A 48,228-nucleotide genomic window follows, 5' to 3' on the forward strand; every position below is an offset into this window, starting at 1 on the left:
AGCGCATAAGCGGGAGTTCATCGACAAACTCGAGCCTCAAACTGCCGTTTGCCACGACGAGCACTTGCCACATCGCTCCAAAACTCCGCAGAACGCCAAATGCGTCACAAGCTCTCAGGGTGACGGTTTGAGTTGCGGGATTACCGCTCGAACGCCGCCTTCAGCGCGTTGAGGTGCGGCACCAGCGGGTTGCCGATCGCGGGGAGTTCGGGGGGCGGGGTGTGGATGGTGGTGTCGAGACGGCGCACGCGGGTCTGAAGGCTCATCGAGCGATGGATCAGGTCCTGCAACTGCGAGGGCAGCTTCTCGATGGTGTCGCCGGGACCGGGATCGGCCGCCGAGAGCTTGACCTTGGTCTTTTCGCGATTGGCCTGCCCGAGCGTCATCTCACCTTCTTTCACCGCGCGATGCAGCAGCAGCCACGAGGCGAGCTGCATCAGGCGGGTGGTGAGGCGCATGCTCTCGGTCGCATAGGTGAGGCTGACGGCGCGATCGAGCGCCTTGGCCTCGGTGCGGCCGGCGCCGTCGAGATAGGCGGCGGTCTCCTCGACCAGGTCCATGCCCTCACGGAACAGGGCGCCGAACGCCGCAGAATTGGTGAACCGCTCGCTGAGTTGAACGAGAGCGCCTTCGGCTTGCAAACGTTCCATGGTTAACGCCCCTTACGCAACTGATTACCCGCCCGGCTTAGGCGCCGGCTTATGATGAACAAATCATTGCGCGGGCGGGACGCGGAGTCCAGCGACAAGCACGGATATGGTTTCCGCGGGTCATTCCTCGGAATTCAACCGGAGCCAAAGCGCGCGCGGCGCGCTTTAGCTTGTTGTTTGAGCATGATCTTATCGGAAAACCGCTTCGCACTTTTCCGGATCATGCTGCCCCCAAAAAACAAAAAAAGAGCCGCCGGAAAACCGGCGGCTTTGAAAGTTGATAACAGGGAGGCGTCAAACAGAGTGGACAGGAGCCACTCGGTGTCCAAACGAGGACAGTTCCAGTCATAAACTCGAAAGCTTAATGTAGAGTAAACGAGCGATTATTTTGAGGGTTCGTTAGCCATGTCGGTCAGTGGCCGAGTGCGCTGCGGGGCAAATTCTCCGTCGCCATTCCGGCGAAGGCCGAAACCAGACCCTCATGGTGAGGAGCGCGCTCTTCGCGCGCGTCTCGAACCATGCAGGCCCTGCTCTCGCCCGCGGCCATCCTTCGAGACGCGCGTGCCGCGCTCCTCCAGGATGAGGCCGTGTGTGAGGCCAGCCGCCGCTCCAGCGTCGGACCCTACGACTTGAAGACGCTGTTCGCCGCATCGCGCGAGGCGCGCTTCTTTGTTGCGGCTTCTTCCAGCCTTGCGATCTCGGTCTTGAGCAGCGCGATGCGCTCGGTCAGTTCCTCGACCGACAACAGCGAGAGATCCTGTCCGATCTCGTGGCTGATCTTCTTGCGCGGGCGGTCGTCGTCTTCCATCGCCATCCAGGTTCCTCCTGCGTTCACGCCGGACAAGGCCGAGGCGGTTGCCAGCCTGCATCGCGCTGGCTAAGCAAAGGCCTCACGTCATCCCGCACCTTTGCTCAAGGACACATCATGGACAAGCTGCCCGCGCAAATGACCGTGGTCGCCATCTCCAAGCCCGGCGGGCCGGAGGTGCTGGTGCCGGAACAACGGGCGCTGCCGCAGCCCGGCCCCGACGAGATCCTGGTCAAGGTGCAGGCCGCCGGCGTCAACCGGCCCGACGTCGCGCAGCGTTCCGGCGCCTATCCGCCGCCGCCCGGCGCCAGCGACCTGCCCGGCCTCGAGATCGCGGGCGAAGTGGTGGCCGTCGGCAGCAACGCCAAGAAGCACAAGATCGGTGACATCGTGATGTCGCTCGTCGCCGGCGGCGGCTATGCGCAGTACTGCATTGCCCAGGACGCCCAGGCGATGAGCGTACCGCCGGCATTGTCGATCAAGGAAGCCGGCGCGCTGCCTGAAACCCTGATGACGGTCTGGCACAATGTGTTCGAGCGCGGCACGCTGAAGGCCGGCGAGACACTGCTGATCCATGGCGGCTCGTCCGGCATCGGCACCATGGCGATCCAGCTCGCAAAAGCATTCGGCGCGAAGGTGATCGTCACCGTGGGATCGCAGGACAAGATCGACGCCTGCCTCAAGCTCGGCGCAGATCGTGCCATCAACTACAAGGACGAAGACTTCGTCGCCGTGGTCAAGGCGGAGACGAACAATGCCGGCGCCAATCTGATCCTCGACATGGTCGCCGGCGACTATGTCGACCGCAACTATGATGCCGCCGCCGTCGACGGCCGCATCGTGCAGATCGCGACCCTCAACGGGCCCAAGGTCACCGTCAATATCGCCAAGGTGATGGTGAAGCGCCTGACCCATACCGGCTCGACGCTGCGTCCCCGTAGTAATGCGGACAAGGCGGCAATGGTGGCCGCGATCGAGGCGAAAGTGATGCCGCTTTTGCGCGAAGGCCGCGTCAAGCCGCTGATGGACAGCACTTTTCCGCTGGAAAAGGCATCCGATGCGCACCGGCGGATGGAAACCTCGGCACATATTGGCAAAATTGTGTTGGAGGTCTAGGTCAGCGGCCACAGGGCAGGGCGGAAACCCTTTGATTTTCCTTGCTTTCGTGGCATCTATCGCGACGCACCGAACCATCTTGTTCCGTTCGGAAAACGGCTTGCACTGACGATCCTGCACTGAAGAGTTTGCGTCGAACGCGGAGAACTGACCTTGCGTCTGATCAGGTGCCTCGCGCCCATAGCGCTGGGCCTCATGATTCTCGTCTGCGCGTTCCCGGCGCGCGCGCTTGACGCTGTCAGCGTCCGCGGCGACGCGCCCGCGATCGACCTTACCGGCGTGCTCGAACACCAGCGCAGCGACGCCGACCGCATCCAGGTCTCCACCGCGCCCGGCACCGACGGCATCGTCCGCCGCATCGAGGTGCGCGCCCGCGAGGGCGGCCAGAACTGGGTGGTGTTCGCGCTCGCCAACAACACCGACGACCAGCTCGACCGCCTGATCGTCGCCCCGCATTACCGCATCGTCTCCTCGGGGCTGCTCTGGCCCGATCTCGGGCTGTCGCGCATCGCGACCATCACGCCCTCGACCGGCGACCGGCCGGAGCGGCAGGAGAGCCCGACCGCCGACGTCTTCCGCGTCACCCTCGACCCCGGCGCCGTTATCACCTTCGTCGCGGAGCTGCGCACCGACAAGCTGCCGCAGCTCTATCTGTGGGAGCCGGAGTCCTACAAGGACAAGGTCAACTCGTTCACGCTCTACCAGGGCATCGTGATCGGCATCTCCGGCTTGCTCGCGCTGGTGCTGACCATCCTGTTCGTGGTCAAGGGCAGCATCATGTTCCCGGCTGCCGCGGCGCTGGCCTGGGCGGTGCTGGTCTATATCGGCGTCGATTTCGGCTTCTGGGGCAAGGTGCTCGACATGTCGAACAACGCCGAGCGCATCTGGCGCGCGGCGGGTGAGGCGATTTTGGCGGCGACGCTGCTGGTGTTCCTGTTCGCCTATCTCAATCTCAGCCGATGGCATGTGCGCTATTCCCACATCACGGTGGGCTGGCTCGCGTTCCTGGGCTCCCTTGTTGCGCTGGCCCTGTTCGACCCCGCCGTCGCCTCCGGCATCGCGCGCATCTCGCTGGTGCTGATCGCCTTCGCCGGCTTCGCGCTGATCGTCTATCTCTCGACCCACGGCTTCGACCGCGCGGTGCTGCTGATCCCGACCTGGTTCCTGCTGGTGGTCTGGGTGATCGCGGCCGGCATGACGGTGGCGGGCTCCGTCACCAACGACATCGTCGGCCCAGCGCTGCTCGGCGGCCTCGTGCTGATCGTGATGCTGATCGGCTTCACGGTGATGCAACACGCGTTCGCGGGCGGCGGCGCCACCACCGGCGTCGTCTCCGACATCGAGCGGCGGGCGCTGGCGCTGGCCGGCTCCGGCGATTTGATCTGGGACTGGGACGTTTCCGCCGACAAGGTTTTCACCAGCCCGGAGACCGAAGCCCTGCTCGGCCTCAAGCGCGGCACGCTGGAAGGCCCGGCCGCCTCCTGGCTCGAAGTGCTGCATCCGCTCGACCAGGACCGTTTCCGCGCGGCGCTCGACAGCGTGCTCGACCAGCGCCGCGGCCGCCTGGTGCAGGACTTCCGCCTGCGCACGCCGGACGGCCACTTCATGTGGTTCGCGCTGAAGGCGCGCCCGGTGGTCGGTTCCGATGGCGAGGTTTCGCGCGTGGTCGGCACGCTCACCGACGTCACCGAGCTGCGCAATGCCGAGGAGCGCCTGCTGCACGATTCCGTGCATGACAACCTCACCGGCCTGCCCAACCGAAAACTGTTCATGGACCGGCTCGGCGCCGTCGCGCATTTCGCCAAGACCATGCCGACGCTGCGGCCGACGCTGATGGTGATCGATCTCGACCGCTTCAAGCAGGTCAACGATTCCGTCGGCATCGCGGTCGGCGATTCGATCCTGCTGACGCTGGCCCGCCGCCTCACCCGCATCCTGAAGCCGCAGGACACGCTGGCACGGCTTGCCGGCGACCAGTTCGGCCTGATCCTGCTGTCAGAACAGGACCCGGCCCGCATCACCGCCTTCGCCGAAACCATCCGCAAGACCATCCGCGCGCCGATCGCCTTCAACGAACGTGAGATTTTTCTCACCGCCTCGATCGGCCTCGCCTTGTCCGATCCGCAGACGCAGCTCACGGACGAGATCATCAAGGACGCCGAGCTTGCGATGTATCACTCCAAGCGCATCGGCGGCGACCGCATCGACGTCTACAAGCCCGCGATGCGCGCCCGGAAAACCGACCGGCTGACGCTGGAGAGCGAACTGCGCCGCGCCATCGAGCGGCAGGAGCTCACGATCCTGTACCAGCCGATCGTGCGGCTTGAAGACCGTTCTGTCGCCGGCTTCGAGGCGCTGGTGCGCTGGGATCATCCGAAGCTCGGACGCATGGCGCCGTCGGAATTCATCACCATTGCCGAAGAGACCGGCCTGATCATCGACCTCGGCATGTTCGTGCTCGACCAGACCGCCAAGCAGCTCTCGATCTGGCAGCGCGCGATGCGCTCGCGCGAGCCGATCTTCGCATCCGTCAACGTCTCCTCGCGGCAATTGCTGCGCCACGATTTGATCCACGACATCCGCACCGTGCTCTCGCGCTCCTCGGTGGCGCGCGGCACGCTGAAGCTGGAACTGACGGAATCGCTGGTGATGGAGAATCCGGAGCACGCGGCGCAGATGCTGACGCGCATCCGCGAACTCGGCACTGGACTGTCGCTCGACGATTTCGGCACCGGCCATTCATCGCTGGCCTATCTGCAGCGCTTCCCGTTCGACACCATCAAGATCGACCAGTCCTTCGTGCGCACCGGCAATCGCGGCACCCGTCCGGTGATCCTGAAGTCGATCATCGCGCTCGCGCACGACCTCGGCATGGAAGTGGTCGCCGAAGGCGCCGAGACCGATTCCGACGCGGTCGAGCTCTACCAGATGGGCTGCGAATACGCGCAGGGCTTTGCGTTCGGCGAGCCGATGGACGCCGATGCCGCGATGCGCCTGCTCACGGAAGTGCGGCTGGAAGCGGCGAGCTGACTTTCCTTCGCCTCACCCCGGCCTGCGCCGGTCGCTCTTTTTCTTCGTGAACCTGACGCTCTGGCCGTCCGGCATCCGCATCGCCACAAAGCCCGCGGCGAGGCAGGCTTCGCGCTGCGGCATCTGGATGTCGGGGCTGCGCAGGCTGTCCCACCATGAGGCACGATTCGCCGCGCGCGGCAGGGCCGCGCCGATGATCTCCTCGATCTGTTCATAGGTCAGCACGAATTCCGCCTGCTTCTGCCGCATCAGATAATCGCGCAACGCGTCGTAATCGTTCACCGCTGTCCTCTTCGCTGGTCGAAGCCCCGCTTTGCCCAAAAACGTGAGCCGCGGAAACCAATTTTTAACTCATTAAGGCAGCGCCGTCCCGGCTTAAACACTACTCAAGCTTTCGGGCGCATTCACTCATGTCGGGAGCAAACGATGTTGTCTGGATGGCGCGAAGTCATGGCCCGCCGGCCATGGCGGCTTTCGGCGAAGCTGCTGATCATCTCGTCCGTGGTGACGGTGATCGGCTTTTCCGCCATTTGCGTCAACGTCATGCTGGACATGCGCCGCGGCGAGGAGGCGCTCGCCCGCCAGACGCTGGAGAACCTGGCGACGACCATCGAGTCCGACGTCAGCCGCAACATCGAGATCTACGATTTGTCCCTGAAGGCGGTCGCCAGCAACATGCTGCTGCCGGAGATCGCCACGGTCTCGAAGTCGATCCGTCACCTCATCCTGTTCGACCATGCGACCACGGCGAGGCATTTCGGCGCCATCCAGGTGTTCGACGCCGACGGCCGGCTCACCATCGACGCCTCCACGCTCGATCCCCTGCCGGAGAACCGCAGCGAGGAGGACTACTTCAAGATTCATCGCGACAATCCCGAAGCCGGGCTCTTCATCAGCCGTCCCATGCTGTTCCGCGGCGCTTATGCGATCGTGCTGAGCCGGCGCATCAGCGACACCGACGGCGGCTTCATGGGCGTCGTCGCCGGCTCGATCCGCTTCAGCTATTTCCACGAATTGTTCGAGCGGCTGAACCTCGACCCTGACGACACCATCACCGTGCTCAAGCGCGACCGCACCATCATGATGCGGCGGCCGTTCGACCTCGACGTGATCGGCAAGAATCTCAGGGCGCAGCAGAGCTGGAAGCCCGACAATCTCAGGGCCGGCGGGTCCTATGCGGGCCAGGGCCCGGTGGACGCGACGCCGCGCCTCTATGTCCGCAGCACCGGCTCCGGTGCGATGTTCGTGGTGGCAGGCAAGCCGCTGAACGCGGTGTTCGAGCTCTGGCAGAGGGAAGCCTACCGGATCGGCGCCGTGGTCCTCGCGCTCATCCTGTTCATGCTGGCCTCGACGCTGGTGCTCGCGCGCGAGATCGGCCGGCGCGCCGAGGCCGAGCGCAAGCTCGAGGAGATGGCGACGACGGACGCGCTCACCGGCCTGAAGAACCGCCGCAAGTTCGACCAGGTGATCGACGTCGAATGGCGCCGCGCGATACGGCAGAAGACGCCGGTCGCGCTGCTGATGATCGATGCCGATCACTTCAAGGCCTACAACGACACGTTCGGCCATCAGGCCGGCGACCAGGTGCTGGTCGGCATTGCGATCTGCATTTCCGACTCGGTGAGCCGCGCCGGCGACTGCGCCGCGCGCTATGGCGGCGAGGAATTCGCCGTGCTGCTGCCGGGCACCTCGGTCACCGACGCCTTCAAGGTGGCCGAGGCGATCCGCGTCAAGGTGCAGGGCTGGTCCGACGACCAGGCAACGACCACCATCTCCTGCGGCATCGCGAGTCTCGTCCCTACGGCAGGTCTGGACTGGTCCATCCTGGTCGCCGCCGCCGACAAGGCGCTCTATGCCGCCAAAGCCGGCGGCCGCAACCAGTCCGTGGTCGCAAGCTTGCCGAAGCTGTCGCTGGTGGCGTGAGGGGCGGCTCGCTATTGGCGGCGAGCCGCGCACCAAATACTCAATGTCGTCCCGACGGAGGCTACTGCCCCAGATACTTCTTCATCTCCGCGATCAGCCCGTCGCGCAGCTCGGGGCGCTGCAGGCCGTAGGCGATGTTGGCGCGGAGGAAGCCGGGCTTGGAGCCGCAATCATGGCGCTCGCCCTCGAACTCGACGCCGTAGAACTTTTGCGATTTGGCGAGCCCGATCATGGCGTCGGTGAGCTGGATCTCACCGCCGGCGCCCCGCTCCTGGGTCTCCAGGATCTTGAAGATTTCCGGCTGGAGGATGTAGCGGCCGGTGATCGAGAGATTGGACGGCGCGGTGCCCTTGGCCGGCTTCTCGACCATGCCGTCGACCTCGAACATCTTGCCGGTGCGTTTGCCGACGCCGCAGATGCCGTATTGATGGGTGAGATGGTCGGGCACCGCCTCGACCGCGATGACGTTGGATTTCTCGCCGAGCTTGCTGGCGGTCTCGATCATCTGCTTCAGGCAGCCGGGCGAATTGAGCACGAGCTCGTCGGGCAGCACGACCGCGAACGGCTCGTTGCCGACGATGTCGCGCGCGCACCAGACCGCATGACCGAGGCCGAGCGGCGCCTGCTGACGGGTGAAGCTGACGGCGCCGGCTTCCGGCTGGTTCTGCGCCAGAATCTCCTGCTCGGCCTTCTTGCCGCGCTGGCTGAGCGTCGCATCGAGCTCGAACATCTTGTCGAAGTGATCTTCGATGACATTTTTGTTGCGGCCGGTGACGAAGATGAAATGCTCGATGCCGGCCTCCCTCGCCTCGTCATAGACGTACTGGATCAGCGGCTTGTCGACGATGGTCAGCATTTCCTTCGGCATCGCCTTGGTGGCTGGCAGGACGCGGGTGCCGAGGCCGGCGACGGGGAATACGGCTTTGCGAATTTTCATGGGATTGATCGAATACCTGAGGACGTGAACGGAGCAATGGCATCTTGCTAGCTTGTTTGCAGCCGCTAACAAAGGCGGATGTGGGGCCTCGCCCCCACAGAGTTGAGAAAAAGGCCGTCACCAAAATTTCACCTTTGTTAAGCTAGTGGCAACCGTAACCGGGCCTCCTGAAGGCGAATTTTCAGGCCGACGGGTGGACATGATGCAATCGATGGCAGGGCTGGCGAAACGTGCTGGATTTGTGACCAGCAGAGCGATGATTGCGGCCGCGTTGCTACTGCCGGCTTGCGCGCAGGCGCAAAACGGCCTCTCCAATCTGTTTGGCGGTATTTTCTCCGGCCCGAATCCGGCGCCCCCGCAAGCCGCGCCCGGCCCCGGCGGCGCTCAAACCGGAGCTCAGCCCTGGAGCGGCGAGGATGGCGCCTCCGGCCATCCGCTGATGACGGCGGCCGCGATCCGCGAAGCTGCCGGCAACTTCAACAATTGCGTCGCGGCCATGTGGCCGGATGCCGCACGGCGCAACATCACGCAGGAAAATTTCCAGCGCTTCACGGCAGGCCTTGCGCCCGACCTGCGCATCATGGACCTCATGGACTCGCAGCCGGAGTTCACCAAGTCGATCTGGGATTATCTCGACATCCTCGTGAACGACAACCGCCTCGCCAAGGGCCGCGAGGTCCTCGCCAAATACAAGGCGCAGTTCGACGCCACCGAAAAAGCCACCGGCGTCGATCGTTATATCATCGCCTCGATCTGGGGCATCGAGTCCAACTACTCGACGCAGATGGGAGACCGCAGCGTGCTGCAATCGACCGCGACGCTCGCCTGCATCGGCCGCCGCCAAGCCTATTTCAGGGACGAGTTCCTCTCGGCGCTGGAAATCCTCAACCGCGGCGACCTGCGGCCCGAACAGTTGCGCGGCTCCTGGGCCGGCGCCTTCGGACCGACCCAGTTCATGCCGACCGCGTTCAAGCGCTTTGCGGTGGACGGCGACGGTGACGGTCGGCGCGACGTCGTCGACAATCCCACCGACCTGATTGCGTCGACCGCCAACAATCTGAAGAAGGACGGCTGGCAGGCCGGCCAGACCTGGGGCTACGAGGTCGTGGTGCCCCAGGGCTTCAACTACATGCTGGCCGACCGCGCCAAGGCGATGACGATGGCGCAATGGGAGAAGCTCGGCCTCAAGCGCCCGGCCAACCAGCCGTTCCCGCATCCGGCCGAGAAAGCCTATCTGCTGGCGCCGGCCGGCGCGCAGGGGCCGGGCTTCCTGATGCTGCAGAACTTCCGGGTCATCATGAAGTACAACCCGGCCGAGGCCTATGCGCTGGCGATCGGCCATTTCGCCGACCGCCTGCGCGGCGGCCAGCCCTTCGTGCAACCCTGGCCGCGGCAGGAACGCGAGCTGTCCCGCACCGAGCGGCTGGAACTCCAGCAGCTGCTGGCCCAGCGCGGCTTCTACAAGGGCACCCCGGACGGCCAGTTCGGCGGTCAGACCCGGGAGGCCCTGCGCAACTTCCAGGCCTCGGTCGGGGTCGCCGCGGACGGTTTTGCCTCCTCCGACGTGCTGGACCGGCTGCGCGGGCGGTAAAATCGCGCCGAAAGTAACCCTGAACAGGGATTTTGGCAGGCAGCCTTGACGGGGGGCGGCTGTTCCCCGTGTATGGGCCAAGAATCTCAACGATCTGAAGAGAATCTGAAAAGAGAATCTGCCCGTTTGGCGCCTGATTCCGTTATTATATCTATTATATCGAGCCTATCCCGATCCCCATTGCGCGTGCCCGAGATCGCATGTCGAAGAAGTCCCTGTTCAAGGCGCTGACCGAGACCGGCCCGCTGATCGTGCTGGGGACGGCGCTTGCGATTCTGGTGTCGGTCGCGGGACCCGCCTCGGCGCAGTTCTTCAACTTCCCCGGCTTCGGCGGCCCACCGCAGCGTTCGGCCCCGCCACCACGAAGCGGCGGTGAGCGCGGCGGATGGTTCGGCGGCGACTTCTTCGCGCCTTTCCAGCAGCAACAGCAGCAAGCGCCGCGCCAGGATTTCTCGCGCGCGCCGGCGCCGGCCAAGCGCGATACCATCCCCGACAGGAACGTGCTGGTGATCGGCGACGCCATGGCCGACTGGCTCGCCTACGGCCTGGAAGACGCCTACACCGAGCAGCCCGACATGGGCGTGATCCGCAAGCACAAGACGACGTCCGGCCTGATCAAATATCAGCCCAAGGGTGAGCCCTCGGACTGGGCGGCGGCTGCGAAGGGTATCCTCGAAACCGAAAAGCCCGACGTGATCGTCGTCATGCTCGGTCTCAACGACCGCATCGCGATCCGCGAGGCGGCAGCACCCGACAAATCGGACAAGGCGACGGACAAGGACAAGAAGAACGACAAGGGCGCGCGCGGCAAACCACCGGCCAAGCCCGGCGATGCCAAGCCCGGCGACACTGCCGCGAAGCCAGACGACAAGCCGGCCGATGCCGACCTGCCGCAGGATGATGCCGACAACGCTGACACACCGGCGGTCGCGGCGCCCGAGAAGACCGCACGCAACCCGAACGGCCTCTACGAATTCCGCGACGAGCGCTGGGTCGAGCTCTACGGCAAGAAGATCGAGGAGCTGGCCAACGTGCTCAAGAGCAAGGGCGTGCCGGTGCTGTGGGTCGGCCTGCCCGCAATCCGCGGCCCCAAGGGCACCGCGGACATGCTGTTCCTGGATTCGCTCTATCGCGAAGGCGCGGCCAAGGCCGGCATCACCTATGTCGACGTCTGGGACGGCTTTGTCGACGAGGCCGGCCGCTTCCTCCAGAAGGGCCCGGACTTCGAAGGCCAGATCCGTCAGCTCCGCAGCTATGACGGCGTCTATTTCACAAAACCCGGCGCGCGCAAGCTCGCGCACTACGTCGAGCGCGAGATCACGCGCCTGCTCGCCGGGCGCTCCGGCCCGATCGCGCTGCCGAGCGAACCGGCGACCCCCGATACCAGTGCCGAACCCGGCAAGCCCGCGCCGCGGCCGCTGGCCGGCCCGATCGTGCCGCTGGTTGCGGCCTCGATCTCGACCGATCAATTGCTGGGTGGGCCGGGCTCACGTCCTGCCGCCGTCGATGCGCTCGCTGCGAAGACGATGGTGAAGGGCGAGCCGCTGGCTGCGCCCGCCGGCCGTGCCGACGATTATGCCTGGCCGCGCCGCGAGGTCGGCCGCGAGCAGGCCAAGGGCGATACGCCAATGGCCGCGACGACGCCTGACGGCAATGCGTCGGGCACGCCGGGTGCGGCCGCAGCGATCGCGCCGCCAAAGCTCGCGCCGAAGAAGCCGCCGGTGCCGCAGCAGCCGGCGCAAGCGGCGCCATCAATTCGTGATTTCTTCGGCTTCGGCTCTCCGCCGCCCCCGCCGCGTCAATTGGCGCCGGCACCGCGCAATCCGAATCCCAACCCTGCGATCCCGCGTCCGCCAGGCAACGTTGGGCGATCGGCGGAAGTGTTCCGATAATTGGTTTCGCCTGCACGATAGTTGAGACGTTGGCTCTAGCCGTAATAGCGCCAGCGCGGCGGCGGACGGCGGGCGGGACGTGCCATCAACAGCGCGAGTGCAAAGCCGATGCCGCCGGCGACCAGCAGCGCGCCGAGCGGGTTGTCCTGCACCTTCTGGGCAATCGCCTGCGAACCATCGCGGAAAGTCTCGCCGCTGTTGTCGTAGGCATTCTTGGCGTAGCCAGCCGCCGTCTCGCCAGCGTCACGTACGGCATCCTTGGCCTGGCCGTACAGATTCTGCACGGTGCCGGCGGCTTCGCGTGCCTTGCCGGACGCCTGTGTCTGCGCATCGCCGGCCAGATCTCCAACAGCGCCTTCCGCGCGCCCGGCGAATTCCTTGGCCGATCCGACAATCCGATCCTCATCCATGATGCTCCTCCTCGGGGGGTCAGCCCAAGTAACCGATCAGGCGCGGCGCAGTTCCTTCGCGCCTAGAGAATAAGCCCGCCATCGACGACCAGTGTCTGGCCGATGATGTAGGACGACAGCGGCGATGCCAGGAAGAGCGCCGCGCCCGCCATGTCAGCCGGCGTGCCCAATCGCCGCAGCGGAATGCGTGAAAGTGCACCTTCGAGCCGCTTGGGATTGTCGGTCGTCACCTTGGTCATCTTGGTGTCGACGAGACCGGGCGCGATGCCGTTGACGCGGATGCCATCCTCGGCCCAGGCCTCGCCCAGTGTCCGCGTTAACCCGACCGCGCCGGTCTTCGACGCGTTGTAAGCGGGATTGCCCATGGTGGAATGATAGGCTGCGGTCGAGGACACCATGATCAGCGATCCCTGCGAGTCCCGCAGCATGGAATGAAACCGCGTGGCGCAGGCCATCAGGCTCATCAGATTGACCTCGACGACCTTGCGAAAGCCAGTCATCTCGAACTCGCCACGGCGATAGAGCACCGCGCCTTGCGCGAGCACCAGGATATCGAGCCGATCGAAGGACGGCTTGAACGCTTCGACCGCGCCGGCATTGCCGACGTCGAGCTGCGCGTAGGAGAGACCGGCGAGATCCGAGCCTTGCTCTTGCGAATATTCCTTCGCGTGAGCACGCGTGCCGCAGACCGCAACTCGCGCGCCCCTGACGCGAAAGGCTTGCGCAATACCATTGCCGATGCCGCTGGAGCCGCCGACGACCAGCACTTGCTTGCCTGAGAAATCGAGCTCGTTCGTCATCGCGGCCTCCCCGATTGTCTTGCTTGTTTGACCTGTCTGCGGATCGATGCCAGCCTTGTCAATCATAACAAGAACAAGCAGGGCGCGAGGAAGCAGCATGTCCGAATTCAAACAGCTCAGCCGCTCCGTGAAGGGTCTGACCGTTCTCGTCACCGGCGCGGCCAGCGGCATGGGGCGCGCGACGGCGCGGGTGTTCGCCGTTGACGGCGCGAACGTTGCCGTCACCGATTATGACGAGCAGGGCGCGCTAGCCGTCGCGAAGGAGATCGCGGCAGCCGGCGGAGCGGCGAAAGCCTGGAAGCTCGACGTCGCCGACGGCGGTGAGATCAAGCGCGTGGTCGGCGACGTCGCCGCGCATTTCGGCGGGCTCGACATCATCGTCAACAATGCCGGCATCTCCGTGCGCGCCGCGATCGACGACGAGGCCTATGAAGACGCCTGGGCCAGGAGCATCGCGGTGATGCTGACGGCGCATCCGCGCATCATCCGCGCCGCGCTGCCTCACTTACGCCAGTCGAAGAGCCCGCGCATCGTCAACATCGCCTCGACCGAGGCGCTCGGCGCCACCGCATTGCACAGCCCCTATTCGGCGGCGAAGGGCGGCGTCGCCAGCCTCACCCGCTCGCTCGCGGTGGAGCTCGGCCGCGAAGGCATCACCGTCAACTGCATCTGCCCGGGGCCGATCCGCACAGCCATCACCGACCGGATATCGGAAGAGCACAAGACGATCTACGCCAAACGCCGCACCGCATTAGGCCGCTACGGCGATCCCGAAGAGGTCGCGCACATGACGCTGAGCCTGTGCCTGCCGGCAGCGTCCTTCCTCACCGGCGCAGTCATCCCGGTCGACGGCGGCCTGATGGCGCGCAACGCGTGAGCGGCACCAAAGGTGCGTAGCCTGGATGGAGCGCAGCGCAATCCGGGGTTCTCACCTCGCGGGAAGACTCCCCGGATTACGCTTCGCTCCATCCGGGCTACGGGCAGCTATGCGCCCCCAGCGTTGACATCGTCTGTTACGGGAGTAACTTTTTCCTCGACAGAGCGGGACCAACCGCTCGCGGCTCGCGGGAGATAACGCCATGACGATCGCCATCCGGCAGCTTCAGACGCATTTTGTCGGCGAGGTTTCCGGCCTCGACCTGCGAAAGCCTCTCACCGAGGCCGAGGCGCGCGAGGTCGAAGCTGCCATGGACAAATATGCGGTGCTGGTCTTCCACGACCAGGACATCACCGACGAACAGCAGATGGCTTTTGCGCTGAATTTCGGCCAGCGCGAGGACGCGCGCGGCGGCACTGTCACGAAGGAAAAGGACTACCGGCTCCAATCGGGCCTGAACGACGTCTCCAATCTCGGCAAGGATGGCAAGCCGCTGGCGAAAGACAGCCGCGCGCACCTGTTCAACCTCGGCAATTGCCTGTGGCATTCCGACAGCTCGTTCCGCCCCATCCCGGCAAAATTCTCGCTGCTGTCGGCCCGCGTGCTCAACCCGAAGGGCGGCAACACCGAATTCGCCGACATGCGCGCGGCCTATGATGCGCTCGACGACGAGACCAAGGCGGAGATCGACGACCTCGTGTGCGAGCACTCGCTGATGTATTCGCGGGGATCGCTCGGCTTCACCGAATACACCGACGACGAGAAGCAGATGTTCAAGCCGGTGCTGCAACGTCTGGTGCGCACCCATCCCGGCCATCGCCGCAAGTCGCTCTATCTCTCATCGCATGCCGGCAAGATCGTCAGCATGAGCGTCCCCGAGGGAAGGCTGCTGCTGCGCGATCTCAACGAGCACGCGACGCAAGGCGAGTTCGTCTACGTCCACAAATGGAAGCTGCATGACCTCGTGATGTGGGACAACCGCCAGACCATGCACCGCGTCCGCCGCTACGACCAGTCGCAGCCCCGCGACATGCGCCGCGCAACGGTAGCGGGGACCGAGCCGACGGTGCAGCAGCAGGCGGCGGAGTAGGCGCTACTCAGCAATCGGTGTCATCGCCCGGCTTGACCGGGCGATCCAGTACTCCGAGACAGTTGTGATAGAGCCGATACGCTCCGGCGTACTGGATGCCCCGGTCAAGCCGGGGCATGACAGCGGAGGGTGATATACGACAGCAAGAGTGACACTACGCGTGGCCCGCCTCGTTCGAGAGCATGCCGGGATCGATGCCGATCTTGCGCAGCGCGCGTCCGTATTTTTCGTCGACGTCGTCGCCGAAGATCAATTCCGAATCCGCATCGCAATGCAACCAGCCATTGCTCTGGATTTCGGTCTCGAGCTGGCCCGGCGCCCAGCCGGCATAGCCGAGCGCGAGGATCGCGTGCTTGGGGCCGGAGCCGTTGGCGATCGCCCGCAGGATGTCGACAGTCGCGGTGAGACAGACGTCGTCGTCGATCCGGAGCGTCGCGTTCTCGATGTAGAAATCGCTGGAGTGCAGCACGAAGCCGCGGCCGGTATCGACCGGACCGCCGCGCAGCACCTTCATGCTTTCGGCATTCTCCGGCAGCTTGATGTGCTCGCCCTTCTTGATGATGCCGAGCTGCTGCAAGAGCTCGGGGAAGTCGATGCTGCCGGCCGGGTGGTTCACGATGATGCCCATGGCGCCTTCGGCGGAGTGGGCGCAGAGATAGATCACCGAGCGCTCGAAGCGCTCATCGCCCATCACCGGCATCGCGATCAGGAGGCGCCCGTCGAGGTAACCCGCCGAACTGGGGAACGCGGGGCCGGACTTGCGAGTGCTTTCGCCCGTTCTCTTGCCTGTGGGAGCCATCGGTCAAGCACTCCGGTTTCAATTCCTATCCTGATGTCGGGCCGGGCCGCTGTCAAATCAAGGCTTGCAGGATCTCGATTCAGGTGCATCCATCACAAGCAATTCAATGGTTTGCCCTGGGGTGACCCTGTAAAGACGTACCATGCTGACAAGAGTTCCACTGCATGCGGCGATTGGCGTCGCGACAACCCTGCTCGCGTCGTCGCTGGCGATTGCCGCCCGCGCCGACGACGCATCGCCCTGGCAGCGCGACGGACATTCCGCAGTGCGGTTGCTCGCGGGATCGCGCAGCGGCGCCGTCCTGCTCGGCGGTATCGCCTTCCAGATCCAGCCGGGCTGGAAAACCTATTGGCGCGTGCCGGGCGATTCCGGCGTTCCGCCGCGCTTCGACTTCTCGAAGTCGGACAATGTCGAAGCGGTGACGGTGATGTGGCCGGCGCCGCTGAAGTTCGACGACGGCGCGGGCGGCCATTCGATCGGCTATCACGACCAGATCGTGCTGCCTTTGCGCATCGTTCCCAAGGCGGCCGACAAGCCGGTGACGTTGCGCGCCGAGATCAATTACGCGGTGTGCGAAAAGCTCTGCATTCCCGTCGAGGCCCGCGCCGAGCTTGGCTTCAACAGCGTCGCCTCGACCGAGGACTCCAATCTGCGTGCAGCGCTCGACACCGTGCCCAAGCCTGCCGCTATCGGCGATCCCAACCCGCTCACAATCCGCGACGTCAAGCGTGACGGGCCCAAGAATGTGGTGGTCGACGTGGTCGCGCCGGATGGGCGCAACGTCAATCTGTTCGTGGAAGGACCGACGCCCGACTGGTCGCTGCCGATCCCGGCGCCGGTCGAGCCCAGCCCACCGGGCGTCAAGCGTTTCTCGTTCGAGCTCGACGGGCTGCCGCCGGGCGCCAAGCCCGACGGCGCAGCGCTGAAGTTCACGCTGGTCGGGCCGGAGAAGTCGTACGAGTTCAATACGAATTTGGAGTGACTGGTCGTCCTGGCGAAAGCCAGAACCCATTACCCCAGGAAGTAGTTTGGCGAAGATTCCTCGTTTGGAACTGCTACCCAGTCCCTCCTGATAGATCACGCGGTATGGGTCCTGGCGTTCGCCAGGACGACATCTTTGACCCAACCGAATCTTAACGAATGGTTGCTAATTCCCAAGGCTACCGCACAAGCCTGCCGCAGCATGCGCGTGCGCGCCTTGGGGATCCTTCGAATTGGCCGTGATGGATGCAGAACCCGCAACGACCGGACCTGCCGGCCTCATCGCGCGGTTGCGCGAAAAGTTGACGGGCGGGTCGAGCGAGGCATCGCTGACGCGGCGGCTGGCCGGCACCATCTTCGTCATTCGCGTGATCAGCGCCGGCCTTGCCTATTTTTCGCAAGTGCTGCTCGCGCGCTGGATGGGGACGTCGGACTACGGCGTCTATGTCTATGTCTGGACCTGGGTGCTGCTGCTCGGCAGCATGATGGATTTTGGCATCTCGGCCTCGGCGCAAAAGATCATTCCGGAATACCGCACCCGAGGCGAGCATGCGCTGCTGCGCGGCTTTCTCTCCGGCAGCCGATGGCTGACCTTTGCGGTGTCGACGCTGGTGTCGCTTGGCCTCGCCGGCATCGTCAAGCTGCTGTCGCCCTGGATCGATCCGGCCGAGGTGCTGCCGCTCTATATCGGCTGCATGACGCTGCCCGCTTTCGTCGTCGCCAACACCCAGGACGGCATCGCGCGCTCGCATGACTGGATGCAGCTCGGCCTGATGCCGCAATTCATCATCCGCCAGGCGCTGATCATCGGCATCACGGCCTGCGCCTTCCTGCTCGGCTATCATCTCGGCGCGGTCGCCGCGATGGTCGCGAGCGCCGGCGCAGTGTGGATCGCGATGACCGGCCAGATGGCGGTGCTGAACCGCAAGCTCGCCGATCACATCGAGCCGGGCCCCAAGGCCTATGACATCGGCGGCTGGCTCGCCGTCTCGCTGCCGATCCTGCTGGTCGAAAGCTTCTACCTGCTCTTGTCCTATACCGACGTGCTGGTGCTTCAGCAATTCCGCCCCTCCGACGAGGTCGGCGTCTATTTCGCGGTGGTGAAGACGCTGGCGCTGGTCTCCTTCATCCACTACGCGATGTCGGCGACGACCGCGCATCGCTTCGCCGAATACAACGCCGCTGGCGACAAGGCGCGGCTGTCGGCTTACGTGGCGCATGCCATCAACTGGACGTTCTGGCCGTCGCTGGCGGCGACGATCGTGCTGCTCGCGCTCGGCAAGCCGCTGCTCTGGCTGTTCGGACCGCAATTCGTGGTCGGCTACGACATCATGTTCGTCGCCGCGATCGGCCTCGTGGTCCGTGCCGCGATCGGCCCGGTCGAACGGCTGCTCAACATGCTCGGCCAGCAGAAGATCTGCGCGCTGGCCTATGCGCTGGCCTTTGTGATGAACCTGGTGCTCTGCATCGCGCTGGTGCCGCGCTTCGGCGGCCACGGCGCTGCGGCCGCGACCTCGATCTCGCTCAGTTTCGAGACGGTGCTTCTGTTCTGGATCGTGCGACAGCGGCTCGGATTGCACGTGCTGGCGTTTGGGAAATAGGCGCTTCCCACCCGCCCTCGCATGCTGCCCTCGGGGGAACGGCTGCTTCGAAGCGCGCCCGGGGACAAAGCGAAATGCCTACCTACCACCACCCAAGCAGCACGATTTTTCTTATTGCTCCCAAGCGGTTGCGCCTTAGGGGAAATTTATTCTACGTCATATTGCCCAACTGACGAGATAAACCTAAGATTCCCTGGACATGATCGATCCACTCTACGTCGCCTCCGGTTTCGGCGTCGGCCTGCTGGTCGGGATGACCGGCGTCGGCGGCGGCTCGTTGATGACGCCGCTGCTGATCCTGCTGTTCGGGATTCATCCATCGACCGCGGTCGGCACCGACCTGCTCTATGCCGCCGCCACCAAGACCGGCGGCAGCGTGGTGCATGGCTGGTCGCGCAGCGTGCACTGGCCGGCGGTGCTGCGGCTCGCCTGCGGCAGCCTTCCCGCGAGCGCGCTGACGCTGCTCGTGCTGTGGAAGCTCGACCTCAAGAGCGATTCCGAGCGCGGCCTGGTCAATCTGGTGTTGTGCTTCGCGCTGCTGCTGACCGCGACCTCGCTGATCTTCCGCAAGGCGATCATGGAGCGTTACCGTCGGCGCCTGGTGCAGGTCGATGACCGCACCACGGCGATCGCGACGGTCGTCACCGGAATCGTGCTCGGTGTGCTGGTCTCGATTTCATCGGTCGGCGCCGGCGCGGTCGGCGTCACTGTTCTGCTGCTGCTCTATCCGCGCCTGCCGATGGCGACCATCGTCGGCTCCGACATCGCCCATGCGGTCCCGCTGACGCTGATCGCCGGAATGGGGCACTGGGCGCTTGGCGACGTGGATTGGGCGCTGATGGGCGTGCTGCTGTTGGGCTCGCTGCCCGGCATCATCGTCGGCAGCTTCAGCGCGACGCGCGTGCCCGAGACGGTGCTGCGCCTGACACTTGCCAGCGTGCTGTTCGTGGTCGCCGGCAAGATCATGTTCGCGGAGCTGAACCTGTCCTCGGCGTTCGTGACGGCGCTGGCCTGGACACACTGAACGGAAAACAGCCGCACCATTCGCGCTGTCATCGCCCGGCCTTGACCGGGCGATCCAGTACTCCGAGACGGCTGTGGTTGTGCCGAGACGCCGCGGCGTACTGGATGCCCCGGTCAAGCCGGGGCATGACGAAGAGCGCTGTTACTCCGCGGTCCAGCCGCCGTCGATCGACAGGTTGGTGCCGGTGATCTGCGCGGCATCGTCGCCGCACAGGAACAGCGCGAGTGCTGCGACCTGCTCGGAGGTGACGAACTCCTTGGTCGGCTGCGCATCGAGCAGCACGTCGTTGATGACCTGCTCGCGCGTGAGGCTGCGCGCCTTCATCGTGTCGGGGATCTGCTTCTCCACCAGCGGCGTCCAGACATAGCCGGGGCTGATGCAGTTGCAGGTGATCTTGTTGGTCGCGACCTCGAGCGCCACGGTCTTGGTCAGGCCGGCGATGCCGTGCTTGGCCGATACATAGGCCGACTTGAAGGGCGAGGCGACCAGCGAGTGTGCGGAGGCGGTATTGATGATGCGGCCCCAGCCCTTCTTCTTCATGCCGGGGACGGCGGCGCGGATGGCATGGAAGGCCGAGGACAGGTTGATCGCGATGATCTGGTCCCACTTCTCCGGCGGGAATTCCTCGATCGGCGAGACGAACTGGATGCCAGCATTGTTGACGAGGATGTCGACCGAACCAAAACTCTTCTCGCCGAGCGCGATCATCCCGGCGATCTCGGCCGGCTTGGTCATATCGGCAGGCGAATAGATCGCCTTCACGCCGAAATCGGACTCGATCTTGGCGCGCTCCTTCTCGATATCCTCCGGCGAGCCGAACCCGTTGATGACGACATTGGCGCCGGCGGCAGCGAAGGCGCGCGCATAAGCGAGCCCGATGCCGCTGGTCGATCCGGTCACGACGGCGTTCTTGCCTGACAGACTACCCATATTATTCGCTCCTTTTTGGCGGGGGCGCGGTGACGTCCCCCGTGAGATCGTAGGTCACCATGGTCTCGCCGGATTGTGGCCGCTCGAGCCAGTCCTTGTGGCGCATCGACAGATGCACGTCGCGCACGCCGGCTTCCCAATGCTCGACCATGCCGACATGCGAGAAGTCGTAATCCTTGGACGAGGATTCGTAGTTCTTGCTGCGATAGATCAGGTGCACCACGGTGACCGTGCTTTCGCGCGACACCTTGGCGAGGAATTCGACGGACGGGTCGTTCTTCAGATAGTCCGGCAATTTGCCGATCAGGTCGCGCACCGCCCTGCGGGCATTGTGGATCTGCTTGTTCTTGTCGGTGTTCATCCGCGTGCGGCTGGAGAAGCGGATGTCCTTCTCGCGCTCGGTGGCCTCGAGCAGCGAGGTCGGCAGATCGCCGCGGGCGCTGAACAGATCGACCTGGAAAATCAGGAGGTCGCGGTCGACCTCCGCGTCCAGCACGTAGTCGAGCGGCGTGTTGGAGGCGATGCCGCCGTCCCAATAATGCTCGCCGTCGATCACGACGGACGGAAAGCCGGGCGGCAGCGCGCCGGAGGCCATGATGTGCTCGGGGCCGATTTTTTTGCCGAGCTTCCTGAACTCGAAATTGTCGAAATATTTGAAGTTGCCGGAGGCGACGCCGACCGCACCGACCGACAGCCGCGTCTTCAAGTCGTTGATGCGGTCGAAATCGACCAGACGCTCCAGCGTCTTCTTCAGCGGCGCGGTGTCGTAATAGCTCTCGGCCTGCGGGCTGCCGGGCGGCCAGAGCGGCGCGGGCGGAATGCGCGGCGTGAAGAAACCGGGCACGCCGAAGGTCGCGATCAGTGCGGCGCTGGTCGAATTGAACAGCTCGCGGCTGTGATCGCTCTTGCCGATCGGCTTCCACGGCACCGGCGCGGAGACCATCTCCCAGAATTCCTTGAGCCGCTTGACGCGCGTCTGCCCTTCGTTGCCGGCGATGATCGCGGCGTTGATCGCGCCGATCGAGATGCCGGCGACCCATTCCGGCTCGAAGCCGGCGTGGCAGAGCGACTGATAGGCGCCGGCCTGATAGGAGCCGAGCGCGCCGCCGCCCTGGAGAACCAGGACGCGTTGCGCGTTCGCGGGGACTGTTGCGACTTCCGGGCTATGATCTGTCATGCGGGAACAATAGCAAAAGGCGAGCCACCGTGGCGACAGTTTCGCCGCGGCGTCAATGCATCCCGGGATCAAGTCTGGCTTATCGGGGGTCGGTCGAGGCCAGGATCATGGTCCAGAACACCTTGTATTTGGTGCCGGGAGCATAGCCCGCCGCTATGCCCAATTTTGTGACACCGCTCTTGAGCATGTTGGCGCGGTGCGGGGGCGAGTCGCGCCAGCCGGAAAACGCTTCCGCCAGCGTATGATAGCCGGCCGAGACGTTCTCGACCGCAACCGTCGCCGGATAGCTGCCGGCGCTGAGGCGCTTGGCCAGCGGCGCGCGGACGTCATGGTCCATCTTGTTGGCCGCTGCCATGGCCTGGGACTGGGAATCGGCGAGCCGCATCAGATCGGGGTCGATCACGACGGTGCCGAGCCCGTTGTTCTGGCGGTATTGCGAGATCATGATCGCAGCCGCCTGCGCATCGAGCTTGGAGCCCGGGACCGCCATATCGGCATACATCGAGGGCTGCTGGACCGGCGCTTCGTTGCCGGCGCAGCCGGCGAGCAGCAAAGTGATTGATATCGCGGCCGCGGCGCGCATGAACAGGAGCCCCCAAATCAGGGGCCGTTGTTGCATACCAACCGTGGCTGAAAGGTGAATTTTGAGGAAGATTTGAGCTTTTGGCCGAGGCGCCTAGCCCGCAAATATCCGGTAGCGGCGGGGCTCCAGGCCAATCCTGTCGCCGGTGCGCAGTTCCCTGTTGCGGGGAGCGTCGATCTCGATGGTCTCGCCGCCTGACAGGGCCACTTCGGCCCGCTGCACGGGGCCGAAATTCCGGACATGCTGCACAGCGCCCTCGAAGGCACCACTGCCGGGCGGGCCAACCAGCATATCGTGTCGCCGCACGAACAGTCTTGACGCGCCAGGCGCATGCCCGTCTGCCGCGAGCCGAAGCGGCCGGTCACCGAGCCTGACGACGCCGCCTTCGATGTGGACCGGCAGCTCGATGGATTCGCCGATGAAGCCGTGGACGAAGGCGGTCGCCGGGCTCTCATAGACATCGTCGGGCGAGCCGATCTGCTCGATCCTGCCCTTGTCCATCACCACGACGCGGTTGGCAACTTCCAGCGCCTCCTCCTGGTCATGGGTGACGAAGATCGAGGTGACGTTGATCTCGTGGTGCAGCGAGCGCAGCCATCTGCGCAGCTCCTTGCGCACCTTGGCGTCGAGCGCGCCGAAGGGCTCGTCGAGCAGCAGGATGCGCGGCTCGATCGCGAGCGCACGGGCGAGTGCGATGCGCTGGCGCTGGCCGCCCGAGAGCTGGCTCGGATAGCGGTCGGCAAGCCAGTCGAGCTGCACGAGATCGAGCAGCTCCTTGACGCGCGCACGAATGGTGGACTCGTCCTTCCGGATCGCGCGCGGCTGCACGCGCAGGCCGAAGGCGACGTTCTCGAACACCGTCATGTGGCGGAACAGCGCGTAGTGCTGGAACACGAAGCCGACGTGACGCTCGCGCGCGCCCCGCGCCAGCGCGTCCTCGCCGTTGAAGGCGACTTCACCGGAATCAGGCCAGTCGAGGCCGGCGATGATGCGCAGCAGCGTGGTCTTGCCGGAGCCGGAGGGGCCGAGCAGCGCCAGCAGCTCGCCGTTGTCGACCTTGAGGTCGACGCCGTCGAGGGCTGCGAAGCTGCCGAATTTCTTGACGAGATTCCTGACTTCAATGGTCACGGCGGTCGTGTCCTTCGTCCAGATGGCGTTCGAGAACGGTCTTGGCGATCAACGTGATCAGCGCCAGCATCGCGAGCAGCGAGGCGATCGCGAACGCTGCGACGAACTGGTATTCGTTGTAGAGGATCTCGACCAGCAGCGGCATGGTGTTGGTCTCGCCGCGGATATGGCCGGAGACGACGGACACCGCGCCGAACTCGCCCATCGCGCGCGCATTGCAGAGCAGGACGCCATAGAGCACGCCCCATTTGATGTTGGGCAGCGTGACGCGGAAGAAGGTCTGCAAGCCCGAGGCGCCGAGCGAGACCGCGGCCTCCTCCTCCTGCGTGCCCTGCTCCTGCATCAGCGGGATCAGCGCGCGCGCCACGAAGGGGAAGGTCACGAAGGTGGTCGCGAGCGCGATGCCCGGCACCGCGAACAGGATCTGGATGTCGTGATCGCGCAGCCAGCTCCCGAAATAGCCCTGCGCGCCGAACAGCAGCACGAAGACGAGACCCGAGATCACCGGGCTCACCGAGAACGGCAGGTCGATCAGCGTGATCAGAAAGGTCTTGCCCCTGAACTCGAACTTCGCGATGGCCCAGGCCGCGACGAGACCGAACACGAGGTTGAGGCCGACCGAGATCGCCGCCACCACCAGTGTCAGCTTGATCGCGGACAACGCCTCCGGGTCGGCCAGCGCGGCGAGATAAGCGAGGATTCCCTTCGAGAAGGCCTGCGCGAACACGACCACCAGCGGCAGCACAACGAAGACGCTGAGGAAGATCATCGCCAGCACGATGATAGTGATGCGGACCGCGCGCGGTTCGGTGCGAAGGTTGTTCTGCGCGGCCGCCGCATGCGCGCGTGCCCTGGCGTCGGGGGCCGAGAGTGAGACGGACTCTGCGATCTGCATCGTCATGATCCGCCCTCAGCCGCCGGGATCCGGCTCTGCGCCCAGCGCTGGAGCCGGTTAACGGCAAAGATGATGACGAAGGACACTATGAGCATGACCACCGCGATGGCGGTCGCGTCGGCATAGCGAAACTCCGACAGCCGGATCACGATCAGGAGCGGCGCGATCTCGGAGACGTTCGGCAGATTGCCGGCGATGAAGATGACCGAGCCGTACTCGCCGACGGCGCGGGCGAAGGCGAGCGCGAGCCCGGTGAGCAGCGCCGGCCCGAGCGAGGGCAGGATCACGCGAATGATGGTCTGCCAGCGGCTGGCGCCAAGGCTGCCCGCCGCCTCCTCGATCTCGGGGTCGAGATCCTGGAGCACCGGCTGCACCGTGCGCACCACGAACGGGATGCCGATGAAGATCATGGCGACGAAGATGCCGACCGGCGTGAACGCCACCTTGATACCGGCCGCCGCAAGCGGCGCGCCGAGCCAGCCCTTCTCGGCGAACAACGCGGTCAGCGCGACGCCGGCAACCGCCGTCGGCAACGCAAAGGGCACGTCGACGATGGCATCGAACAGCCGCCTTCCGGGGAAGCGGTAACGCACCAGCGCCCAGACGATGATGCTGCCCATCACCAGGTTGACGCAGGCGGCGGCAAAGGCGAGGCCGAAGGACACGCGCAAGGCATTCAGGGTGCGACGGCTGGAGAGGATGTTCCAGAACTGCTCGGGACTGAGCTCGAGCGATTTCAGGAACAGGCCGGCGAGCGGAATCAGGATGATGATCGACAGCCAGGAAAGCGTCAGCCCCATCGTGAGACCGAAGCCCGGCAATGTCCGGCGTCGTGCTGCGATTGCGCTCACCAGGCCCCCTGCTTAAGCCCCTCCGACAGCGCCCGATCAGTTCTTGTAGATCTGATCGAAGACGCCGCCGTCGGCAAAATGTTCCTTCTGGGCCTTGGTCCAGCCGCCGAAAAATTCGTCGATCGTGAACAGCTCGACCTTTGCGAAGGCGTTTTCATATTTTTTGGCGGTCTCGGGATCGCGCGGACGATAGAAGTTGCGCGCCGCGATTTCCTGACCTTCCTTGGTGTACCAGTATTGCAGGTAGGCATCGGCGACGCTGCGGGTGCCTTTTTTATCGGCAACCTTGTCGATGATCGTCACCGGCGGTTCCGCCAGGATCGAGAGCGGCGGCGCCACGATCTCGAATTTCTCCGGGCCGAATTCCTTCAGCGCCAGGTACGCCTCGTTCTCCCAGGCGAGCAGCACGTCGCCGACGCCGCGCTCGACGAAAGTCACGGTTGCACCGCGCGCGCCGGTGTCGAGCACCGGCACCTGCTGATACAATTTGCCGATGAAGTCCTTGGCCTTGTCTGCCGAGCCGTATTTCTTCTGCGCAAAGCCCCAGGCCGCCAGATAATTCCAGCGCGCGCCACCCGACGTCTTCGGGTTCGGCGTGATCACGCCGACGCCCGGCTTGAGCAGATCGTCCCAATCCTTGATGCTCTTCGGATTGCCCTTGCGGACCAGAAACACGATGGTCGAGGTGTAGGGCGATGAATTCTGCGGCAACCGCTTCTGCCAGTCAGCGGCCGTGAGGCCCTTGCCCGCGATGGCGTCGATGTCGTAGGCGAGCGCAAGCGTCACCACGTCGGCCTGCAATCCGTCGATCACGGCGCGCGCCTGCGAACCGCTGCCGCCATGCGACTGCTTGATCTCGACGCTCTTGCCGGTTTCCTTCTGATAGGCATTCGCGAACGCCTTGTTGAACTCGGCATAGAGCTCACGCGTCGGATCGTACGATACGTTCAGCAGATTGATGTCAGCGGCGAGAGCCGAGCTTGCCAACAAGCCTGTCACGAGCAGTCCTGCGGCGAGCGGAACGATACGGCGCATCATGTCCATCTCCATTCACTTCGATGACGTCGATGTCAGCGAAGACCTGCAGGCATAACTCGGGTCGAAACGCGCTTAAGTCAACGGAACCGGATTTTCTTGTTCGTAGCCGGGCAGCGTGACCATGCTATGAAGTCTTCATCGTGTGGATGCCGCATTCCGTCTTGGCCCGGCCGCGCCAGCGACCGGCACGCTCATCCTCGCCTTCGGCCGTTCTGCTCGTGCAAGGCATACACCCAACCGACAGGAAACCGGACTCCACGAGAGGATGACGCGGCAATTTGGCGCGGGCGAAAATCGCCTCGAGTTCCTCGCGCGAGACATTGGCGAAGGGATTGAACTTCAACCGAGCGCCGTCGTCCTCGACCACCGGAATATCGGCGCGCGAGCTGCCCTGGAAGCGCTTGCGGCCGTTGAGCCAGGCGTCGAATGGTTTCAGCGCACGCGCCAGCGGCTCGACCTTGCGGATACGGCAGCAAGCGTCGGGATCGGAGAACCAGAGGTCGCGGTCGGGATCTTCGCGCGACAGCGTCTCCTCGGCAGGCCTGATCGAGCGGACGTCCTTCAGGCCCAGCGTCGCGATCAGCGTATCGCGATAGGCCAGCGTCTCCTCGAACAGCCAGCCGGTGTCGAGGAAGATCACGGGGATCGCCGGATCGACGTCGGCCATGACCTTCAGCAGCGTCGCCGATTCCGTACCGAACGACGACACCAGCGCGAGCTTCTCGCGCCCGACCGTCTTCAGCGCAGCGGCGATAATTTCCGCGGGCGAGGCATCGCGCAAGGCACGATCGAGTTCATCCGCCGACGGCAGCGCAGAGACGGAAATCGAAGAAACTGGAGGCGCGATTGCGTTCACGTGCCGACCCCTTCGGAGTGACGCAGCTGCATGCGCCGGTGCAGCGCCGTAATGCGGCCGTCGCCGGTGGGCTGGTAGAATACCGAATAGCGCTTCGCGGTCTCCATGAAGGCTTCCGCGTCGGCCTGCTTCTTGACGTCGAAGGAATCGAAACCGGCGCGCAACATGAACACGAACTGGTCGCGCAGGATCTGGCCCGTCGCACGCAATTCGCCGCGGTAATTGTAGCGCTCGCGCAGCAGCCGCGCCTGGCTGTAGGCGCGTCCGTCGCGGAAGGTCGGGAACACCAGTGCGACGACGGCGATCTTGCCGAGATAGGGCACCAGCTCGGCGATGTCGCGATTGTTCGGCCAGATCACGCCGACCTTGCCGGTCCGCTTGAGCAACGCATCGGCCTCGCCGACGAAGCGCTCGGCCGGCACCAGGACGTCGCCGCCCTCGGGCAGCGGCGTGTCGACGGCGAGCTTGACGAAGCTGTCGTCGACGATTTTTCCGCCGTTAACGAGTGGCATAGACGCGCTCCTTGAAGGGTTCGACGCCGAGGCGTTTTACGGTGTCCATGAACAGCTCCTCCGGCCGCTCGCGCAGCGCCAGATAGGCCTCCACGATGTCCTCGACGACGTCGGCGACCTCGTCGAACTTGACGCCGGGGCCGATCAGATTGCCGAGTGCGGCGCTCTCGTCGGCGCGCCCGCCGATGGTGATCTGATAGACCTCCTCGCCGTTCTTCTCGACGCCGAGAATGCCGATATGCCCGACATGATGATGGCCGCAGGCATTGATGCAGCCGGAGATGTTGATGTGGAGGCGGCCGATCAGATTGGCGAGCTCGTGATTGGCGAAGCGCCGCGTCAATTCCTGCGCGATCGGGATCGAGCGCGCGTTCGCCAGCGAACAATAGTCGAGACCCGGACAGGCGATGATGTCGGTGATCAGATTGACGTTCGGCGTTGCCAGCCCGAGCTTGTCGAGCGCCTTCCACAGCGCCGGCAGGTCGCGCTTGGCGACGTGCGGCAAAGCGAGGTTCTGCTCGTGGCCGACGCGGATCTCACCGAAGGAATATCTGTCGGCGAGATCGGCCAGCGCGTCCATCTGCTCGGCGGTGGCATCGCCCGGAGGCGCGCCGATCGGCTTCAGCGAGATCGTGACGATGGAATAGCCCTGGACCTTGTGCGGGGCCACCGAGTTCTTGCGCCATGCCTCGAAATCGGGATCGGCCGCGGCCTGGCGCAGCTGGTCCGGATTGTGCGGCAGCTTCTCGTAGGAAGGATAGGCGAAGCGCGAGCGGATGTCCCCGATCACCTCGTCGTCGATCTGGAGCGAGGAGTTGCGGATATGCTGCCACTCCTCCTCGACCTCGCGCGAGAACTTCTCGATGCCGAGCTCGTGCACCAGGATCTTGATGCGCGCCTTGTAGATGTTGTCGCGGCGGCCGTACTGGTTGTAGACCCGCAGGATCGCCTCGATGTAGCTGAGGATGTCGCGGCCGTGGACGAAATGCTTGATGGTCTTGCCGATGAACGGCGTGCGGCCGAGCCCGCCGCCGACCAGCACCTCGAAGCCGGTCTCGCCCTTCTCGTTCTTGATCAGCTTCAGCCCGATGTCGTGGATCTTGATCGCGGCGCGGTCGTGGTCCGACGCGGTGATCGCGATCTTGAACTTGCGCGGCAGGAACGAGAATTCCGGATGCAGCGTTGTGTGCTGGCGGATCAGCTCCGACCAGATGCGGGGATCCTCGATCTCGCCGGGCGCGACGCCGGCCCACTGGTCCGAGGTGACGTTGCGCATGTTGTTGCCGGAGGTTTGCATCGCATGGATGCCGACCTCGGCGAGATCGGCCAGCGCATCCGGCAATTCGGCAAGCTTGATCCAGTTGAACTGGATGTTCTGCCGCGTGGTGAAATGGCCGTAGCCGCGGTCGTATTTGCGCGCGACGTGGGCGAGTGCGCGCAACTGGTTCGACGCCAGCGTCCCGTAGGGGATCGCGACGCGGAACATGTAGGCGTGCAGTTGCAGATAGACGCCGTTCTGAAGCCGCAGGATCTTGAACTCGTCCTCGGTGAGCTCGCCGGAGAGGCGGCGCTTCACCTGGTCGCGGAACTCCGAGACGCGCTCGTTGACGAGCGTGCGGTCGATTTCGTCGTAAGCGTACATGAGAGAATGCCTTAAACCTGGACCGGCTGTCCGATGGTCACGCCGGTGCGACGGATCTGTTCGCGCAGATTGCCGGGTTCGATCTTGCCGTCCGCACCGACCTGTACCGGCGCGATATAGGGACCGATCGCGCCGACGTCATCGGCAACGGACTCCGCAAGCAACGCTTTCGCCTCGTCGGAGTTGCGCACGATCGCGGCTTCCGACAGGTCCGCGGACCAGCTCTTGGCGGCGGTGCGGTAAACCACGATACCGTCCCAGGTGCGGTTGGCGGTCACGACCGAGGGGCCGGCGATTTTGATCTTCTTCTGTTCAAGCGGGGAGGTCATTCGGCTGCATCCAATAGGTCAGAGATGATTTGTTTTGGGGTTTGGCGGCGAAGCGAGCCGGCATGCCGGACCACATCGCCGATGATGAGAATGGCGGGGCCGCCATTTGTCCGTCGCACCAGCTCGGGCAGGTCGCGTAGCGTGCCGATCGCGCCTTGCGCATCGGGACGCGTGACGCGGGCGAACACGCCGACCGGCGTCTCCGGCGAACGGCCGGCGGCAAAGAGGCCGGCGCGTATGGCGGGCGCGGCGGTCATGCCCATGTAGACCACGACGGTCATTTTGGTGTCGGTGAGCGTCGACCAGTCCACTGTCTCCGCGTCGCGCGCCTTGTGCGCGGTGAGGAAGGTGATGCGGGTCGCTTCATGACGGTAGGTGAGCGGCACCTCGAAATCGGCGGCACCGCCGAGCCCTGCGGTGATGCCGGGAATGATCGAATAGGCAACGCCGGCTGCACGCAGGGCTTCGACTTCTTCGCCGCCGCGGCCGAACACGAAGGGATCGCCGCCCTTCAGCCGCACCACGCGCTGGCCGGATTCGGCGGCCGCGATCATGCGCTTGTTGATCGCGTCCTGCCCGATGCCGGGCTTGCCGACGCGGCGGCCGACCGGCACGCGCGTGGTGTCACGACGGATGCGGTCGAGAATTTCAGGCGAAACAAGTTCGTCGTGGAAGACGATATCGGCGTCCTGGAGCGCGCGCAGCGCCTTGATGGTGAGCAAATCCGGATCGCCGGGCCCTGCACCGACGAGCGCGACGGAGCCTTCCGGCTGGTCGGCCCGTGCGAACGCGGATGGATCGGAGATCGCCTTGAGCGCCGCGTCCGCCTCGCCTTTGCGGCCGGCCAGAACGGCGGCGCCGATTGGGCCGTCGATGACGCGCTCCCAGAAGCGGCGGCGCAGCGGAAACTCGGCAATACGTTCGTTGATGGATTTGCGGAAGCCGCCGATGAACTCGGCGAGCTCGCCGATGCGCGCCGGCAGCAGCGCCTCGATCTTCTCACGGACGCGCCGCGCCACCACCGGCGACGTGCCGCCAGTGCCGACGGCGACCACGACATCACCGCGATCGACGATCGCCGGGAAGATGAAGCTGGAATGTTCGAGATCGTCCATGACGTTGACGGGCAGGCCGAGCGCCTTGGCGCGGACCGACATCGCAACGCCGACATCGCCGGCGCCGGCGCAAACGATGGCGATGATTCCTGAGAGATCGGCTGTGAGCGGATCGCCGGCCGCGATGTCGATACGCATCGCGTCCGCGGAGCTCAGACCCAGGTCCTGATTGCCGTCGATCGCATGCACGCGAATGCGCGCACCGGCAGCGGCGAGCACGCGCAACTTGGCGCGCAAAAGCTCGCCCGCGCCGATGAGGACCACCGGACCGGTCTTGAGATCGAGAAACACCGGCAAGAACCGCATGCGATACTCGCTTCCCCCACATCCGGGGTTGACTGGAATTATTTTCTATATATGTGTCGTTTCGAGCGCGCAAAGAGAAATTTTTTTCTTCTCCTCCGCACCGCAACTATAGAATTTTCGCCTCCAAACGCAAAGTGGCAGAGATGCATCTTCTCAAGGACGATTCCGCTGCAAATGGACTGAGCAGTCCCGCTCTCGCCGAGCGTAAGCCCGCCCGAGAATTTTCTGCTGACCTTGCCCCGAGCATGGACCATCTCGACCAGCTCGAAGCCCAGAGCATCTATATCTTCCGCGAAGCCTTCGGCCGCCTCAAGAAGATCGCCCTGCTGTGGTCGCTCGGCAAGGACTCCAATGTCATGATCTGGCTGGCACGCAAGGCCTTCTTCGGCCGCCTGCCGTTCCCGGCTCTCCATGTCGACACCGGCAAGAAGTTTCCGGAGATGTATCGGTTCCGCGATCACTACGGCAAGGAGTGGGATCTCGATTTGCGTGTGGAGCCCTGCCCGCCGATCGATGCCGTCGACCCAACGCTGCCGCCCGCCGCCCGTTCCGCCGCGCGCAAGACCGAGGGCCTCAAGATGGCACTCGGCAAATACGGTTTTGACGGCCTGATTGCCGGCATCCGCCGCGACGAGGAGGCGACGCGCGCCAAGGAGCGCGTGTTCTCGCCGCGCGGCTTGGAGGGCAATTGGGACGTGCGCGACCAGCCGCCGGAGTTCTGGGATCATTTCAACGCTTCGCCGCCGCAGGGCGCGCATTTGCGCATCCATCCGATTCTGCATTGGACCGAGTCCGATATCTGGGCCTACACCAAGCGCGAGAACATCCCGATCATCCCGCTCTACCTGTCGCAAAACGGCAAGCGCTATCGCTCGCTGGGCGATCAGGACATCACCAATCCGGTCGCTTCGACGGCGTCGAACATCGACGAGATCCTGATCGAGCTCGAGCAGACCAAGGTGCCGGAACGTGCCGGCCGTGCGCTCGACCACGAGACCGAGGACGCTTTCGAGCGCCTGCGCGTCGCCGGCTATCTCTGAAGGACGCGAGCGTCGTATGAACATGATCGTCACCCCCGTTTCGCCCGCCACTCCGAACGGCACCAATTCGATGCCAAATGGCACGACGCGACCGCAGGTCCGCATCGTCATCGTCGGCCATGTCGACCACGGCAAGTCGACGCTGGTCGGCCGCCTGCTGCACGAGACCGGCAGCCTGCCCGATGGCAAGCTCGAGATGCTCAAGGCCGTCAGCGCGCGGCGCGGCATGCCGTTCGAATGGTCGTTCCTGCTCGACGCACTCCAGACCGAGCGCGACCAGGGCATCACCATCGACACGACGCAGATCCGCTTCCGCACCAATTCGCGCGACATCGTGCTGATCGACGCGCCCGGCCACGCCGAATTCCTGCGCAACATGATCACCGGCGCCTCGCAAGCCGACGGCGCGGTGCTGATCATCGACGCGCTCGAAGGCGTGCGCGACCAGACCCGGCGGCACGGCTATCTCCTGCATCTGCTCGGCGTGAAGCAGGTCGCGATCGTCGTCAACAAGATGGACCGCGTCGACTTCTCCGCGGAGCGCTTCAAGGAGATCAGCGACGAGATCTCGGCGCATCTGCTGGGCCGCGGCGTGAAGCCCACGGCCGTGATCCCGATTTCCGCCCGCGACGGCGACGGCGTCGCCGAGCGCACCGACCGCATCGGCTGGTACAAAGGCCCCACCGTGGTCGAGGCCCTTGATAGGCTCGAGCCGGCGCGTCCGCTGGAAACGCTGGCGCTGCGCCTGCCGGTGCAGGCGATCTACAAATTCGACGACCGCCGCATCGTCGCGGGCCGCATCGAATCCGGCAGCCTCATTGCCGGCGACGAGATCGTGATCATGCCGGCCGGCAAGATCGCGAAGATCAAGACGGTCGAGAGCTGGCCGATGACGCCGGTCGCGGGCCGACAGGGTGCGGGCCGCTCGGTTGGCATCACGCTCGACCGCGAGCTGTTCGTCGAGCGCGGCGATATCATCGCGCATGCGAATAGCGCCCCACGCGAGACGCGGCGGCTGCGCGCGCGGATCTTCTGGCTGCACGACAAGCCGCTGGCCAAGGGCGACCAGCTCCTGGTTCGCTGCGGACCTAAGGAAAGCCGCGCCACGGTCGTCGCCATCGAGAAGGCCGTCGATCCCGGCGAGCTGTCGAGCGTCGAGAACAAGGCGATCGGCCGCAACCATGTCGGCGAGATCGACATCTCTCTTTCGAATCCGATTGCCACCGACCCCTACACCGAGAACCCGCGCACCGGCCGCATCGTGATCGAGGTGTCCGGCCGCATCGCGGGCGGCGGCCTCGTACTGTCGGTCGATGCCGGCCAGCGCGCCGTGCCGGTCGACATCGTGCCGGTGGAATCCGCGCTGCGGCCCGACGAACGCTCGGCGCGCTATCAGCACAATGGCGCCGTGGTCTGGCTCACGGGCCTTCCGGCGTCCGGCAAGTCGACGCTGGCCAAGGCGCTGGAGCGGCGGCTGTTTTCGAATGGCGGCTCGCCGATCCTGCTCGACGGCGACACGCTGCGCGCCGGGCTCAACAGCGATCTCGGCTTCTCGGCCAATGATCGCAGCGAGAACATCCGCCGTCTCGCCGAAGTCGCGACGCATCTCGCCCGCAACGGCCACATCGCCATCGTCGCCGCCGTCTCGCCGGCCCGCGAAGACCGCGCCACCGCGCGCCGCATCGCCGACACTTCGTTCCGCGAGATCCATGTCGCGACACCGGCCGAGATCTGCGAGGAGCGCGACCCCAAGGGCCACTACAAGAAAGCCCGCGCCGGCACCCTGCAATCCTTCACCGGCATCGGCAACGACTACGAGGCACCGCACGCCGCCGAGCTCGTGATCGACACCTCGACGCGGACGGTCGCCGAGGCGGCGGACGAGATCGAACAGATGCTGAAGACGACCGGTGTGTTGTTCGACGAAGTCGTGGACCTCGCCGCAAATATTTGAAGGGCGGCCTCTTACGTCATGGCCGGGATTGACCCGGCCATCCACCTGCCGCCGCATCTAAGGAGCCCGGCAGGGCGACGGCGGACGTCACCACTTGCTCCGCTGTCATTCCCCGCGAAGGCGGGGAATCCAGTACGCCGAGACTTCTCGGTTAGATCACTGCCGCCTCTGGAATACTGGATCGCCCGGTCGGAGCCGGGCGATGACAGCCAGCTTGCCGCCACCTCGCCTTGACATTTTGACAGACGTCGGGGGCCTTCTCACGGCCCCGATTTTGGGGCTAATAAGGCCCTGAAAGCCGCTCCCTGTGGGCGCATTTTGCTGCTGTCGGGTCAAAAGCAGCCAAAAACAGCCATTTCCAACAAGAAAGACCATCATGAAACGCGTCGACGCCCACGGATTGAAGATCGCTCCCGTCCTGTTTGACTTCATCGCCAAGGAAGCGGCCCCGAAAACGGGGATCGCGCCGGATGCGTTCTGGGCCGGGGTTGCCGCCATCATCAAGGAGCTGGGGCCGAAGAACCGCGCGCTGCTGGCGGTGCGCGACACGCTGCAGGCCAAGATCGACGACTGGCACCGCGCCAACAAGGGCAAGGCGTTCGACCTCGATGCCTATACCGCCTTCCTGAAGGAGATCGGCTATCTCGTCCCGGAGCCGGCGACGCAGAGGGTCGAGACCGCCAATGTGGACGAGGAGATCGGCAAGATCTGCGGCCCGCAGCTCGTCGTGCCCCTGACCAACGCACGCTACGCGCTGAACGCCGCGAATGCGCGCTGGGGTTCGCTCTATGACGCCTTCTACGGCACCGACGCGATCCCGCACGATCCGTCCGAGAGCGGCAAGGGCTACAACAAGGCGCGCGGCGACAAGGTGATCGCCAAGGCAAAAGCGTTCCTCGATGCCGCCGTGCCGCTGGCGACCGGCAGTCACACCGACGTCACCGCCTATAGCGTGGTCGCGGGCCAGCTCGCGGTGAAGCTGAAGAGCGGCAACGCCACCGCACTGAAGAACGCCGCGCAATTCGCGGGCTTCCAGGGCGATGCAGCCGCACCGAGCGCGGTGCTGCTCGCCAACAACGGCCTGCATGTCGAAGTGAAGATCGACCGCACCAGCGCGATCGGCAAGGACGATCCGGCTGGCGTCGCGGACATGGTCATGGAGTCCGCGGTCTCCACGATTCTCGACATGGAGGACTCGGTCGCCGCGGTCGATGCCGAGGACAAGGTGCTGGTCTATCGCAACACGCTCGGCCTGATGAACGGCACGCTGTCGGCCGATTTCGAGAAGGGCGGCAAGACGCTGACGCGCTCGCTCAATGCCGACCGCAGCTACAAGACGCCTGACGGCAAGGGCGAGGTCAAGCTGCATGGCCGCAGCCTGCTCTTGATGCGCAATTGCGGTCACCACATGTTCACTGACGCGGTGCTGGACGAAAAGGGCGAGGAGATTCCGGAAGGCCTGCTCGACGCCGCCGTCTCCGGGCTTCTTGCCGTGCATGACTTGAAAGGCAACTCCAAGGTCAAGAACAGCCGCACCGGCTCGGCCTATATCGTCAAGCCGAAGATGCACGGCCCCGACGAGGTGTCGCTGACCTGCGAAATATTCGACCGCGTCGAGAAGATGCTGTCGCTGCCCGAGAACACGCTCAAGGTCGGCATCATGGACGAGGAGCGGCGCACCACCGTCAACCTCAAGGCCTGCATTCAGCGCGCCTCCAAGCGCATCATGTTCATCAACACCGGCTTCCTCGACCGCACCGGCGACGAGATCCACACCTCGATGGAAGCGGGCCCGATGATCCGCAAGAACGAGATGAAGGCGCAGGCCTGGATCAAGGCCTATGAGGACTGGAACGTCGACATGGGCCTGACCTGTGGCCTGCCCGGCCATGCGCAGATCGGCAAGGGCATGTGGGCCGCGCCCGACAAGATGGCGGACATGCTGGTGCAGAAGCTCGCCCATCCGCAAGCCGGCGCCACCACCGCCTGGGTGCCCTCGCCGACCGCAGCCACGCTGCACGCGCTGCACTACCACCAGGTCAACGTCACCGCGCGGCAGCAGGAGCTGACCAAGGGCGGCCCCCGGGCAAAACTCTCCGACATCCTCACCATTCCGGTGTCGAAGTCGAACTGGGCGCCCGACGACGTCAAGCAGGAGATCGACAACAACTGCCAGGGCATTCTGGGCTATGTCGTGCGCTGGATCGACCAGGGCGTCGGCTGCTCCAAGGTGCCCGACATCCACGATGTCGGCCTGATGGAAGACCGCGCCACCTTGCGCATCTCCAGCCAGCACCTTGCCAATTGGCTGCATCAGGGCGTCATCACCGAAGCGCAGGTGATGGAATCGCTCAAGCGCATGGCGGTCGTGGTCGACAAGCAGAACGCCGGCGATACCATCTACAAGCCGATGGCGCCCGCCTTCGACGGCACAGCCTTCAAGGCCGCCTGCGACCTCGTCTTCAAGGGACGCGAGCAGCCGAACGGCTACACCGAATACATCCTCACCGCCCGCCGCCGCGAGGCCAAGGCTTTAGGCTAACAAGGCTTTAGGCTGACAAGGCTCGGGCTGACAGACTGACCTATCGGGCGAAACGTCGCGGCGCGCAGCGGAACGGCTGCGCGCCGCTGTCGTTGTAGGACCATCAACGCTTTAGGAGATGGTCATGGACTGGAATCGGATCGAAGGAAACTGGAAGCAGTTCAAGGGTTCCGCCAAGGAGAAATGGGGCAAGCTCACCGACGACGACCTCAACGTGATCGAGGGTCGCCGCGATCAGCTCGAAGGCCGGCTCCAGCAACGCTATGGCCTGGCCCGGGATCAGATCCGTCAGGATGTCGATGCCTGGCTCAAGTCGCTGCATTAGAGCTAGTCTCGTCACGAACTACAAAGGCCCCGGCCCATGCCGGGGCCTTTGTCGTGGCGGGATGGCTCGTGCACTCCCTCTCCCCGCAAGCAGAAGCCCTAAAACACCGTCAGGTATTTCAGCAGCGACACGACACCGATGATGATGACGACAACGCGCGCGATCTGCTTGGCGCGGCCGTCCATCGGCAGCATGTTGATGAGATAAAGCACGAGAATGACGACGAGAAAGGTGACGAGTACGCCGACCAGCATCGCTAGGACCCCCCTTCAGGCCAATTACTGACGTGTCTTTAACGCTCACCTCCCGCGCTGGTTCCATCGGAGCAACCCACTGCAACTTCTAGTAAATACGTACTTCTACGATCAACGGGGCCGCCTAAAACTTTACCCTTTTCCTTTCAGATGCAGACACCGTTTGGCCGTGAGCCGCAAACGGCATGCGATTGCCGATTCTTACGTGCCCCTCTTTTCCGATGTTGCCGGGGCCACTTCACGAACTTTGCAATGGGAATTGGGGGACTTCGATGCTGAATCGTCTGACCGTATCCGCGCTGCTGAAGGCGGTGATCGCGATCACGTCGATCTGCGTGGTGATCGCGCTTTCGCTCACTGCCTACGAGTCGTGGGATCGCCTGAGGACCGCCAACCGCATCTCGCAGATCGCCGACACTTCCGCCGATCTGTTCAAGGCGATGCACAATCTGCGCACCGACCGCTCGACCACGTTCCGCCTCCTGAACGCGACCGAGCCGATGGACGGCGAGATCGAGAAATATCTGCGTGCCCTGCGCGACGCCCAAATGCCCGCGATGGCGCGCGCGATCGAGCTGCTGCCGACCATGGACTTTCCGCAATCGGGCACGCTGGTGCCGGAGCTCGCGCGCCTCCACAGGCTGCTGACCGAGGAGCAGAAGCAGTTCTGGGAGGATGTGGCCAAGTCCAAGGAGCAGCGCCGCGCCGGCCTGCCTAAGGAATACATGGAGACGACACAGGGCCTGCTCGACACGCTCGACAAGCTTTCGAACGTCTTGGCCGCCACCGTCAATCACCAGGATGCCGCGATCGACCAGCTGCTGTCGATCAAGCAGAACGCCTGGCTGCTCCGCAACACCGCGGGTGAGGCGTCGCTGATCGTCTCGACCGGGCTTGCCGCCGGCAAGATCACGCCGGAAGGCCGCTACGCCTATACCCAACATGTCGGCGGCACCAGCGCGATGTGGAAGGCGCTGGAATTGTCGACATCCGGCATGCAGTTGCCGGCGGGGCTCGCCTCCGCGATGGCCTCTGCCAAGACCTCCTATTTCGAGCCGCAATATCTGGCCTTGCGCGACCGTCTCGCGGACGCGCTGGTCAAGGGTGAGAAGCCCGAGATGACAGCGAACCAATGGAGCCCGATCACGGTCGGCCGCATGGCGAGCGCGGTCGCAGTAGCAGAAGGTGCGCTCGATGCTGCCAAGGTCCATACGCAGGAACAGCGCGGCGCCGCACAGCGCGCACTGATCGTGCAGCTTACGCTGCTGGCGTTCGCCCTTGGGCTCGCCGTCGGCGCGATCATGCTGGTCAGCCGCCGCGTCATCACTCCGCTCACCACTATCCGCGACGCCATGCTGAAGGTCGCCGGCGGCGATCTTGCCGTCGACAGCGGCTATCTCGACCGCCAGGACGAGATCGGCGCGCTTGCCGGCGCGCTGGAGACCTTCAAGCAGCAGGCCAACGAGAAGCTCAAGATCGAGGCGCAGGAGCGCGAGCGCAATGTGGGCGCCTCCGCGCGCCAGCGCGCGGTCGAGGCCTATGTCGGCGAGTTCGAGGGCGCGGTGCGCAAGACGCTCGGCGAATTGAGCGACGCCTCCGGTGAAATGCGCAAGACCTCGGGCGATCTGTCCGCGGTGTCGCGCCAGACCAACGACCGCGTGCAGGTCGCCGGCAAGGCCTCCAATGACGCCTCGATGAGCGTCGACAGCGTCGCCGCCGCCGCCGAGGAGCTCAGCGCATCGATCAACGACATCAGCCAGCAGGCCGCGCATGCTGCAGGCATCGCCAGCCGCGCCGTGACCCAGGCGCGCGAGACCGACGGCACGGTGCAGGGACTTCAGAAGTCGGCCGGCCGCATCGGCGAGGTCGTCGGCCTGATCAACACCATTGCGCAGCAGACCAATTTGCTCGCACTCAACGCCACGATCGAGGCGGCCCGCGCCGGCGAAGCTGGTCGCGGCTTTGCCGTGGTGGCCTCCGAGGTGAAATCACTGGCGAGCCAGACGGCCAAGGCGACCGAGGAGATCTCCGAGCAGATCGCCGACATCCAGAAGGTCGCGGGCGACGCCATCAGCGCGATCCAGACCATCGGCGGCATCATCGGCGAAGTGAACGAAGTCGCGACCGCAATCGCCGCCGCCGTGCAGGAGCAGGGTGCGGCCACGCAAGAGATCACCCGCAGCACGCAATATGCGGCGCAGGGCACCAAGAACGTCTCGGACAACATCACCGGCGTCAAATCCGATGCGGACGCTGCTGCTGCCGCCGCCGACAACGTGAAGCAGGCCTCCGAGATGCTGGAGAGCCAGAGCCGCCAGCTCGGCCATGAGGTCAGCGACTTCCTCGGCAAGATCCGCGCGGCGTAAGGCACGCACGCAACCCCAGCGACGTCGTCCCGCGAAGGCAGGACGACGTCACGCCTATTCCTTCGCCACCACCGGCACCTGGCGGAATTTTGCGCGCACCGAGTCCGGCAGCGGCGAGAAGTTCATCGCGACGCCGCGGCGGTCGTTGGCATTGCGGCTGGCGACCACCAGGCCATCGGCGCCCGCGACGATGTCGCCCTTGCGCAAGGTGGGATCGTCCTCGACCTTGACCTGAGCGAGCCCGGCCGGATTCTTGCCGTTGCAGGTGCAGCCCGCGACGATCTCGTTGCGGTAGCGGAAGGCATTCGGCAGGTCGGAATAGGATTTTCCGTTCTCCGTCGTGGCGTCGTCGATATTGCTGCCATAGACCAGCGAGGTCTCTGACGTCGGGCAGAAGCTCTTGCAGGATTGCGCCTTGCTTTCGGCATCGTTTCCTTGCGCCGGGAAATAGCGGCCGTCGCAGCCGCGCACGCAATAGGCCGTGCCGCCGCCATAGGAAGCTCGCTGGCGCGGCGTGTCGTAGCGCGGCATGTCGTCATTCGGGAACGGCATGCGGATCTCCGGCGCCGTCCGGCCGCGGAAGCCGCCGAACAGGGCCGAGAAAAAGTCCTCCGCATGCGCCGACGGCGTCAGCGCGAGGCAGAAGGAGGCGACGGCGAAAAACGCCGCCGCGCCACCGGCCAGTTTACAGATCGAACGTCTCTTCATGTGACCTCGCTCAACTCCTAGTTTACGGCCGACGTCGAAATGTTCAGCGCCTGCCCGCCCGGGGGCAGCGTCGTGACCGGCTGGCGCTTGCGCACGGAATCCCCGCCTCTCGCCATCAGCGGCGCGTTCTTCGGCAGCACCACGACCCTGGCCCCGACATCGACGCGGCTAAACAGGTCGGTGACGTCCTCGTTGGTCATGCGGATGCAGCCGGACGAAACGAACTTGCCGATTGTGGTGGGATCGTTGGTGCCGTGGATGCGATATTCGCTCGAACCGAGATACATCGCGCGCGCACCGAGCGGATTGCCGGGACCGCCAGCGACGAAGCGCGGCAGATAGGGCTGGCGCGCGATCATCTCGGCCGGCGGATGCCAGTCCGGCCATTCCGCCTTGCGGCTGACGCTCTGCACGCCCGACCACGTGAAGCCCTCGCGCCCGACACCGACGCCATAACGGATGGCGCGGCCCTGGCCGAGCACGTAGTAAAGATAAGTGTTGTTGGTATCGATGACGATGGTGCCGGCCGGCTCGCTCCGGTCGAAGCTGACAATCTGCTTACGCAGGCGATCGGGCAGCGCGGCATCCTCGTCGGAGACCTGCGACTCCTGACTCACATAGCCTTGGCTTGCGTAGCCTTGGCGTGCGTAGCCTTGGCGTGCGTAGCCTTGGCGTGCGTAACCTTGGCTTGCATAACCCTGGCTTGCATAACCCTGGCTTGCATAACCCTGCGAATAGCCCTGATCCTGCGGATAGGTATAGCCCAGGGTCTGCGCGCTAGCGGCGCCGAAAGGCACGGCCAGCAAAGCGGTCGTGAAGGCGAAAGCGATGATGCGGCGCGGCGAAAAGCGGCGTCGGACTGCAGAGAACTTCGTCATGTGCTGCCCCGTTGGATGCCTGCATCAGGGTGATGCGCTGGTCCGATAAACGCGCTCGAGCCGCTCCAAGTTCCGCGGCGAGATGCGGCAGCCACGTCACAGTCAAGCGAGCGTCTCTTCACGAAGCCGCGATGGAACCGGCGGCGGGTTCGTACGTTTCTCCTCCCACTAATGGGCGCGCGGACCGAACGCTTCCGTGCCGGAGAGGTATTGTGCGCGTCCTTCCCAGTGAACGTATGATTCCCGGCAACAGCGAAGGCACACCGCTTCCCGAGAGCCACGGCGAACTTCCGCCAGTGATCCGGCGCACTGAATTCGTCGCCTTTTCGCTCGCCGGATTGCTCATCATCGCCGTCGTCGCTGTGCTCTATGTCGGAAAGGCGTTCTTCCTGCCTGTCGTGATGGCCTTCGTCACCGGCACGATGCTCTCGCCGGCTGCAACCTTCCTGGAGGAGCGGAAAGTGCCGCGCGGGCTCGCCGCGGCCTTGATCGTGATCGCGGTGACCGTCGTGGTCGGTTTCGCCGTCGCGCTGATCGCCTCACCGGTGATGGAATGGAGCTCGCGCCTGCCCGAACTCGGCGCGCAATTGAAGGACAAGCTGCACGTGTTCGACCGGCCGCTGGCGCTGTGGCGGGAGCTGCAGACCATGGTCGGCGGCTCGGAGGGGCTGCCCAATTTTCAGATGCCGAAATTCGAATGGGTGCAGCCGGCGCTGGAATTCTTGTCGCCGACCTTCACCGAATTCGTGCTGTTCTTCGTCACCCTCATCCTGTTCATCGCGAGCTGGCGCGACCTGCGCCGCGCGATGATCATGACCTTCAGCGATCGCGACGCCCGGCTGCGCACGCTTCGTATCCTCAACGAGATCGAGGTCAATCTCGGCAACTATCTTCTGACCGTGACCGTCATCAATGTCGGCGTCGGCGTCGGCGCGGGCCTCGTCTGCGCGCTCACCGGCATGCCCAATCCCGCCGGCCTCGGCGCCCTCGCGGCCACCCTCAACTTTATCCCGATCATCGGGCCGGTTGCGATGTTCGCCATTCTGGTCGTGGTAGGACTGGTCACTTTCCCGACCATTGGAGGTGGCCTGATGGCGGCGCTTGCCTTTGGCGGCCTCACCTTCCTGGAGGGACACTTTGTCACGCCAACCATCATCGGCCGGCGGCTGGAGCTCAATGCGCTCGCCGTGCTGCTGGCGCTGGCATTCTGGACCTGGCTGTGGGGCCCGATGGGCGCGTTCCTGTCGTCGCCGCTTCTGATCGTCGCGCTGATCCTGAAGGAGCATCTGCTGCCGACGGATTCGCCGCAGCTCCCGCAGGCCTGACCGGTTTCCCACAACGGAACTTACCCCGCGACGAAACGTTTTCCGGCTATCTCAGCCGTCAACAGTTCGGAGCTCCTGATGTCCACGACCAATGCCGAAGCCGGGATGAGAGACTGGACCGACAAAGCCACCAGAGAACGCCTCGAGAAGGATGTAGCAGCCGTGAAAAGCGATATCGCCGCCCTCACCGATCAGATCACCGACGCGCTCAATACCTTTGCTAATTCCTCCAGCAAGCAGGCCCGCCGCGGCTACCGCCAGGCGCGCGAGAACGTGGATTCCGCGATCGACGACATGTCGGAGCGCGGCGGCGCGATGTTTGACGCGGCACAGGAGGCCTACGGGTCGATCGAGGAGACGCTGGAGGACGCGATCACGCAGCGGCCGCTCGCGACCGTCGGGCTTGCGCTCGGCATCGGCTTCCTGATCGGCGCCGCCTGGCGCCGCTGATGTCGCGAACGGATTTTGAGACGCCGGCGCTGCGGCGCCGGCGGTGCCGGTTTGTGACGATTCGGCTTGTGGGGGTTTGAGGAGCAAGGCCATGTTTCAGCGCATCATCGACGGGATCAGTGCATCCACCGGCACGACTGTGCGGCTGACCTCATTGGCAGCGGGCGCGGCGTTCGCACTCTTCATCACCACGTGCTTCCTGTGCGCGGCGGCCTTCATCTCGGTGCTGGAAAAATACGGTCCGGTGCAGGCCTGCCTCGCCGGTGCCGGCGTTTTCTTTCTGCTGACCCTGACCGCGGCAGCGAGCTATTGGGCCTACAAGCGGCAGTTGCGCAAGCAAGCTCACATCGCAGCCGAGCGCGCCGCGAAGTCGGCCGCGCAGAGCATGCTCACGGACCCCATGCTGCTCGCCACGGGTCTCCAGATCGTTCGCGCCATCGGGATCAAGCGGCTGTTGCCGATCCTGGCGGTCGGCGGCGTCGCCCTCGGAATCATGGCGAGCCGCGCCGGCGTACCCGACGAGGCGTCGGCTGAACCTGCCGAGTAGCGGCTAGCGCGGGTTCAAAAACTTCGTCCTAAGTCCTGCGAGCGCATCGATCGGAATTCGGCACCGGCGGCGCCGCGCCAATTTTGCGCCGTCCGACGCAATTGTCCTCTATCACGCAAACGCTACTCGGATAGGCAGGCGGTTGCCGCTAAAAGCAGCGCCCCTGATTCCAAAAGCCATTTTTTCGATGAAACCGTCCGTCAAGGCGAACCTCGCCGCATTCAATCACGACGCCCGCCTCTATTTGACGCTCGGCATCGCCAACTGGTCGATTTTCGTCGACCACATCCCGAACAACGTCGTCAATTTGCTGACGCTGCGAAATTTCGGCTTCAGCGGCGCCGCAGACCTGTTCGTGTTCGTGGCCGGCTATGGCATGGCCATCATTCACGGCAAGATCGCGCTGGAGCGCGGTTACGTCGTCGCAGCGACGCGTATCTTCCAACGCGTCTGGCGGCTCTATGCCGCCTATGTCGTTCTGTTCGTGATCTACATCGACGCCATCGCCTATGTCGCCTCGCAATCGATGGCGCCGGAGATCATCCACGAATACAACATCTCGGGGATCATCGAGCATCCGCTGCGCATCCTGGTCCGCGGACTGGTACTTCAGGAAGAGCCGCTGAACCTCGATCTCCTGCAATTGATGATCCCGCTGATGGCGCTCCTTCCGTTCGCGCTGTGGGGGCTGTTGCGGCGTCCGAACCTGACGCTGGCTGCATCGGTCGCCCTGTACTTCGCGGCGCGCTGGTTCGACTGGAATTTCCGGGTCTATCCGGACCAGGAGTGGACCTTCAACCCGTTCTGCTGGCAGATGCTGATGGTGCTGGGCGGCTGGTTCGCCGTGACCGGTGCGTCGGGCCGCGCCCTGCATGGCCTGTCCTGGTTGCGCGTGCTTGCAGGCGCCTATCTCGTATTCGCGATGGCGATCACGCTGATGCGCCACTCGCCGGCGCTTGCCGCCTACTTGCCGGATATCGTGCTCAACAACATCACGCCGACCGACAAGGAAAATCTCGCGCCCTATCGCGTGGTCCACTTCCTCGCGCTCGCTTTCCTCGCGACACATCTCGTCCCGGCCGATCATCCCGGCCTGCAATGGAGATCGCTACAGACGGTCATCAGATGTGGCGAGGAATGGCTCGCGGTGTTCTGCGTCGGCGTGTTCCTGTCCTTCACCGGCCATCTCATCCTGATCACCGGCCCCAATCTGGTGGTGATGCAGATCGCCGTGAGTCTGGCTGGCTTCGCGGCGATGGCCGCGGTCGCATATTACATCGCATGGTCGAAGCGGCAGGACCTGCCCGCGGCCTTGCGGCAGCGGGCCTAGCCTCGGCACCTTCCGATTCCGCTAGGCCGGCCATCACGGCTGCGCTATGCGGGAGCGGGAGCGGATTGCGCGAGGAGGCCGGGCGTGGTGATGGCGAATGGCGGGGGTGAGGGAGCCGACAGCGCGCCCCGGCGCGGCCGGCCAAGGTCGATCGAGACCACCAACGCCATTCTCGAAAGCGCCTATGCGCTGATGGCCGCGACCGGCCTTGCCGCCACCACCATCGACGCGGTTGCGCGGCACTCCAGCGTCTCCAAGATGACGATCTACAAATGGTGGCCGTCCCGCGAGGCACTGCTGATCGACGCCTTCCTCCACCATGCCGCGCAGATGCTGCCGATACCGCCGGCGAGTTCCGGCAGCCCCGCCGCACGCGCACGCCGCCATGCCGCGGCCTATGCCGAAGCGCTCCAGGGCGAGTTCGGCAAGGTCCAGCTCGCCGTGATCTCCGAATGCATTTCCAAGACCGGGTCCGCCGAGCTGTTCTACGCCCGCTATCTGCAATTCCGCCGCGACGCGCTGGTCGAGATGATCGCCGCGGGGCAGAACGAGGGCAGCATTCTGGCGGAGGGGCCGCCCGAGGATCTCTACGACGCGATCTATGGCGGCCTGTTCTACCGCTACGTCTTCGGCATCGCGCCGATCACGCCGGCCTACGCACGGAATCTGGTTGACCTCGTGCTGCGACCGAAGCGCTAAAGCATGATCCGGAAAAGTGCGAAGCGGTTTTCCGAAAAGATCATGCTCAAACAACAACCTAAAGCGCGATAATGATTCATCCTCATCTCATCGCGCTTTAGAGCGTTTTCGAGCGAAGTGGATACCGGTTCGCGTGAAGAAAACGCGTCAAAACAAGAATCTAGAGCTTCGAATTACCGCGCCGGCCGGATCGGTGCTGAAAGCTTGTCAGTGCGGTCGCGCTCGGTCATGTCCTCGACCGTCTCCATCGGCGCGATCAGCTCGTAGACATAGGAGACGTCGGTGAAATAGCGCTTGGCGGTGCCGCCGAGCGCCTCGGGCGCGACGCGGTCGAGCAGGATCAGGCCGAAATCGGAATCGGGGCGGCGCGTCGCCTCGCTGGTGTTGAACTCCTCCCAGCGGAAATGGAAGACCTCGCCGGTCCCCTCGCTCGTCACGGTCCAATTGGCTGTGATGTTCGGATGCTTGCCGACCAGCGACAGGCCCTCGTCGGAGTGCGAGGCGAGCTCGAAGAAGAGCAGCGACAGGCTTTGCGCCGCGCGCGCGCTGACTGCGATATCAGGACCGGTGACGGCGATGCGGTCGGCGTGCGGGATGGCGCGCGCCTCGAACAGGCCCTTCAGTTTGACGCCCTGCCACTGGCTCTCGCTGAGCAGCGAGACGACGTTGGACATGGCGTGGATGCGGCCGATCAGGAGCTCGCGCGCGATGTCCATGTCGGAGCCATGGCGCAGCGTGCGCGTCACGATCGACTGGATCACCGCCAGGATGTTCTTGACCCGGTGGTTGAGCTCGTCGATCACCGCCGTCAGCCGGCGCTCGAAGCCGATTCTGACCTGGATTTCCCGGCTGAGCCGCAAATTGTTGTAGGCGACATAGCCGAACAGGCCGCACACCATCGCGGTGATCGCAAAGCCGATCGCCGCCACGATGATCGCAGTCTGCTCGGCGCGACGCGCCGAGTTGGTCTTGGCGTAATAGCCGAGCTGCCAGTCGCGACCACCGAAGCTCACCGTGCGCGTCGCCGACGGCGCCGGCCCGTCCGCCTCCGTCGTGCGGGCCGAGACCACGCCTTGATCATTGGCGACCAGCTCACCACCCTCCCTGCGCGGATCCTTCAGCGCGACCGCAAACAGCGACATGTCGTCGTTGGTCAGCATCAGGGAGGCGAGCTCGTAGGAGAATGTGATGAAGCCCGCCGGCTCCGTCGCGCCCTCGGGGATGACGGGAGCGGCCACGATGATGCCCATCGGCCCGCCGACACGCAGGAGAGGAACGGGTTCTGAGGCAACCGACCTCTTCTCCACTCTGGCGCGCATCAGCATGGCGCTGCGCACCTGATCCTGGTCGTAGCTGCGGCCGGGCAGCGCCTTGGTCTCGTTGCTGCGCGGCTCGAGGTCCATCAGCACGTCGATCGGCTGGGTGACCTCGGCCGGGTCGATCGGCTTGTCGTCATAGGTGCGGATCTGCGGATTGGGGAAGCCGGCGCTCGCGATGGCGGCCTGCGCTGCGGCAAGCTCGTTCGGCTTCAGGCGGGCGACCCAGCCCGCCACCACGAAATCGGTCTTGAAGGCGTAGATGGCCGAGCGCAGCGGCTCGAGCATGTTTGGCTTGAGCACCGACGGCGTCCGGAACAGGCCGGAGGCAACCCGCGCGAGCAGTTCGCGCTCGGTGAGCCGGTCCTGGACCAGGCTCGCATGGACGTCGATTGCGCGCGCCAGCGCGATCCGGTCCAGCGCCAGCTCCTGGTCGTGGACGCGATAGGCCGCAAGCCCGGAGAGCAGGGCTCCGAGCAGAGCGATGAAGCCGATGATAAAACCCAGCCGGACCACGCGACTACTCAGGCGAAAGCAGGAGGTCGGCAATAAACACGGAGCATATTAACGCCGATCGAACGGCCATGTGCCGAAACAGGGTGAACCCCGGTGGCGGTGATAATGAAGGAGGAGGCATCAGTACGCAACTTGGGTCGCCTGAAAAGCTTAATCCGCCCGGCCGATGGTCTGGCCGGGATGGGTTCGCTCCCGGGGACCGGAGGTTATCAATCGCCGTGTCCGAAATTTGTTCCGTTAATGGTTTCTGCCCAGGGCGTTAACGAAGAGAAACGCCTGCGTTAAGTCGTCGCGTCGGTCAGCTGTCCCGTTTCAAGCCGCCTTTGGCCTCGATGAAGCCGATGATGCGATCGAGCCCCTGGCTCTTCTTCAGGTTGGTCATGACGAACGGACGCTCGCCGCGCATGCGCCTGGCGTCCGTCTCCATCTTTTCCAGGGAGGCGCCGACATGGGGCGCCAGGTCGATCTTGTTGATGACAAGGAGGTCGGACCGGGTGATGCCCGGGCCGCCCTTGGACGGGATCTTGTCGCCGGCCGCCACGTCGATGACGTAAATGGTGAGGTCGGCGAGCTCCGGGGAAAAAGTGGCAGCGAGGTTATCACCGCCGGATTCGATCAGCACGAGATCGAGCCCGGGAAACTTGGCGCGCATGTCCGCCACCGCAGCGAGATTCATCGAGGCATCCTCGCGGATCGCGGTGTGCGGACAGCCGCCGGTCTCGACCCCGGCGATGCGGTCAGGCGTCAGCGAGCCTGAGCGCACCAGGAATTCGGCATCCCATTTGGTGTAGATGTCGTTGGTGATCGCGGCGATGTCATAGCGCTCGCGCATGGTCTTGCAGAGCAGATCCATCAGCGCGGTCTTGCCCGATCCGACCGGACCGCCGATGCCCACACGCAAGGGGCCGTGAGACGTAGCCATTGCTTCTTCCTATCGTCGTCCTGGCGACTGCGGAGTGTACTAGGGTCTGTTGGGATTCAGGATTCTCATTTGAGCTCGGCTGTGATTCAAGCTCGGGATGGACCGATTCGTTTTGAATGACGCCCAATGGGCGAAGATGGAACCGCTTTGTCTAGGCAAGCCGAG

45 protein-coding genes are annotated in these 48,228 nt (G+C 64.6%); 20 read left to right on the forward strand and 25 right to left on the reverse strand.

Going from position 1 to position 48,228, the window contains the following annotated elements; translation table 11 throughout:
- Window positions 1-140: 140 nt before the first annotated feature.
- The 3 genes from rcdA to QCM77_RS37145 form a co-directional block, all read right to left on the reverse strand.
- On the reverse strand, window positions 141-650 hold the full coding sequence (gene rcdA / locus QCM77_RS37135) for a protease adaptor protein RcdA (RefSeq protein WP_280096236.1): 510 nt from the start codon (window positions 648-650) through the stop codon (window positions 141-143).
- Between the two features lie 134 nt (window positions 651-784).
- The gene (locus QCM77_RS37140; RefSeq protein ID WP_279662510.1) at window positions 785-979 is read right to left on the reverse strand and encodes a hypothetical protein; all 195 of its coding nucleotides are present in this window, start codon (window positions 977-979) and stop codon (window positions 785-787) included.
- 293 nt (window positions 980-1,272) lie between these two features.
- Window positions 1,273-1,464, reverse strand: a complete 192-nt coding sequence (locus QCM77_RS37145; protein WP_279662509.1) for a DUF1192 domain-containing protein — start codon at window positions 1,462-1,464, stop codon at window positions 1,273-1,275.
- Window positions 1,465-1,575: 111 nt separating this feature from the next.
- Between QCM77_RS37145 and QCM77_RS37150 the strand changes: the two genes are divergently transcribed.
- The gene (locus tag QCM77_RS37150; protein ID WP_280096237.1) at window positions 1,576-2,574 is read left to right on the forward strand and encodes an NAD(P)H-quinone oxidoreductase; all 999 of its coding nucleotides are present in this window, start codon (window positions 1,576-1,578) and stop codon (window positions 2,572-2,574) included.
- 153 nt (window positions 2,575-2,727) lie between these two features.
- The gene (locus QCM77_RS37155; RefSeq protein ID WP_279662507.1) at window positions 2,728-5,604 is read left to right on the forward strand and encodes an EAL domain-containing protein; all 2,877 of its coding nucleotides are present in this window, start codon (window positions 2,728-2,730) and stop codon (window positions 5,602-5,604) included.
- 12 nt (window positions 5,605-5,616) lie between these two features.
- Here QCM77_RS37155 and QCM77_RS37160 read toward each other — a convergent pair whose 3' ends face one another.
- Window positions 5,617-5,886 carry a DUF7662 domain-containing protein gene (locus QCM77_RS37160; RefSeq protein ID WP_280096238.1) on the reverse strand — a complete coding sequence of 90 codons (270 nt, stop codon included), beginning with the start codon at window positions 5,884-5,886 and terminating at the stop codon, window positions 5,617-5,619.
- Window positions 5,887-6,030: 144 nt separating this feature from the next.
- On the opposite strand from QCM77_RS37160, the gene QCM77_RS37165 reads away from it, so the two are divergent.
- Window positions 6,031-7,527 (forward strand): sensor domain-containing diguanylate cyclase, encoded by a 1,497-nt coding sequence (locus tag QCM77_RS37165; protein WP_280096239.1) that lies wholly within the window; start codon window positions 6,031-6,033, stop codon window positions 7,525-7,527.
- A gap of 61 nt (window positions 7,528-7,588) precedes the next feature.
- On the opposite strand, the gene galU is transcribed toward QCM77_RS37165, so the two are convergent.
- Window positions 7,589-8,464 carry a UTP--glucose-1-phosphate uridylyltransferase GalU gene (gene galU, locus QCM77_RS37170; protein ID WP_279662504.1) on the reverse strand — a complete coding sequence of 292 codons (876 nt, stop codon included), beginning with the start codon at window positions 8,462-8,464 and terminating at the stop codon, window positions 7,589-7,591.
- Between the two features lie 199 nt (window positions 8,465-8,663).
- On the opposite strand from galU, the gene QCM77_RS37175 reads away from it, so the two are divergent.
- A complete protein-coding gene (locus QCM77_RS37175; protein ID WP_279689832.1) occupies window positions 8,664-10,055 on the forward strand; it encodes a lytic murein transglycosylase in 1,392 nt (463 codons plus the stop codon).
- Between the two features lie 200 nt (window positions 10,056-10,255).
- Window positions 10,256-11,947, forward strand: coding sequence for an SGNH/GDSL hydrolase family protein (locus QCM77_RS37180; RefSeq protein WP_280096240.1), 1,692 nt, complete (start codon window positions 10,256-10,258; stop codon window positions 11,945-11,947).
- A 35-nt stretch (window positions 11,948-11,982) separates the two neighbouring features.
- Here QCM77_RS37180 and QCM77_RS37185 read toward each other — a convergent pair whose 3' ends face one another.
- Together QCM77_RS37185 and QCM77_RS37190 are read right to left on the reverse strand one after the other, a co-directional pair.
- Window positions 11,983-12,357: a CsbD family protein gene (locus QCM77_RS37185; RefSeq protein WP_280096241.1), complete on the reverse strand. Its 375-nt coding sequence runs from the start codon at window positions 12,355-12,357 to the stop codon at window positions 11,983-11,985.
- Between the two features lie 62 nt (window positions 12,358-12,419).
- Complete coding sequence (locus tag QCM77_RS37190; protein ID WP_279662500.1) at window positions 12,420-13,157, reverse strand: SDR family NAD(P)-dependent oxidoreductase; 738 nt, start codon at window positions 13,155-13,157, stop codon at window positions 12,420-12,422.
- Between the two features lie 97 nt (window positions 13,158-13,254).
- On the opposite strand from QCM77_RS37190, the gene QCM77_RS37195 reads away from it, so the two are divergent.
- Both QCM77_RS37195 and QCM77_RS37200 read left to right on the forward strand, forming a co-directional pair.
- Window positions 13,255-14,034: an SDR family NAD(P)-dependent oxidoreductase gene (locus QCM77_RS37195; RefSeq protein ID WP_279662499.1), complete on the forward strand. Its 780-nt coding sequence runs from the start codon at window positions 13,255-13,257 to the stop codon at window positions 14,032-14,034.
- 202 nt (window positions 14,035-14,236) lie between these two features.
- Window positions 14,237-15,124 carry a TauD/TfdA dioxygenase family protein gene (locus QCM77_RS37200; protein ID WP_279662498.1) on the forward strand — a complete coding sequence of 296 codons (888 nt, stop codon included), beginning with the start codon at window positions 14,237-14,239 and terminating at the stop codon, window positions 15,122-15,124.
- A gap of 154 nt (window positions 15,125-15,278) precedes the next feature.
- Here the strand turns inward: QCM77_RS37200 and QCM77_RS37205 are convergent, their stop codons facing one another.
- On the reverse strand, window positions 15,279-15,923 hold the full coding sequence (locus QCM77_RS37205) for a YqgE/AlgH family protein (protein WP_280096242.1): 645 nt from the start codon (window positions 15,921-15,923) through the stop codon (window positions 15,279-15,281).
- Window positions 15,924-16,065: 142 nt separating this feature from the next.
- Here QCM77_RS37205 and QCM77_RS37210 point away from each other — a divergent pair, with 142 nt between their 5' ends.
- From QCM77_RS37210 to QCM77_RS37220, 3 genes are all read left to right on the forward strand, one after another.
- The gene (locus QCM77_RS37210) at window positions 16,066-16,905 is read left to right on the forward strand and encodes a protein-disulfide reductase DsbD domain-containing protein (RefSeq protein WP_280096243.1); all 840 of its coding nucleotides are present in this window, start codon (window positions 16,066-16,068) and stop codon (window positions 16,903-16,905) included.
- 232 nt (window positions 16,906-17,137) lie between these two features.
- Complete coding sequence (locus QCM77_RS37215) at window positions 17,138-18,505, forward strand: flippase (RefSeq protein ID WP_280096244.1); 1,368 nt, start codon at window positions 17,138-17,140, stop codon at window positions 18,503-18,505.
- A gap of 199 nt (window positions 18,506-18,704) precedes the next feature.
- Window positions 18,705-19,529, forward strand: a complete 825-nt coding sequence (locus QCM77_RS37220) for a sulfite exporter TauE/SafE family protein (protein ID WP_279689819.1) — start codon at window positions 18,705-18,707, stop codon at window positions 19,527-19,529.
- A 141-nt stretch (window positions 19,530-19,670) separates the two neighbouring features.
- On the opposite strand, the gene QCM77_RS37225 is transcribed toward QCM77_RS37220, so the two are convergent.
- The 12 genes from QCM77_RS37225 to cysG form a co-directional block, all read right to left on the reverse strand.
- On the reverse strand, window positions 19,671-20,459 hold the full coding sequence (locus tag QCM77_RS37225; RefSeq protein ID WP_279662493.1) for a 3-hydroxybutyrate dehydrogenase: 789 nt from the start codon (window positions 20,457-20,459) through the stop codon (window positions 19,671-19,673).
- A gap of 1 nt (window position 20,460) precedes the next feature.
- Window positions 20,461-21,636, reverse strand: coding sequence for a DUF3734 domain-containing protein (locus QCM77_RS37230; protein WP_279662492.1), 1,176 nt, complete (start codon window positions 21,634-21,636; stop codon window positions 20,461-20,463).
- A gap of 79 nt (window positions 21,637-21,715) precedes the next feature.
- Entirely contained in the window at window positions 21,716-22,219 is a 504-nt protein-coding gene (locus QCM77_RS37235; RefSeq protein WP_279662491.1) for a CAP domain-containing protein, read from the reverse strand.
- Window positions 22,220-22,312: 93 nt separating this feature from the next.
- A complete protein-coding gene (locus tag QCM77_RS37240) occupies window positions 22,313-23,347 on the reverse strand; it encodes a sulfate/molybdate ABC transporter ATP-binding protein (RefSeq protein WP_280096245.1) in 1,035 nt (344 codons plus the stop codon).
- Window positions 23,337-24,248: a sulfate ABC transporter permease subunit CysW gene (gene cysW, locus QCM77_RS37245; RefSeq protein ID WP_280096246.1), complete on the reverse strand. Its 912-nt coding sequence runs from the start codon at window positions 24,246-24,248 to the stop codon at window positions 23,337-23,339. Before cysW ends, QCM77_RS37240 begins: the two co-directional genes overlap by 11 nt.
- The gene (cysT, locus tag QCM77_RS37250; protein ID WP_280096247.1) at window positions 24,245-25,093 is read right to left on the reverse strand and encodes a sulfate ABC transporter permease subunit CysT; all 849 of its coding nucleotides are present in this window, start codon (window positions 25,091-25,093) and stop codon (window positions 24,245-24,247) included. Before cysT ends, cysW begins: the two co-directional genes overlap by 4 nt.
- Before the next feature lie 36 nt (window positions 25,094-25,129).
- On the reverse strand, window positions 25,130-26,143 hold the full coding sequence (locus tag QCM77_RS37255; RefSeq protein ID WP_280096248.1) for a sulfate ABC transporter substrate-binding protein: 1,014 nt from the start codon (window positions 26,141-26,143) through the stop codon (window positions 25,130-25,132).
- Window positions 26,144-26,255: 112 nt separating this feature from the next.
- Window positions 26,256-26,987 carry a phosphoadenylyl-sulfate reductase gene (locus QCM77_RS37260; protein ID WP_279662486.1) on the reverse strand — a complete coding sequence of 244 codons (732 nt, stop codon included), beginning with the start codon at window positions 26,985-26,987 and terminating at the stop codon, window positions 26,256-26,258.
- Window positions 26,984-27,499: a DUF934 domain-containing protein gene (locus QCM77_RS37265; RefSeq protein ID WP_279689810.1), complete on the reverse strand. Its 516-nt coding sequence runs from the start codon at window positions 27,497-27,499 to the stop codon at window positions 26,984-26,986. Before QCM77_RS37265 ends, QCM77_RS37260 begins: the two co-directional genes overlap by 4 nt.
- A complete protein-coding gene (locus QCM77_RS37270) occupies window positions 27,486-29,141 on the reverse strand; it encodes a nitrite/sulfite reductase (RefSeq protein ID WP_279662484.1) in 1,656 nt (551 codons plus the stop codon). The genes QCM77_RS37265 and QCM77_RS37270 overlap by 14 nt, the downstream gene beginning before the upstream one ends.
- An 11-nt stretch (window positions 29,142-29,152) precedes the next feature.
- Window positions 29,153-29,470 carry a DUF2849 domain-containing protein gene (locus QCM77_RS37275; RefSeq protein WP_007605455.1) on the reverse strand — a complete coding sequence of 106 codons (318 nt, stop codon included), beginning with the start codon at window positions 29,468-29,470 and terminating at the stop codon, window positions 29,153-29,155.
- Window positions 29,467-30,891, reverse strand: coding sequence for a siroheme synthase CysG (cysG, locus tag QCM77_RS37280; protein WP_280096249.1), 1,425 nt, complete (start codon window positions 30,889-30,891; stop codon window positions 29,467-29,469). The genes QCM77_RS37275 and cysG overlap by 4 nt, the downstream gene beginning before the upstream one ends.
- A 245-nt stretch (window positions 30,892-31,136) precedes the next feature.
- On the opposite strand from cysG, the gene cysD reads away from it, so the two are divergent.
- The 4 genes from cysD to QCM77_RS37300 all read left to right on the forward strand — a co-directional run bounded on the left by cysD (window position 31,137) and on the right by QCM77_RS37300 (window position 36,752).
- Entirely contained in the window at window positions 31,137-31,931 is a 795-nt protein-coding gene (gene cysD, locus QCM77_RS37285; protein WP_092032217.1) for a sulfate adenylyltransferase subunit CysD, read from the forward strand.
- Between the two features lie 16 nt (window positions 31,932-31,947).
- Window positions 31,948-33,885 carry a sulfate adenylyltransferase subunit CysN gene (gene cysN, locus QCM77_RS37290; RefSeq protein ID WP_280096250.1) on the forward strand — a complete coding sequence of 646 codons (1,938 nt, stop codon included), beginning with the start codon at window positions 31,948-31,950 and terminating at the stop codon, window positions 33,883-33,885.
- Window positions 33,886-34,261: 376 nt separating this feature from the next.
- Window positions 34,262-36,427 carry a malate synthase G gene (locus QCM77_RS37295; protein ID WP_280096251.1) on the forward strand — a complete coding sequence of 722 codons (2,166 nt, stop codon included), beginning with the start codon at window positions 34,262-34,264 and terminating at the stop codon, window positions 36,425-36,427.
- Window positions 36,428-36,551: 124 nt separating this feature from the next.
- Window positions 36,552-36,752 (forward strand): CsbD family protein, encoded by a 201-nt coding sequence (locus tag QCM77_RS37300; RefSeq protein WP_279662479.1) that lies wholly within the window; start codon window positions 36,552-36,554, stop codon window positions 36,750-36,752.
- 98 nt (window positions 36,753-36,850) lie between these two features.
- Here QCM77_RS37300 and QCM77_RS37305 read toward each other — a convergent pair whose 3' ends face one another.
- Window positions 36,851-37,006: a Thivi_2564 family membrane protein gene (locus QCM77_RS37305; RefSeq protein WP_011084288.1), complete on the reverse strand. Its 156-nt coding sequence runs from the start codon at window positions 37,004-37,006 to the stop codon at window positions 36,851-36,853.
- A 272-nt stretch (window positions 37,007-37,278) separates the two neighbouring features.
- Between QCM77_RS37305 and QCM77_RS37310 the strand changes: the two genes are divergently transcribed.
- Window positions 37,279-39,372 carry a methyl-accepting chemotaxis protein gene (locus tag QCM77_RS37310; protein ID WP_280096252.1) on the forward strand — a complete coding sequence of 698 codons (2,094 nt, stop codon included), beginning with the start codon at window positions 37,279-37,281 and terminating at the stop codon, window positions 39,370-39,372.
- 54 nt (window positions 39,373-39,426) lie between these two features.
- On the opposite strand, the gene QCM77_RS37315 is transcribed toward QCM77_RS37310, so the two are convergent.
- Window positions 39,427-40,080, reverse strand: a complete 654-nt coding sequence (locus tag QCM77_RS37315) for a DUF2865 domain-containing protein (RefSeq protein ID WP_280096253.1) — start codon at window positions 40,078-40,080, stop codon at window positions 39,427-39,429.
- A gap of 17 nt (window positions 40,081-40,097) precedes the next feature.
- Window positions 40,098-40,958, reverse strand: coding sequence for a L,D-transpeptidase (locus QCM77_RS37320; RefSeq protein WP_280096254.1), 861 nt, complete (start codon window positions 40,956-40,958; stop codon window positions 40,098-40,100).
- Window positions 40,959-41,170: 212 nt separating this feature from the next.
- Here QCM77_RS37320 and QCM77_RS37325 point away from each other — a divergent pair, with 212 nt between their 5' ends.
- From QCM77_RS37325 to QCM77_RS37345, 5 genes are all read left to right on the forward strand, one after another.
- Window positions 41,171-42,283, forward strand: a complete 1,113-nt coding sequence (locus QCM77_RS37325; RefSeq protein ID WP_279662476.1) for an AI-2E family transporter — start codon at window positions 41,171-41,173, stop codon at window positions 42,281-42,283.
- 78 nt (window positions 42,284-42,361) lie between these two features.
- Window positions 42,362-42,733, forward strand: coding sequence for an ElaB/YgaM/YqjD family protein (locus QCM77_RS37330; protein ID WP_279662475.1), 372 nt, complete (start codon window positions 42,362-42,364; stop codon window positions 42,731-42,733).
- Between the two features lie 91 nt (window positions 42,734-42,824).
- Entirely contained in the window at window positions 42,825-43,280 is a 456-nt protein-coding gene (locus QCM77_RS37335) for a hypothetical protein (RefSeq protein ID WP_279662474.1), read from the forward strand.
- Window positions 43,281-43,467: 187 nt separating this feature from the next.
- Window positions 43,468-44,610: an OpgC domain-containing protein gene (locus tag QCM77_RS37340; RefSeq protein WP_279662473.1), complete on the forward strand. Its 1,143-nt coding sequence runs from the start codon at window positions 43,468-43,470 to the stop codon at window positions 44,608-44,610.
- A gap of 90 nt (window positions 44,611-44,700) precedes the next feature.
- Window positions 44,701-45,309, forward strand: a complete 609-nt coding sequence (locus QCM77_RS37345) for a TetR/AcrR family transcriptional regulator (RefSeq protein ID WP_279662578.1) — start codon at window positions 44,701-44,703, stop codon at window positions 45,307-45,309.
- 173 nt (window positions 45,310-45,482) lie between these two features.
- Here the strand turns inward: QCM77_RS37345 and QCM77_RS37350 are convergent, their stop codons facing one another.
- The gene (locus QCM77_RS37350) at window positions 45,483-47,141 is read right to left on the reverse strand and encodes a CHASE domain-containing protein (protein ID WP_280096255.1); all 1,659 of its coding nucleotides are present in this window, start codon (window positions 47,139-47,141) and stop codon (window positions 45,483-45,485) included.
- Between the two features lie 298 nt (window positions 47,142-47,439).
- Window positions 47,440-48,063: an urease accessory protein UreG gene (gene ureG, locus QCM77_RS37355; protein WP_247343779.1), complete on the reverse strand. Its 624-nt coding sequence runs from the start codon at window positions 48,061-48,063 to the stop codon at window positions 47,440-47,442.
- Window positions 48,064-48,228 lie beyond the last annotated feature (165 nt).

The organism is Bradyrhizobium nivariense, assembly GCF_029846695.2.
Taxonomy (GTDB): Bacteria; Pseudomonadota; Alphaproteobacteria; order Rhizobiales; family Xanthobacteraceae; genus Bradyrhizobium.

Excerpts from the sequence above, each read along its gene's own strand:
- rcdA (WP_280096236.1), bottom strand. The coding sequence starts at position 650 with ATGGAACGTTTGCAAGCCGAAGGCGCTCTCGTTCAACTCAGCGAGCGG.
- QCM77_RS37145 (WP_279662509.1), bottom strand. The coding sequence starts at position 1,464 with ATGGCGATGGAAGACGACGACCGCCCGCGCAAGAAGATCAGCCACGAG.
- QCM77_RS37150 (WP_280096237.1), top strand. The coding sequence starts at position 1,576 with ATGGACAAGCTGCCCGCGCAAATGACCGTGGTCGCCATCTCCAAGCCC.
- QCM77_RS37165 (WP_280096239.1), top strand. The coding sequence starts at position 6,031 with ATGTTGTCTGGATGGCGCGAAGTCATGGCCCGCCGGCCATGGCGGCTT.
- galU (WP_279662504.1), bottom strand. The coding sequence starts at position 8,464 with ATGAAAATTCGCAAAGCCGTATTCCCCGTCGCCGGCCTCGGCACCCGC.
- QCM77_RS37175 (WP_279689832.1), top strand. The coding sequence starts at position 8,664 with ATGATGCAATCGATGGCAGGGCTGGCGAAACGTGCTGGATTTGTGACC.
- QCM77_RS37180 (WP_280096240.1), top strand. The coding sequence starts at position 10,256 with ATGTCGAAGAAGTCCCTGTTCAAGGCGCTGACCGAGACCGGCCCGCTG.
- QCM77_RS37185 (WP_280096241.1), bottom strand. The coding sequence starts at position 12,357 with ATGGATGAGGATCGGATTGTCGGATCGGCCAAGGAATTCGCCGGGCGC.
- QCM77_RS37190 (WP_279662500.1), bottom strand. The coding sequence starts at position 13,157 with ATGACGAACGAGCTCGATTTCTCAGGCAAGCAAGTGCTGGTCGTCGGC.
- QCM77_RS37195 (WP_279662499.1), top strand. The coding sequence starts at position 13,255 with ATGTCCGAATTCAAACAGCTCAGCCGCTCCGTGAAGGGTCTGACCGTT.
- QCM77_RS37200 (WP_279662498.1), top strand. The coding sequence starts at position 14,237 with ATGACGATCGCCATCCGGCAGCTTCAGACGCATTTTGTCGGCGAGGTT.
- QCM77_RS37205 (WP_280096242.1), bottom strand. The coding sequence starts at position 15,923 with ATGGCTCCCACAGGCAAGAGAACGGGCGAAAGCACTCGCAAGTCCGGC.
- QCM77_RS37210 (WP_280096243.1), top strand. The coding sequence starts at position 16,066 with ATGCTGACAAGAGTTCCACTGCATGCGGCGATTGGCGTCGCGACAACC.
- QCM77_RS37220 (WP_279689819.1), top strand. The coding sequence starts at position 18,705 with ATGATCGATCCACTCTACGTCGCCTCCGGTTTCGGCGTCGGCCTGCTG.
- QCM77_RS37225 (WP_279662493.1), bottom strand. The coding sequence starts at position 20,459 with ATGGGTAGTCTGTCAGGCAAGAACGCCGTCGTGACCGGATCGACCAGC.
- QCM77_RS37230 (WP_279662492.1), bottom strand. The coding sequence starts at position 21,636 with ATGACAGATCATAGCCCGGAAGTCGCAACAGTCCCCGCGAACGCGCAA.
- QCM77_RS37235 (WP_279662491.1), bottom strand. The coding sequence starts at position 22,219 with ATGCGCGCCGCGGCCGCGATATCAATCACTTTGCTGCTCGCCGGCTGC.
- cysW (WP_280096246.1), bottom strand. The coding sequence starts at position 24,248 with ATGACGATGCAGATCGCAGAGTCCGTCTCACTCTCGGCCCCCGACGCC.
- QCM77_RS37255 (WP_280096248.1), bottom strand. The coding sequence starts at position 26,143 with ATGGAGATGGACATGATGCGCCGTATCGTTCCGCTCGCCGCAGGACTG.
- QCM77_RS37265 (WP_279689810.1), bottom strand. The coding sequence starts at position 27,499 with ATGCCACTCGTTAACGGCGGAAAAATCGTCGACGACAGCTTCGTCAAG.
- QCM77_RS37270 (WP_279662484.1), bottom strand. The coding sequence starts at position 29,141 with ATGTACGCTTACGACGAAATCGACCGCACGCTCGTCAACGAGCGCGTC.
- QCM77_RS37275 (WP_007605455.1), bottom strand. The coding sequence starts at position 29,470 with ATGACCTCCCCGCTTGAACAGAAGAAGATCAAAATCGCCGGCCCCTCG.
- cysG (WP_280096249.1), bottom strand. The coding sequence starts at position 30,891 with ATGCGGTTCTTGCCGGTGTTTCTCGATCTCAAGACCGGTCCGGTGGTC.
- cysD (WP_092032217.1), top strand. The coding sequence starts at position 31,137 with ATGGACCATCTCGACCAGCTCGAAGCCCAGAGCATCTATATCTTCCGC.
- cysN (WP_280096250.1), top strand. The coding sequence starts at position 31,948 with ATGAACATGATCGTCACCCCCGTTTCGCCCGCCACTCCGAACGGCACC.
- QCM77_RS37295 (WP_280096251.1), top strand. The coding sequence starts at position 34,262 with ATGAAACGCGTCGACGCCCACGGATTGAAGATCGCTCCCGTCCTGTTT.
- QCM77_RS37300 (WP_279662479.1), top strand. The coding sequence starts at position 36,552 with ATGGACTGGAATCGGATCGAAGGAAACTGGAAGCAGTTCAAGGGTTCC.
- QCM77_RS37305 (WP_011084288.1), bottom strand. The coding sequence starts at position 37,006 with ATGCTGGTCGGCGTACTCGTCACCTTTCTCGTCGTCATTCTCGTGCTT.
- QCM77_RS37310 (WP_280096252.1), top strand. The coding sequence starts at position 37,279 with ATGCTGAATCGTCTGACCGTATCCGCGCTGCTGAAGGCGGTGATCGCG.
- QCM77_RS37315 (WP_280096253.1), bottom strand. The coding sequence starts at position 40,080 with ATGAAGAGACGTTCGATCTGTAAACTGGCCGGTGGCGCGGCGGCGTTT.
- QCM77_RS37320 (WP_280096254.1), bottom strand. The coding sequence starts at position 40,958 with ATGACGAAGTTCTCTGCAGTCCGACGCCGCTTTTCGCCGCGCCGCATC.
- QCM77_RS37330 (WP_279662475.1), top strand. The coding sequence starts at position 42,362 with ATGTCCACGACCAATGCCGAAGCCGGGATGAGAGACTGGACCGACAAA.
- QCM77_RS37335 (WP_279662474.1), top strand. The coding sequence starts at position 42,825 with ATGTTTCAGCGCATCATCGACGGGATCAGTGCATCCACCGGCACGACT.
- QCM77_RS37340 (WP_279662473.1), top strand. The coding sequence starts at position 43,468 with ATGAAACCGTCCGTCAAGGCGAACCTCGCCGCATTCAATCACGACGCC.
- QCM77_RS37345 (WP_279662578.1), top strand. The coding sequence starts at position 44,701 with ATGGCGAATGGCGGGGGTGAGGGAGCCGACAGCGCGCCCCGGCGCGGC.
- ureG (WP_247343779.1), bottom strand. The coding sequence starts at position 48,063 with ATGGCTACGTCTCACGGCCCCTTGCGTGTGGGCATCGGCGGTCCGGTC.